This window comes from Streptomyces johnsoniae, from assembly GCF_031845565.1.
GTDB classification, from domain to species: domain Bacteria; phylum Actinomycetota; class Actinomycetes; order Streptomycetales; family Streptomycetaceae; genus Streptomyces; species Streptomyces johnsoniae.
Map to the genome: position 1 here is coordinate 1 of NZ_JAVREV010000024.1, position 55977 is coordinate 55977.

General features: G+C 72.1%; 54 protein-coding genes and 5 pseudogenes (1 of these 59 only partly in view). 19 read left to right on the top strand and 40 right to left on the bottom strand.

Going from position 1 to position 55977, the window contains the following annotated elements; all coding sequences use genetic code 11:
* The first annotated feature begins 141 nt into the window (after nt 1–141).
* Entirely contained in the window at nt 142–744 is a 603-nt protein-coding gene (locus RM779_RS30745) for a TetR/AcrR family transcriptional regulator (RefSeq protein WP_394813432.1), read from the top strand.
* On the opposite strand, the gene RM779_RS30750 is transcribed toward RM779_RS30745, so the two are convergent.
* The 6 genes and pseudogenes from RM779_RS30750 to RM779_RS30775 all read right to left on the bottom strand — a co-directional run bounded on the left by RM779_RS30750 (nt 707) and on the right by RM779_RS30775 (nt 8932).
* Nucleotides 707–2695 carry a thioredoxin domain-containing protein gene (locus RM779_RS30750; RefSeq protein ID WP_311621076.1) on the bottom strand — a complete coding sequence of 663 codons (1989 nt, stop codon included), beginning with the start codon at nt 2693–2695 and terminating at the stop codon, nt 707–709. The two genes, RM779_RS30745 and RM779_RS30750, sit on opposite strands and share 38 nt — an antisense overlap.
* A gap of 324 nt (nt 2696–3019) precedes the next feature.
* Nucleotides 3020–6109 carry a pectate lyase family protein gene (locus RM779_RS30755; RefSeq protein ID WP_311621077.1) on the bottom strand — a complete coding sequence of 1030 codons (3090 nt, stop codon included), beginning with the start codon at nt 6107–6109 and terminating at the stop codon, nt 3020–3022.
* Between the two features lie 1046 nt (nt 6110–7155).
* Nucleotides 7156–7311 (bottom strand): annotated as a pseudogene (locus RM779_RS33910) (IS481 family transposase); the annotation flags it as partial.
* A gap of 348 nt (nt 7312–7659) precedes the next feature.
* A pseudogene (locus RM779_RS30765) lies at nt 7660–7820 on the bottom strand (DUF255 domain-containing protein); the annotation flags it as partial.
* Nucleotides 7821–7845: 25 nt separating this feature from the next.
* On the bottom strand, nt 7846–8346 hold the full coding sequence (greA, locus tag RM779_RS30770; protein ID WP_077059345.1) for a transcription elongation factor GreA: 501 nt from the start codon (nt 8344–8346) through the stop codon (nt 7846–7848).
* 163 nt (nt 8347–8509) lie between these two features.
* Nucleotides 8510–8932, bottom strand: a complete 423-nt coding sequence (locus tag RM779_RS30775; protein ID WP_311621078.1) for a DUF4307 domain-containing protein — start codon at nt 8930–8932, stop codon at nt 8510–8512.
* 148 nt (nt 8933–9080) lie between these two features.
* Between RM779_RS30775 and mca the strand changes: the two genes are divergently transcribed.
* Nucleotides 9081–9953 (top strand): mycothiol conjugate amidase Mca, encoded by an 873-nt coding sequence (mca, locus tag RM779_RS30780; RefSeq protein WP_311621079.1) that lies wholly within the window; start codon nt 9081–9083, stop codon nt 9951–9953.
* Between the two features lie 4 nt (nt 9954–9957).
* Nucleotides 9958–10155, top strand: a complete 198-nt coding sequence (locus RM779_RS30785) for a hypothetical protein (protein WP_311621080.1) — start codon at nt 9958–9960, stop codon at nt 10153–10155.
* Nucleotides 10156–10216: 61 nt separating this feature from the next.
* Here RM779_RS30785 and RM779_RS30790 read toward each other — a convergent pair whose 3' ends face one another.
* The 4 genes from RM779_RS30790 to ilvA all read right to left on the bottom strand — a co-directional run bounded on the left by RM779_RS30790 (nt 10217) and on the right by ilvA (nt 16934).
* Nucleotides 10217–13489, bottom strand: a complete 3273-nt coding sequence (locus RM779_RS30790; protein WP_311621081.1) for a tetratricopeptide repeat protein — start codon at nt 13487–13489, stop codon at nt 10217–10219.
* A 189-nt stretch (nt 13490–13678) separates the two neighbouring features.
* The gene (locus tag RM779_RS30795; RefSeq protein ID WP_079252393.1) at nt 13679–14473 is read right to left on the bottom strand and encodes an ABC transporter permease; all 795 of its coding nucleotides are present in this window, start codon (nt 14471–14473) and stop codon (nt 13679–13681) included.
* Between the two features lie 74 nt (nt 14474–14547).
* Entirely contained in the window at nt 14548–15579 is a 1032-nt protein-coding gene (locus RM779_RS30800) for an ATP-binding cassette domain-containing protein (RefSeq protein WP_311621082.1), read from the bottom strand.
* 140 nt (nt 15580–15719) lie between these two features.
* The gene (gene ilvA / locus RM779_RS30805; RefSeq protein ID WP_311621083.1) at nt 15720–16934 is read right to left on the bottom strand and encodes a threonine ammonia-lyase; all 1215 of its coding nucleotides are present in this window, start codon (nt 16932–16934) and stop codon (nt 15720–15722) included.
* 167 nt (nt 16935–17101) lie between these two features.
* Here ilvA and RM779_RS30810 point away from each other — a divergent pair, with 167 nt between their 5' ends.
* Nucleotides 17102–17644, top strand: a complete 543-nt coding sequence (locus RM779_RS30810; RefSeq protein WP_311621084.1) for a MarR family winged helix-turn-helix transcriptional regulator — start codon at nt 17102–17104, stop codon at nt 17642–17644.
* 31 nt (nt 17645–17675) lie between these two features.
* On the opposite strand, the gene RM779_RS30815 is transcribed toward RM779_RS30810, so the two are convergent.
* The gene (locus RM779_RS30815; protein ID WP_311621085.1) at nt 17676–18830 is read right to left on the bottom strand and encodes a cystathionine gamma-synthase; all 1155 of its coding nucleotides are present in this window, start codon (nt 18828–18830) and stop codon (nt 17676–17678) included.
* Nucleotides 18831–18961: 131 nt separating this feature from the next.
* Here RM779_RS30815 and RM779_RS30820 point away from each other — a divergent pair, with 131 nt between their 5' ends.
* From RM779_RS30820 to RM779_RS30870, 11 genes and pseudogenes are all read left to right on the top strand, one after another.
* Nucleotides 18962–20101 carry a hypothetical protein gene (locus RM779_RS30820; protein WP_311621086.1) on the top strand — a complete coding sequence of 380 codons (1140 nt, stop codon included), beginning with the start codon at nt 18962–18964 and terminating at the stop codon, nt 20099–20101.
* 20 nt (nt 20102–20121) lie between these two features.
* Entirely contained in the window at nt 20122–20784 is a 663-nt protein-coding gene (gene msrA, locus RM779_RS30825) for a peptide-methionine (S)-S-oxide reductase MsrA (protein WP_311621087.1), read from the top strand.
* A 98-nt stretch (nt 20785–20882) separates the two neighbouring features.
* A complete protein-coding gene (locus RM779_RS30830) occupies nt 20883–21236 on the top strand; it encodes a DUF6247 family protein (RefSeq protein ID WP_311621160.1) in 354 nt (117 codons plus the stop codon).
* Entirely contained in the window at nt 21233–21505 is a 273-nt protein-coding gene (locus tag RM779_RS30835) for a hypothetical protein (RefSeq protein ID WP_311621088.1), read from the top strand. The genes RM779_RS30830 and RM779_RS30835 overlap by 4 nt, the downstream gene beginning before the upstream one ends.
* A gap of 16 nt (nt 21506–21521) precedes the next feature.
* A pseudogene (locus tag RM779_RS30840) lies at nt 21522–21620 on the top strand (peptide-methionine (S)-S-oxide reductase MsrA); the annotation flags it as partial.
* A 455-nt stretch (nt 21621–22075) separates the two neighbouring features.
* Entirely contained in the window at nt 22076–23095 is a 1020-nt protein-coding gene (locus RM779_RS30845) for a DMT family transporter (RefSeq protein ID WP_311621089.1), read from the top strand.
* A gap of 54 nt (nt 23096–23149) precedes the next feature.
* A pseudogene (locus RM779_RS30850) lies at nt 23150–23421 on the top strand (aspartate-semialdehyde dehydrogenase); the annotation flags it as partial.
* A 6-nt stretch (nt 23422–23427) separates the two neighbouring features.
* Nucleotides 23428–23751: an Asd/ArgC dimerization domain-containing protein gene (locus RM779_RS30855; protein ID WP_311621161.1), complete on the top strand. Its 324-nt coding sequence runs from the start codon at nt 23428–23430 to the stop codon at nt 23749–23751.
* 91 nt (nt 23752–23842) lie between these two features.
* A complete protein-coding gene (locus RM779_RS30860) occupies nt 23843–24643 on the top strand; it encodes an amino acid kinase family protein (protein WP_394813428.1) in 801 nt (266 codons plus the stop codon).
* Between the two features lie 98 nt (nt 24644–24741).
* Nucleotides 24742–25209 carry a hypothetical protein gene (locus RM779_RS30865; RefSeq protein ID WP_311621090.1) on the top strand — a complete coding sequence of 156 codons (468 nt, stop codon included), beginning with the start codon at nt 24742–24744 and terminating at the stop codon, nt 25207–25209.
* Nucleotides 25185–25751, top strand: a complete 567-nt coding sequence (locus RM779_RS30870; protein WP_311621091.1) for a nitroreductase family protein — start codon at nt 25185–25187, stop codon at nt 25749–25751. The genes RM779_RS30865 and RM779_RS30870 overlap by 25 nt, the downstream gene beginning before the upstream one ends.
* A 19-nt stretch (nt 25752–25770) precedes the next feature.
* On the opposite strand, the gene RM779_RS30875 is transcribed toward RM779_RS30870, so the two are convergent.
* Nucleotides 25771–26673, bottom strand: coding sequence for a LysR family transcriptional regulator (locus RM779_RS30875; protein WP_311621092.1), 903 nt, complete (start codon nt 26671–26673; stop codon nt 25771–25773).
* A gap of 504 nt (nt 26674–27177) precedes the next feature.
* Here RM779_RS30875 and RM779_RS30880 point away from each other — a divergent pair.
* Nucleotides 27178–27831, top strand: coding sequence for a ClpP family protease (locus RM779_RS30880; protein WP_311621093.1), 654 nt, complete (start codon nt 27178–27180; stop codon nt 27829–27831).
* Nucleotide 27832: 1 nt separating this feature from the next.
* Nucleotides 27833–28441 (top strand): ClpP family protease, encoded by a 609-nt coding sequence (locus RM779_RS30885; protein ID WP_311621094.1) that lies wholly within the window; start codon nt 27833–27835, stop codon nt 28439–28441.
* Between the two features lie 24 nt (nt 28442–28465).
* Here RM779_RS30885 and RM779_RS30890 read toward each other — a convergent pair whose 3' ends face one another.
* The 6 genes and pseudogenes from RM779_RS30890 to RM779_RS30915 form a co-directional block, all read right to left on the bottom strand.
* Nucleotides 28466–28951 (bottom strand): helix-turn-helix domain-containing protein, encoded by a 486-nt coding sequence (locus RM779_RS30890; RefSeq protein ID WP_311621095.1) that lies wholly within the window; start codon nt 28949–28951, stop codon nt 28466–28468.
* A gap of 109 nt (nt 28952–29060) precedes the next feature.
* A complete protein-coding gene (locus RM779_RS30895) occupies nt 29061–29420 on the bottom strand; it encodes a lytic polysaccharide monooxygenase (RefSeq protein ID WP_311621096.1) in 360 nt (119 codons plus the stop codon).
* 35 nt (nt 29421–29455) lie between these two features.
* Nucleotides 29456–30454 (bottom strand): aldo/keto reductase, encoded by a 999-nt coding sequence (locus tag RM779_RS30900; RefSeq protein ID WP_311621097.1) that lies wholly within the window; start codon nt 30452–30454, stop codon nt 29456–29458.
* Nucleotides 30455–30522: 68 nt separating this feature from the next.
* Nucleotides 30523–31416 (bottom strand): LLM class flavin-dependent oxidoreductase, encoded by an 894-nt coding sequence (locus tag RM779_RS30905; RefSeq protein WP_311621163.1) that lies wholly within the window; start codon nt 31414–31416, stop codon nt 30523–30525.
* Nucleotides 31417–31556: 140 nt separating this feature from the next.
* Nucleotides 31557–33167 (bottom strand): alkaline phosphatase D family protein, encoded by a 1611-nt coding sequence (locus RM779_RS30910; RefSeq protein ID WP_311621098.1) that lies wholly within the window; start codon nt 33165–33167, stop codon nt 31557–31559.
* Between the two features lie 173 nt (nt 33168–33340).
* Nucleotides 33341–33983: pseudogene (locus tag RM779_RS30915) on the bottom strand (response regulator).
* A 22-nt stretch (nt 33984–34005) separates the two neighbouring features.
* On the opposite strand from RM779_RS30915, the gene RM779_RS33815 reads away from it, so the two are divergent.
* Nucleotides 34006–34242, top strand: a complete 237-nt coding sequence (locus tag RM779_RS33815) for a hypothetical protein (RefSeq protein WP_394813429.1) — start codon at nt 34006–34008, stop codon at nt 34240–34242.
* On the opposite strand, the gene RM779_RS30920 is transcribed toward RM779_RS33815, so the two are convergent.
* From RM779_RS30920 to RM779_RS31015, 20 genes are all read right to left on the bottom strand, one after another.
* On the bottom strand, nt 34212–34886 hold the full coding sequence (locus tag RM779_RS30920; RefSeq protein ID WP_311621099.1) for an HAD family hydrolase: 675 nt from the start codon (nt 34884–34886) through the stop codon (nt 34212–34214). The two genes, RM779_RS33815 and RM779_RS30920, sit on opposite strands and share 31 nt — an antisense overlap.
* A gap of 64 nt (nt 34887–34950) precedes the next feature.
* Entirely contained in the window at nt 34951–35940 is a 990-nt protein-coding gene (locus RM779_RS30925) for an aldo/keto reductase (protein WP_311621100.1), read from the bottom strand.
* Between the two features lie 215 nt (nt 35941–36155).
* A complete protein-coding gene (locus RM779_RS30930) occupies nt 36156–36728 on the bottom strand; it encodes a GrpB family protein (RefSeq protein WP_311621101.1) in 573 nt (190 codons plus the stop codon).
* Nucleotides 36729–36927: 199 nt separating this feature from the next.
* Nucleotides 36928–37338, bottom strand: coding sequence for a monovalent cation/H(+) antiporter subunit G (mnhG, locus tag RM779_RS30935; protein ID WP_311621102.1), 411 nt, complete (start codon nt 37336–37338; stop codon nt 36928–36930).
* A complete protein-coding gene (locus tag RM779_RS30940; protein WP_107485038.1) occupies nt 37335–37601 on the bottom strand; it encodes a monovalent cation/H+ antiporter complex subunit F in 267 nt (88 codons plus the stop codon). The genes mnhG and RM779_RS30940 overlap by 4 nt, the downstream gene beginning before the upstream one ends.
* Nucleotides 37598–38119 carry a Na+/H+ antiporter subunit E gene (locus tag RM779_RS30945; protein ID WP_311621103.1) on the bottom strand — a complete coding sequence of 174 codons (522 nt, stop codon included), beginning with the start codon at nt 38117–38119 and terminating at the stop codon, nt 37598–37600. Before RM779_RS30945 ends, RM779_RS30940 begins: the two co-directional genes overlap by 4 nt.
* Before the next feature lie 9 nt (nt 38120–38128).
* The gene (locus RM779_RS30950) at nt 38129–39607 is read right to left on the bottom strand and encodes a proton-conducting transporter transmembrane domain-containing protein (RefSeq protein ID WP_311621104.1); all 1479 of its coding nucleotides are present in this window, start codon (nt 39605–39607) and stop codon (nt 38129–38131) included.
* Nucleotides 39604–40059, bottom strand: coding sequence for an NADH-quinone oxidoreductase subunit K (locus RM779_RS30955; protein ID WP_311621105.1), 456 nt, complete (start codon nt 40057–40059; stop codon nt 39604–39606). The genes RM779_RS30950 and RM779_RS30955 overlap by 4 nt, the downstream gene beginning before the upstream one ends.
* Complete coding sequence (locus RM779_RS30960) at nt 40059–42878, bottom strand: Na+/H+ antiporter subunit A (protein WP_311621106.1); 2820 nt, start codon at nt 42876–42878, stop codon at nt 40059–40061. The genes RM779_RS30955 and RM779_RS30960 overlap by 1 nt, the downstream gene beginning before the upstream one ends.
* Before the next feature lie 149 nt (nt 42879–43027).
* Complete coding sequence (locus RM779_RS30965) at nt 43028–43978, bottom strand: C-terminal binding protein (RefSeq protein WP_311621107.1); 951 nt, start codon at nt 43976–43978, stop codon at nt 43028–43030.
* Complete coding sequence (locus RM779_RS30970) at nt 43975–45144, bottom strand: fumarylacetoacetate hydrolase family protein (protein ID WP_394813433.1); 1170 nt, start codon at nt 45142–45144, stop codon at nt 43975–43977. The genes RM779_RS30965 and RM779_RS30970 overlap by 4 nt, the downstream gene beginning before the upstream one ends.
* Nucleotides 45145–45146: 2 nt before the next feature.
* Entirely contained in the window at nt 45147–45662 is a 516-nt protein-coding gene (locus RM779_RS30975) for a gamma carbonic anhydrase family protein (RefSeq protein ID WP_311621109.1), read from the bottom strand.
* A complete protein-coding gene (locus RM779_RS30980) occupies nt 45662–46540 on the bottom strand; it encodes an amidohydrolase family protein (RefSeq protein WP_311621110.1) in 879 nt (292 codons plus the stop codon). Before RM779_RS30980 ends, RM779_RS30975 begins: the two co-directional genes overlap by 1 nt.
* The gene (locus RM779_RS30985; RefSeq protein WP_311621111.1) at nt 46540–47325 is read right to left on the bottom strand and encodes an enoyl-CoA hydratase; all 786 of its coding nucleotides are present in this window, start codon (nt 47323–47325) and stop codon (nt 46540–46542) included. The genes RM779_RS30980 and RM779_RS30985 overlap by 1 nt, the downstream gene beginning before the upstream one ends.
* Nucleotides 47325–48584: a CaiB/BaiF CoA transferase family protein gene (locus tag RM779_RS30990; RefSeq protein WP_311621112.1), complete on the bottom strand. Its 1260-nt coding sequence runs from the start codon at nt 48582–48584 to the stop codon at nt 47325–47327. The genes RM779_RS30985 and RM779_RS30990 overlap by 1 nt, the downstream gene beginning before the upstream one ends.
* 58 nt (nt 48585–48642) lie before the next feature.
* Nucleotides 48643–49965, bottom strand: coding sequence for an ABC transporter substrate-binding protein (locus RM779_RS30995; protein ID WP_311621113.1), 1323 nt, complete (start codon nt 49963–49965; stop codon nt 48643–48645).
* 10 nt (nt 49966–49975) lie between these two features.
* Nucleotides 49976–50887 carry a carbohydrate ABC transporter permease gene (locus RM779_RS31000; protein ID WP_311621114.1) on the bottom strand — a complete coding sequence of 304 codons (912 nt, stop codon included), beginning with the start codon at nt 50885–50887 and terminating at the stop codon, nt 49976–49978.
* The gene (locus RM779_RS31005) at nt 50884–51864 is read right to left on the bottom strand and encodes a carbohydrate ABC transporter permease (RefSeq protein ID WP_311621115.1); all 981 of its coding nucleotides are present in this window, start codon (nt 51862–51864) and stop codon (nt 50884–50886) included. Before RM779_RS31005 ends, RM779_RS31000 begins: the two co-directional genes overlap by 4 nt.
* 41 nt (nt 51865–51905) lie before the next feature.
* On the bottom strand, nt 51906–52760 hold the full coding sequence (locus RM779_RS31010) for an NAD(P)-dependent oxidoreductase (RefSeq protein WP_311621116.1): 855 nt from the start codon (nt 52758–52760) through the stop codon (nt 51906–51908).
* The gene (locus RM779_RS31015; protein WP_311621117.1) at nt 52757–53443 is read right to left on the bottom strand and encodes an RraA family protein; all 687 of its coding nucleotides are present in this window, start codon (nt 53441–53443) and stop codon (nt 52757–52759) included. The genes RM779_RS31010 and RM779_RS31015 overlap by 4 nt, the downstream gene beginning before the upstream one ends.
* A gap of 145 nt (nt 53444–53588) precedes the next feature.
* On the opposite strand from RM779_RS31015, the gene RM779_RS31020 reads away from it, so the two are divergent.
* A complete protein-coding gene (locus RM779_RS31020) occupies nt 53589–54257 on the top strand; it encodes a GntR family transcriptional regulator (RefSeq protein WP_077059384.1) in 669 nt (222 codons plus the stop codon).
* A 175-nt stretch (nt 54258–54432) separates the two neighbouring features.
* Here the strand turns inward: RM779_RS31020 and RM779_RS31025 are convergent, their stop codons facing one another.
* On the bottom strand, nt 54433–55692 hold the full coding sequence (locus tag RM779_RS31025; RefSeq protein WP_311621118.1) for a L,D-transpeptidase: 1260 nt from the start codon (nt 55690–55692) through the stop codon (nt 54433–54435).
* A 124-nt stretch (nt 55693–55816) separates the two neighbouring features.
* Nucleotides 55817–55977 carry the 3' portion of a hypothetical protein gene (locus RM779_RS31030; RefSeq protein ID WP_311621119.1) on the bottom strand. It continues 172 nt past the right edge of the window, so 161 of the gene's 333 nt are visible here — the last part of the coding sequence; the start codon falls outside the window, past its right edge; the stop codon is at nt 55817–55819.

Below are 55977 nucleotides of genomic sequence, written 5' to 3' on the forward strand. Positions count from 1 at the left end.
CCCGGCCGTCGACGCTCCCGCCGCGGGAGAAACCCGCACAGGCCCCGCCCGCCCGCGCCCCCGCCCGCGCCCCCGCCCCCGCCCCCGCCGGCCACACGGCCCGGCCTGCGCGAACGCAAGAAGCAGCGCCCCCGGCACGCGATCCGCCGGGCCGCGTACCGCCTCTTCGCGGAACAGGGCTACGACGCCACCCGGGTCGACCAGATCGCCGAGGCCGCCGAGGTCTCCCCGAGCACGGTGTTCAGGTACTTCCCGACCAAGGAGGACATCGTCCTCACCGACGACAACGACAACGACATCGTCCTTGAGGCCGCCCTGCGCGCGCGCCCCGCGCACGAGCCACCCCTGACGGCGCTCGGCGAGGCGCTGCGCGTCTCGATCCACGAGGTCTGGTCCGCGCCCGGCGCCCGCGCCGTCACCGAACAGCGGCTGCGCCTGGTCCGCACCGTGCCCGCGGTGCGCGCCCGCCTGGACGAGAGCTTCGCCGCCACCGGCGAACGCGTGGCCGCCATCCCGGCCGAGCGCACCGGCCGCTCCCCCGACGAGCTGGAGCTGCGCGTCTTCATCGGCGCCGCCCTCGGCGGCCTGCGCGAAGTGCTGCTGCACTGGGCCGCGGGCGACCTCGCCGAAGACCTGATGGGCCTGCTCGACCGCGGCATAGACGTACTCGAACACGACCTCGCGGACGACGCGGCCCCGCCGCCGCTCAGGCCAGCTGCGCCGCCAGCGACTCCGGGTCCGTGACGGGCGCGGCGCAGACGAAGCCGCGGCACACGTACGCCGCGGCGCGGCCCTCGCGCAGCGGGCGCCCGGCCAGCAGCGGCGGCGGGTCCGCGTCGTCCGGCTCGCCGCGCGCGACGACCGCGCCGGGCGCCGCCGCGCGCAGCGCGGTGCGGTGCAGCGCGTCCGCCGCCGCGTCGCCCCGCGCGCCGACCACCGCGACCTCGCGCGGCCCGTCCACCGCGGCCTCGGCCACCGCGAGACCCCAGCCGGTGAAACGCGGCGCCTGCGGACCGAGCGCCGTCACCACGCCGAGCGCCCGCTCGGCGGCGGCACGGTGCCGGCCGCTGCCGGTGTAGGCGGCGTAGGACAGCAGCGCGCCCGTGGCGGCCGACCAGCCCGATGGCGTCGCGCCGTCCGTCGGGTCCTGCGGGCGGCGGATGAGCCGCTCGGCGTCGTCCGCCGTGTCGAACAGCGTGCCGTCCGCACCGGCGAAACGCGTGAGCACCGTCTCCAGCAGCGCGCCCGCCCGGTCGAGCCACGCCCGCGCGCCCGTCACCGCGTACAGCGCGAGGAAGCCCTCCGCCACATCGCCGTAGTCCTCCAGCACGCCCGCGCCCGGCCCGGCGTGCCCGTCCCTCGACGTGCGAACGAGGCGGCCGTCCGCGTCCAGGTGCACCGCCGCCAGCAGCTCGGCCGCACCCGTCGCCGCCGCCACCAGGTCGTCCCGGCCGAAGCAGGCGCCGGCCTCGGCGAGCGCCGCGATGGCCAGGCCGTTCCACGCGGCGACGATCTTGTCGTCCCGCTCGGGGCGCGGGCGCGCACCGCGGGCGTCGAGCAGCCGCGCCCGCAAACCCTCCGGCGCCTGCGCGCCCGGCAGCCGCAGCGTGCCCTCCTCGCCCGGACCGAAGACGGCCGCGGCCAGCTCCGCGTCGGCGGGCCCGAGCGCGGCCCGCAGCTGCTCGGGCGTCCAGGTGTAGAACGCGCCCTCCGCCGGCCCGCCGCCGTCCGGGGCTTCGCTGTCCGCGTCCAGCGCGGACGCGAACCCGCCCTCATCGGTACGCAGTTCACGCACCAGGAAATCCGCGGTCTCCAGGGCGATCCGGCGGGCGAGCGGCTCGTCGGTGACCCGCCACAGGTGGGTGTACACGCGGGCGAGCAGCGCGTTGTCGTACAGCATCTTCTCGTAGTGCGGCACCGTCCACGTGGCGTCCACCGCGTACCGCGCGAACCCGCCGCCCAGCTGGTCGTAGATACCGCCGCGCGCCATCGCCTCGCACGTCGCCGCCGCGATCCGCAGCGCCTCCCGCGAGCCGGTGCGCACGTGGTGGCGCAGCAGGAACTCCAGCGCCATCGACGGGGGGAACTTCGGCGCCCCGCCGAACCCCCCGTGCGCCTCGTCGAACTCCCCGGCGAGCCCGGCCGCGGCCATCGCCAGCTCCGCCTCGCCCGGCGGCCCAGGTGCGTCGTAGGACAGCCGCCGTTCCGCGAGGTCGGCGGTGATCCGCGCCGCGACCTGGGCGACCTCCCCGCGCCGCTCCGTCCAGGCCGTGTGGACGCCTTGCAGGAGCTGGGTGAACGAGGGGAGCCCGGCGTGCGGCTCCCTCGGGAAGTAGGTGCCGAAGTAGAACGGCTCCCCGTCCGCCGTCATGAACACGGTCATCGGCCAGCCGCCCTGTCCGGTCGCGGCCTGCACGGCGTCCATGTACACGGAGTCCACATCGGGGCGCTCCTCCCGGTCCACCTTCACGGGGAGAAAACGCGCGTTCAGATAGGCGGCGACGGCCTCGTCCTCGAAGCTCTCGTGCGCCATGACGTGGCACCAGTGGCAACTGGCGTACCCCACGCTCAACAGCACCGGCACGTCCCGCCGCCGCGCCTCCGCCATCGCCTCCGCTCCCCATGGCCACCAGTCCACCGGGTTGGCGGCGTGCTGGAGCAGATAAGGCGACTGGGAGTCAGCCAGTCGATTCATACCGGCATCGTCGCACGACCGGGACCGTCCAGCCCACCGCGCGGTGCCGGGCCGACGGGGCCGACCGCATGCCTGGTCAGTCCCGCCGGGGTGATTCGGTGCCGTCCGTGTTCCGCAGTTGACGTCGATGGCCTCGAAGATGCGGTGCTCGCCTGGATCGGATTGTGCAAGCGCTTGCACGCATCTCCTTGTGCGCGGCAGGCGCGCCCGAGATCGGTCCCGTGGCCGCCGGAAGTGGTGACGTGGTGGAGCCGGTCCGTCCCGTCCGTTCGTTCGTTCGGACGGACGGACGGACGAACGGACCGGCACCGTCCGATGGATCGGCTACAGGTTCACCGTGTCCCCTCCTATGGTCACCACCAAGCGGCCGTCGGAGGCGAAGTTCCAGTCCAGGGCCCCGGAGTACGGGGCACACCCGGGCCCGTTCGAGCCGGACCACCACTGGTTTCCGCCGGCGTCGTCGCCGATGATCCGGTCGTTCGACCCGCTGTCGCAGGAGGTGTTGTTCCGGAACGTCGAGTCGCCCGCGTCGAAGTTGTAGTTGCGCTCCTCGTTGCCGATGCTCAGGTTGTTCTCGATCGTCATCGACCCGGGGTTCCGGTTGTAGGTGAAGCCGTGCTTGCCGTTGTCGAAGGCGATGGTCCGCACCACGGTGTGGTCGACCGCGATGTCCTCACCGCCGAGCTTGAACCCGTTGCGGTCGCCGCTGGAGTTCTGCGTGCCGTCCGACAGCGTCCCGTTCTCGTACGAGAGCGAGTCCTCGATGGTGACCGCTCCGATCGGGCCGGTGTCGTCCTTGGTGAACATGTCCCAGCCGTCGTCGATATTGTTGTGGGCCACGCAATACCGGAAGACGTTCCCGGGACCCACGGTGAGTTTCGGCGCGAAGCCGTCGGCGTCCTCGCCGTCGGAGTCGGAGTTGTCGTGCGACTCCGAGCTGATGATGAGGTTGTTCGACGGCCATTCCGAGGACGGCGCACCGGCGGTGTAGCGCGACAGTTGCAGCCCGGTGTCGCGGTTGTGCCGCGTCACCACGCGCTCGATGATGTTGTCGTTACCGCCCAGAAGTATCCCGTTGTCACCGGCGCGTTCGACGACCAGGCCCTGCAGATGCCACCAGTCGCCGCCGATCGCCAGCCCGCGGTTGGCCGAGTCCTCGCTCTGGGCCGAGAAGTTCAGCACCGGGGTCTCGCCCGGGGAGGCGAACAGTTCGGTGCGGTTGCCCGAGGTGCCGTCGTTGCCCGGCTCGATGTGGACCGTCTGCGAGAAGTTGTAGGTCCCTCCGCGCATGTAGATCGTCCCGCCGGGCTCGATCCGGCCGATCGCCGAGGTGAGCGTCGTCGGGTCCGACTCGCTCCCGGAGGCGCCGTCGCTGCCGCCCGGCGCCACGTACAGCGCGTCCCCGGTCGGCGGCGGGTCGTCGCCATCATCCGGCGGGGTGCCGGTCGAGGATTCCAGGTAGTCGATGTTCGGCAGGCCGCCCGAGCCGGTGGCGACCAGCCGGACGGTGTTGGTGCCCGAGCCCAGTTGCGCCGTCAGGGACTTGGTGGACCAGGTGCTCCACGAGCCGGTGGCCTCGAACGAGACCGACTGGACCGTCGAGCCGTTGACGACCAGGTCCGCGGTGCGGGCCGAGGTGCTGCCGTTGGCGAACCCGACCCCCAAGGTCGCCGGGCCGGCACTTGCCGCCTCGATGGTGAACCCCGCGGCCGCGCCGGTGGAGTTGGTGGTGTTGCAGAACCCGGTGCCGGAGTAGCCGGCGTAGTCGGAGTCGATCGTGCCGTCGCACGTCGCCGAGGAGGACTCGGCCTCGAACCGCATCGCCTCACCGTCGTCCGGCGGCTCGGTGGGCCCGCCGTCGTCCGGCGGCGTTCCGGCGTAGGTCTCGAACTCGGCGATCCTCGGCGTGCCGCTCGAGCTGGCGATCTCGAAGTTGATCTTGCTCAGCGATGTCGCGGGGAAGGTGATGACTCCCGCCCCGCTGCCGGAGGCCAGGGCGTCGCCGGTGTCGTGGTTGACGACCCGCCATGAGCCGATGTTGCCTTCGGCGCCTGCCGCCTCGCGGATGTTGATCGTGGACACCGTGGTGTCCGAGCCCCACTTGACCGAGATCCGGCCGGTCGAGCCGGCCGGCGACCAGTAGGTGTTCATGTCGCCGTCGATGACGTTGCCGTAGCTGGTGCCGCCGGCCTTGCTCGAGCCGTCGGCGCCGGCCCCGATGCTGAGGTTGGTGCCGACCGGGGGATCGGTCGGGTCCGGCGGGTCCGGCGGGTCCGGCGGGTCGGTCGGGTCCGGAGGCTCCGCTTCGCAGTTGCCGTCCGAGACCTGCAGGCCGTTGTCGGCTCCCGCCGTCTCGCTCACCACGTCCGGCACGCAGCCGGCGTCGTCGAGGCTGTAGCCGTACGGGATGCTGACGGTGGTGTTGGACCGCGGATCGGGGCCGGCCGGGTAGTTCTCGCTGCCCTCGCTCGACCAGGTCACGTTGTCGTAGATGTTGTCGTTCACCTCCCAGGAGCCGCGCTCGTCGGTGTAGAAGGTGCCCAGGACGTCCTTGGAGTCCTCGAAGTAGTTGTTGTCCACCTTGGCCCGGGCCCCGGCCCGGGAGTTGATCCCGGACTCGACGAGGCCCGCGTAGTGGTTGTTGTACATGTGGGCGATGCCGCCGCGCAGCAGGGGCGTGCGGGAGTTGAGGTTCTGGTACAGGTTGTGGTGGAACGTGACGAAGCCGTTCGACCGGTCGCTTTCACTGGACCCGATGAGGCCGCCACGTTCGGAGTTGCGCAGGATGCTGTAGGACAGGGTCACGTACTGGGTGTTGTTCTTCATGTCGAAGAGGCCGTCGAAGCCCTCGTCCTCGCCGCCCGAGGCCTCCAGGGTGAGGTGGTCGGCCCAGACGTTGCGGACGTTGCTCTCCATGCTGATGGCGTCGCCGCCGTTGGAGGTGGGCGAGCCCGACTTCTTGACGTTCCGGACGGTCACGTTCTGAATGATGATGTTGCTGGAGTCGCGGATGTGGATGCCCAGTTGGTCGAAGACGGCTCCGCTGCCGACCCCGACGATCGTGACATTGCTGACCTCTTTGAGGTCGATCACATCGTCGGCGACGTCGCAGCTGTCGCCCGAGACGTCGCTGGTATTGCCGTGGTTGACAGTCCCTTCGACCTCGATGATGACCGGGGTGCTGGTGCTGGCCCGGTTGCACAGGGCCTCGTTGATCTCGGTTCCCGTGGTGGCCCGCACCGTCTGCCCGCCCGCACCACCGGTCGTCCCGCCGTTCTGCGTCGCGTAGCCGGTGGCGGCGGCGGTGGCGGCGGGTGCCGCCGACGCTCCGGTCGCGGACACCGCCAGACCGGTGACGGCCAGGGCCGTTGTGGTCAGCACGGCACAGAGCCGCGCGGTTAATGGTCTGCTCATGCTTTGTTCTTCCCGTTCGTTGTCGGATACCGGGTACTGCCGTTGCGCGGCCCGCCCGGAGCGGGCGCGCGTCGCGTCGCATGCTGCCTACGGAGAGAGGGCGTCGCCGTTGCCACCCGACACGGCTTGATCACGGCACGCGCTTTGCGGCGGCGACACCCTGTGGACTGCTCCGAACCGGCGGCGGCTCGTACACGTCCCGCGGCGGGCACCGCGGCAGACGCTCCGACCGGTGCGAAACACCTGATACAGAAAGCGCTTTCTAAGTGAGGGAAGCGTAGGACACCCGTGACGAAGTTGACAAGGTTCATGACACTAATGGTGTCCAGGGCTCTCCCCACGTGCGGCGGGCCGAAGGCGCGGACCCGAAGCCGACGCGGTAGCGAGTACGCGGTAGCGAGTACCGTGGCGCCCCTTCGGCCGGGGGTGCGTGTCACCGACACCGTCGAGGGCCCCCTCGCCAGCGACGTGAGCGCCGGTCCTGACGGGGCGACGTACGCGCTCAGCGGCGGCCCGGCACGACGACGGGTTCGCCCTGCCCCCGTCGATATCGGCCGGGCCGGGGCCGTCCCCCGGACGCCCCCCGGAGCCGGCGTCGTGCGGTCGCCCTCTCCACTGCGGGCGGGCGGCCATTCGTCGAGCAGGGTGCGGTGGCAGCGTTCGGCCTTGCCGTTGGTCCGGGGCCGCGCCGGGTGTTCTTGATACAGGCCCGGGCGTTGCCGGTCAGGACGCGTCCGATGGTGAGGAACCCGGCGCAGGTGGCGGCCCTCTCGTCGGGGAGGTCTTGGGTGTAGGCGAGGCGGGTGTGGTCGTCCGGGGCGGTGTGCGGGTAGGCGTATCCGGGGCCGTCGCGGCGGTCCTTGTGCGGGCTGCCGGCCGCCCGGCCCAGGACTTTGTTTCTTGACGTCGATGTGGGCCAGTTCGCCGGGTCGGGCGCGTTCGTAGTGGCGCGCGGGCTCGCCGGTGGCCCGGCCCAGTGCGTCCAGGGCGGGCAACCTCGGCCTTGAGGACGGCCGGGGTGCGGCGGGATCGGTGGTGCCCTCGGCACCCAGGTGCCGGTAGCCGCCCGCCCGGCGGGCAGCGGTGGTGTGGCTGACCTGGACGCGTTCCGTGGCCCGTCGCAACGGTCAGTGGTCGGCCACGACGCACCTGGCCAGACGCAGTCGCCCGGTAGGAGTCAGCGAAGCGTTGCGGTGGACCATGAGGGCCGCCCGTGTGCCGGTGCGGATTTCCCCATCCACACCGAACCCAGAAGGCCCTCACCCCTTCACGCGCCCCGCTCTCCTTGCCCGCCACCGGGCAGGCCGCGGGCGGATCGGGCAAGACCGACAGGAAAGAACGCACGAGCTGAAGCGTCGTGGCGCTCGACCCACCGTTTCCAGCGGACCGCGAGGCACGCTCAACGGCTACGCGGTCCGCAGGCGGCCGGATGCGCCGGTCACGCGAGCACGGCGTCCATTGTTCCCGGCCGGCTTCTCACCGTACGCGCCCACGCCGGTTCCCCATGGCGAAGCGGCAGGTCGGAGCCAGCTGGTCGAGGGCGCCCACCGGCACGAGTGGCAGCTGGCGTATCCCACGCTCAGCGGTACCGGTACGTCCCGCCGCCGCGCCTCCTCGAAGGCCTTTCCGCGCACCACGGCCACCACGCGACCGGGTTGTCCGCGTGTTGGAGCAGGTAGGGCGAGGTCTCGGCGGCGAGTCGATCCGCCATGGGTCGGGTCTGCCTCGCGGCGGGCTCAGCCCGCCTGGTAGGGCTTGGCCTCCAGGACCTTCACGTGCGCGGTGCTCCCGTTGGGCAGCTGGTACTCCGCGTCGTCGCCGACCTTCTTGCCGTTCACGCCGCTGCCCAGCGGCGACTGCGGGGAGTAGGTCTCGATGTCGGAGGTCGCGAACTCCCTGGAGGCCAGGAGGAAGGTCATCGTGTCGTCCGGGTCGCCGTCGAACGCGATCGTCACCACCATGCCGGGCGCCACCACCCCGGTGTCCGCGGGGGCCTCACCGACCTGCGCACTCTCCAGCAGCTGGGTCAGCTGGCGCACGCGCGCCTCCATCTTCCCCTGCTCCTCCTTGGCCGCGTGGTACCCGGCGTTCTCCTTCAGGTCCCCCTCCTCGCGCGCCTGCTCGATCTTCTTGGCGATCTCGATGCGAGCGGGACCCGACAGGTGATCCAGCTCCGCCTTGAGCTGGTCATACGCCTCCTGGGTCAGCCAGGTGACAGTGTCGCTGGTCTGCGTCACAGGTGCTCCTTCGGGGTGAATAGGGAGGGGATAAAAAGGAAGGCCCGTCCCGGACATCTGCGCTCCTGGGCGGGCGATACATCGATCGAAATATCGACTCTAACAACGCCGGTCGATGTCCGGAAGGATTACCCTCCGCTGCCGGGGGCAAACACTGCGGCCCCTAGCCGGCGTCGGCCGGGGCCTGTGAACAGCCCATCAGCTCCGCGGAGGTGGCCCGGCCCGTGGTGCGGAGCGTGACCGTGCGGTGCGCACTGTCGCCGCTCTCGTCGAACCTGAAGTCCGCGCGCCCCACCTCAAGGCCGTCCTCCGCCTGCGCGCGCACCGTACAGACGCCGTCGGTGTCCGCGGGCTTGCGCACCGCGAGGTTCACATCGATCTGCTCGTCGGAGACGACCTGGAATCCGGTCAGCTCCCCCGACACCTTCTGCTCGCCGATGTAGGACACCCCCGCCCAGGCCACGAAGCCGAGCAGCAGGACGCCGAGCACCAGACCGATGATCTTCAGCCGCCGGTCGGTGCGGGCGTCGGCGGCGCCGGAGCGGCCGTACCGGCCCTCGGGAGCCATTGCGCGCACATCAGCCATGACGGTCGGTCCTCGTGGTGAGACGGTCCTTGCGGTGGACGGCGGTCGGCGGGCGGTGGGAAATCCGGAATAGCCCGGCCGGTCCATCAGTCACTATAGAAGGCGTGAGCCGGACCCCGACCACCGACCAGACGACGAGGAATCTGCGTTGACCGAGCAGCTGCGACTCATGGCCGTGCATGCCCACCCGGACGACGAGTCCAGCAAGGGAGCCGCGACCATGGCGAGATATGTGTCCGAGGGCGTGGACGTGCTGGTCGCCACGTGCACCGGCGGGGAGCGCGGCTCCATCCTGAACCCGAAGCTTCAGGGCGACCCCTACATCGAGGAGCACATCCACGAGGTGCGCGCCCGGGAGATGGCCGAGGCCAGGGAGATCCTGGGCGTGAAGCAGGAGTGGCTCGGCTTCGTCGACTCCGGGCTGCCCGAGGGCGACCCGCTGCCGCCGCTTCCCGAGGGGTGCTTCGCCCTCCAGGAGCTGGACGCGGCCACCGAGCCGCTGGTGCGCCTGGTCCGCTCCTTCCGGCCGCACGTGATGACCACGTACGACGAGAACGGCGGGTATCCGCACCCGGACCACATCATGACCCACAAGGTGTCGGTCGCCGCGTTCGAGGCCGCGGGGGACCCGGACCGCTTCCCCGGGGCCGGCGAGCCGTGGCAGCCGCTGAAGCTGTACTACAACCAGGGGTTCAACCGGCCGCGCACCCTCGCCCTGCACGAGGCGATGCTCGCCCGCGGCATGGAGTCGCCGTACGCGGAGTGGCTGGAGCGCTGGGACGACGCGGAGCGGCCCGAGCGGCAGCTGACCACGCGGGTCCCGTGCGCGGAGTTCTTCGCGATCCGCGACAAGGCGCTGATCGCGCACGCCACGCAGATCGACCCGGACGGTGGCTGGTTCCGAGTGCCGCTCGACCTCCAGCAGGAAATCTGGCCGACCGAGGACTACGAGCTGGCCCGCTCGCGGGTGGACACTTCTCTACCCGAGTCCGACCTCTTCGCGGGCATCCGGGAGAATTGAACGCATGAGTGAGTTGCTGCCTCTCGCCGAGGAGCTGAACGAGTACACGGTGACGCCCGGTGTACTGGGCTTCATCGTCTTCGCGATCCTGGGCGTGGGCGTCTGGATACTGTTGAAGTCCATGAGCAAACACCTGGGAAAGGTCGATTTCACGGAGCAGAAGGGCGGCGCCGACGCAGAGCGGCAGCCCTCCCGTTCCTAGGTCCTGTCCTGGCGACGATCACCTCCGGACCCGCCCGTGTGGGAGGGTCCGGGGCCCCGGGTCAGGTGATCGGCGCGCCGATCACGTCCCGGGCGGCGCGTCCTGGCACCATGCCGAGACGCCAGGCGGGCCAGCCCGATTCGGGGCCCTGGCCGCGCTCCAGCATCAGGGCGTAGGCGTGCGCGGCGTCCGTCAGCCGGGGGTCGCGCCTGGGGTGCGGCTCGCGCAGCAATTGCGCCAGCTCCTCCTGGGCGACCGCCTGGCCGACGTCCGAGCCGCCGGGTGAGGCCAGCGGCAGCAGCGTGCAGCGCAGCAGCTGCGCCCAGTCCGCGCCGCGGGCGTCCGGCCCCTCGCCCCAGCCCGCCGTGAACAGGCTCAGGGCCTCGTCGGCTAGTTGGAGGGCCGGCCCGAGGCGTTCGTTCCCCGCCTCGATGACCGCGAGTTCCACGCAGGACCACGCCTCGCCGTGGCCGACGCCGGCCCGCCGGAAGTCGCGGCGCGCGTCGGTCAGCAGCTGCCGGGCGAAGCCGCTGTTGCGCAGCGATCCGGTGGCCTCCGCCCGCATGTCGCGGGTGATGCGCGCCGAGTGGTGGCGCGCGGAGGCCAGGCCGTAGAGGTCCCGCATCCGGCTGAACATGGTCCGCGCCCGCTCCATCGTGCGCACCGCGCCGGCGGTGTCGCCCGCCTCCTCCAGCGCCTGGCCGAGGTCGTACAGCGTCCACGCCTCGCCGCGCGCGTCCTCCGTCTCCCGGTGCCTGGCCAGCGCGGTCTCCAACTGTTCCTGCGCGGCGGTCGCGTCCCCCGCGTGCACCCGCGCCTGGCCCAGCTCCGTCATCGCCCAGGCAACGCCGCGGACGTCCCTCGACCGCTCGTACAGGTCGAGGGCGAGCCGCAGTTCGCGCTCCGCGGCCGGGATGTCGCCCGCGCACAGCAGGGTCTGGCCCAGCTGGAACCGTGTCCACGCCTCGCCGTGCACGCTGCCGCTGCCCTGGTGCAGCCGCAGCGCCTCGCCCAGCATGCCGCGGGCGGCGACGATCCGGCCCCGTTCGCGCTCGACCGCGGCCAGCGCGTGCAGCGTCCAGGCGCGGTCGCCGTCCAGGACCTGGCCGTCCTGGAGCGCGAGCGCCTCGCGCAGCCGGTCGCCCGCCTCGGTGAGCTGCCCCTGGTGCTGGAGCGTGATGCCCAGGTCACGCAGGGCGCGGGCGGTGCCCGCCTCGTTCTGCGCGCGCTGGTAGAGGGTGACGACCGAGCTGAGCGTGGAACGCGCCTTGTCGAGATCGCCGAGCTGCCGGGCGGCGACGCCGGTGCGCCACTGCACGGAGCGCGTCAGCAGGCCCTGGTTGACGGCCTGCGTCAGCTCGTTCAGCTCGCCGAGGCGGTAGAGGTCGCCGCGCAGTAGGCAGTAGTCGCACAGCGCGCCGAGCAGGTGCGAAACGGCCTGGCGGTCGACGCGTTCGTCGGCGTGCCTGAGGGTGGCGGTGATGAAGCTGGTCTCGTCGTCCAGCCAGCGCAGCGCCGCGTCCAGGGAGGCGAAGCCGTGCCCGCCCGCCGCGGCGGGCAGCAGGTCGGCGCGCGTGGAGGTCTTGCCGTCCACCAGCCGGATCACCGTGTCGGCCAGCTCCGCGTAGCTGCGGATCAGCCGTTCCTGCGCGGCGGAACGCTCGCCGTCGCTCTCCTCGTCGAACAGCCGGGCGCGGGCGAAGCGGCGCACCAGGTCGTGCAGGCGGTAGCGGTTGCCGCGGACGTTGCGCAGCAGTCCGGTGCGGGTCAGCTCCTCCAGCTGGCGCGCCGCTTCCTGCTGGCCGACGCCGAGCAGCGCGGCGGCGGCGCGCGCGCCGAGGCTGGCGCGGCCGGCCAGTGCCAGGCGGCGCAGCAGTCTGCGGGCGATCTCCGGCTGGTCGGCGTACCGCATGCGCATGACACGCTCGGGTGCGTCGAGTCCGGCGCCGACGTCCCCGTAGGCGGCCAGGTCCTCGGCGAGCCTGGCCGGGTCGCGCTCGTCCAGGGCCGAACCCGCCATCCGCAGCAGCAGCGGGCGGCCGTCGCACAGTTCGGTGACGCGCCGCCACGCCACCTCGTCGTAGGGGCCCTGGTCGATCGTGGCCCCGTCGGTCACCGAGGCCCGCAGCAGCTCCTCCGACGCCGCCGTTTCCATCGGGCCGAGCGTCATGTGGTGGACGGACGCGGGCAGTTCGGGGTCGAGGGCGAGCGGCTCGGCCGCGGTGACCAGGATCAGCGAGGCGGAACGCACGGGCACGAGGGTGCGGACCTGGTCCGCGTCGGTGGCGTCGTCGAGGATGATGACGACGGGCAGTTCGGCGAGATGCCGGTGGTAGCGCTCGGCGAGCCGGCGCAGCTGCGCGCCGTCGTCGTCCTGCCCGCTGCTCTCGCGGAACAGCAGCTGTTCGCGGGGCGCGCCGAGGCGGTTCATCAGGTGCAGCAGCGCGTCCCGGGTGCGCAGCGGGTCCTCGCTCTGGCCGCGCAGGTCCACCAGGCAGGCGCCGCGGAAGAGTTCGCGCAGCTCGTGGGCCGCCCACCGGGCCAGCATGGTGCGGCCGGAGCCGGACGGGCCGTGCACGACCACGACCGTGGGCCGCGTCTCGGTCCTGGCGCGGTCGCGGTTGACCCACTGGGTGATCTGCGTGAGCTGGCTGCGGCGCCCGATGAACGGGTGGCCCGGATCGGGCAGGCGGTCGAAGGAACGTGCCAGCACGGCGCGGGCGCGGGCCGCACCGCTCTTGTTCCCGACCCGCTGCTGCGGGCGGCTCTCGCGCTTGTCCCGCAGCGGGTCGCGGCGGGGCGCGACGACCCGCTGCTGCTCCAGGTACGGGCGGATGCCGCGCACCTCGACCGCGGAGCGCCAGGCCAGCCGCAACTGCTCGACGCCGCCGGGCTGGTGGCGGCTCCCCGCGGTGCGTTCCGCGGACCACAGGTGGGCCACGACGGCCTGCGCGGCGAAGCCGAGGAGCGCGGCGGCGGCGACGATGGCGGCGTCGGTGAACGCCGTCGCGGCGGACACGTCGATGCTGCCCACGAGCAGGACGGTCGCGAGCGCGGCGGCGCCCGCCGCCCCGGCGAGCCCGCCGACGGCGCGCGGCGTGAACCGGTCGGCGAGCCGGCCGGGCGCGCTGTCCGCCTCGGCCTGGGCGTACGCCGCGTACTCCTCGTGCGCGGGGCGCACGATCTCCGCCAGCTCCCCCCGAGCGCGTTGCAGCAACTGGGCGCCGTCGATGCGCCCCTCGGAACGGCGCACCTCCTCCTCCACCGCGCGCACCAGCAGCCGGTCGGCTTCTGCCCGGTGTCGTTCGCTCAGCACGGTCTGTGTCTGCCGCATCGGCCTGCCTCCCCGTCAGTCGTCCGAACGCATGCCCAACCCGTCCTGTATCACGCTGGATTCGGTCAGATCGTTGCATGCTGGACGCATACTCGGAACGGAAGAGGGAACAACAGGGCCCCCGTTCGATCGCACAGCAATCGAACGGGGGCCTCGCACGGCTCGGCCGTCCCGCGGGCGCGCCCGTGCTCAGCCGGTGGCGCGCTTGTACTTCCGGACGGCGAGCGTGCGGAAGAGCGCGATGATGGCCACCGAGCAGAGCGCGGAGGCCAGCGCCGGGTGCTGCATGGGCCAGGCGTCGGGCGCCTGGTAGCCCGGCGGCAGATTGCCGAACAGCTCGCGCACGGCGAGGACGATGGCACTGAACGGATTCCACTCGGCGACGGGCTGGAGCCATCCCGGCATGTTCTCCGAGGGGACGAACGCCACGGAGATGAAGGTCAGCGGGAACAGCCACACCAGACCGCCGGAGGTGGCCGCCTCCGGCGAACGCACCGAAAGGCCGATGAGCGCGCCGATCCACGTGAACGCGTACCCGAAGAGGAGCAGCAGGCCGAAGGCGGCCAGCGCGTTCAGCACGCCGTCGTTGATCCGCCACCCGACGAGGAAGGCGACGATGGCCAGGACCAGCAGGATCACCGCGGTCTGCGCCAGGTCCGCGAACGTGCGCCCCGTGAGGACCGCACCGCGCGCCATGGGCAGCGAACGGAACCGGTCGATGATGCCCTTCTGCATGTCCTCCGCGATACCGGCGCTCGCGCCCGCGGTCGCGAACGTGACCGTCTGCGCGAAGATGCCGCCCATCAGGAACTCCCGGTAGGCGCCCGCGTCGAGCCCCGCACCCGGAATGTTGATCGAGCCGCCGAAGATGTACGAGAACAGCACCACGAACATGATCGGCTGGATGAGGCCGAAGATCACGACCTCGGGGATGCGCAGCATCCGCAGCAGGTTCCGCTTCGCCACGACCAGGGAGTCCCGCATGCTCTGGGCGAAGGTGATCCGCTCGCCGCTCGGCTGCGGCGCCCGCCTCGGCGCGGTGCCTTGCGCGGTGATACTCACTGGCTCTCCTCATTCTTCGCCGGGGCGGCGGACGCCGCGGCCCCGCCCGTCGTGTCGGTGCCGCCCGCCGTGCCGGCCGGTGCCGCCTCCTCGGTGGCGTGGCCGGTCAGCGAGATGAAGACGTCGTCGAGCGTCGGGCGGCGCAGGCCGATGTCGTCGATCTCGATGCCGCGGCTGTCCAGCTCGCGGATGACCTCGGCCAGCAGCTTGGCGCCGCCCGCCGCGGGAACGCTCAGCTTCCTGGTGTGCTCGACGAGCGTCGTCTCGCCGTCCCCGAGGCGCCGCAGCACCTCCTCCGCGGTGCCGATGTGCTCGCGGTCGTGCACGACGACCTCGACCACGTCGCCGCCCGTCTGGTCCTTCAGCTGGTCGGAGGTGCCGCGGGCGATGACCTTGCCGTGGTCCACGACGGCGATCGTGTCGGCGAGGTGGTCGGCCTCCTCCAGGTACTGCGTGGTCAGCAGCAGCGTCGTGCCGCCCGCCACCAACTCCTGGATGACCTCCCACAGCTGCTGCCTGTTCCGCGGGTCGAGACCGGTGGTCGGCTCGTCCATGAACATCACCGGCGGGCTGACGACCAGCGCGGCGGCCAGGTCGAGCCGGCGGCGCATGCCGCCGGAGTAGGTCTTCGCGGTGCGGTCGGCGGCCTCCGCCAGGTTGAACCGCTCCAGCAGCTCCGCGGCCCGCCGCTTCGCGTCCCGGCTCGACAGCTGGTAGAGCTGGCCCACCATCTGAAGGTTCTCCCGGCCGGTCAGATACTCGTCGACGGCGGCGAACTGGCCGGACAGACCTATGGAACGGCGCACCTCGTTCGGATACTTGAGGACGTCGAGTCCCGCGACCTCCGCACGGCCGCTGTCGGGCTGCATGAGTGTGGTCAGGACGCGCACGGTGGTGGTCTTCCCCGCGCCGTTCGGCCCGAGCAGGCCGAGCACGGTGCCCTCAGGAACGTCGATGTCGACGCCGTCCAGTGCCCTGACATCGCCAAAGGTCTTCACCAGACCTTCGGCGTAGATGGCGCCTGGCATGTGGTCTCCCAGTGTGGAATGGCAGGGTTTCAGCGTGACCCGCGAGAGGCGGGGCCGCCAGTGTAGGCTAACGCGATGTATCGCGTTAGCGATTTATTTCGCGGGAGGCCGGCGCCCGTCACCGGACCGCTCGCCCGCCGTCAGCCGAGGATGCGGTGCCCCGCACGCCGCAGGCTCTCCGTCACCTCCGCGCAGTGCCGCGGACCCTGGGTCTCCAACTGAAGCTCGACCTCCGCCTCGCTCACGCCGAGACCCGGATCGGTCCTGACGTGATTGACGGCTAGCACGTTAGCGTCGGCCACTGACAATTCCCCGAGCAGCGCCGCCAGCACCCCCGGCCGGTCCGGCACGCGCAGCCGCAGCGACAGGTAGCGCCCCGCCGCCGCCATCCCGTGCCGCAGGCTGCGGTCGAGGACCACGGGGTCGACGTTCCCGCCCGAAAGGACGGCGACCACCGGACCGGTGAACGCCCCGGGGTCGCTCAGCAGCGCCGCCACCGGGCTGGCCCCCGCGGGCTCCACGACCAGCTTGGCCCGTTCGAGGCACAGCAGCAGCGCGCGGGAGAGCGCGTCCTCCGAGACGGTGCGCACCTCGTCCACCAGGTCGGCGATGATCCGGAACGGCACGTCGCCCGGCCTGCCGACCTTCATCCCGTCCGCCATCGTCGACACCTCGGGCAGCGCCACCGGCCGCCCCGCCGCCAGCGAGGGCGGATAGGCCGCCGAGCCCTCCGCCTGCACCCCGACGATCCGCACGTCGGGCCGCAGCGACTTCACCGCGAGCGCCACCCCGGCCGCGAGGCCGCCGCCGCCGACGCCCACCACGATGGTGCGCACCTCGGGGCACTGCTCCAGGATCTCCAGGCCGAGCGTGCCCTGACCGGCCACCACGTCCGGGTGGTCGAAGGGGTGGATGAGCACCGCCCCCGTCGTCTCGGCGTACTCCTGCGCCGCGGCCAGCGTCTCGTCCACCACCTGCCCGTGCGGCCGCACCTCGGCGCCGTACTCCCGGGTCGCCGCCACCTTCGGCAGCGGCGCGCCCACGGGCATGAACACCGTCGAGCGCACGCCCAGCAGCTCCGCGGCGAGCGCCACGCCCTGCGCGTGGTTCCCCGCGCTCGCCGCGACCACGCCGCGGGCGCGCTCGGCCGCGTCGAGGCCCGCGATCCTGGTGTAGGCGCCGCGGAGCTTGAAGGAGCCGGTCCGCTGGAGGTTCTCGCATTTGAGCCGGACGGGGGCGCCGATCAGCCGGCCGAGATGACGGCTGCCCTCCAGCGCCGTCACGCGCGTGATGCCGGTGAGCGTCTTCTGGGCGGCGAGCACGTCGGCCAGGCCGGGCCGGTGGGGAGCGGACATGCCGCAAGTCTCGCAGGCGCCCGCGGCACGGGCCCGGCCGGTGCGCCCCGATCGCCGCCGCCCGATCGCCGCCGCCGGATCGGCCATTGGGCATTCGCGGGCCCGCCGGGCGGCGTACGCTGTGCCAACCCCGGACCCACTCCGCTTCCGCCGACCCACCCCAGGACATGACGCCCGAATCGACGACAGACCACCTGCCCGACGTCACGGTGCTCGACGCACTCCAGCACGAGGTGGCCCTCTTCGCGCGGCGCGCCGAGCAGACCCGCCTCGGCGGGCTCGGCGCGGCGCGCGACTCGATGGACCGCGCGGCCTACCTGCTGCTCAGCAGGCTCGACCAGGACGGACCCGCCGGGGTCAAGGCCCTGGCCGCCCGGCTCGGCATCGACTCCTCGACGGTCACGCGGCAGGTCGCCCCGCTGGTCGACGCGGGCCTCGTCCACCGCACCGCGGACCCGGCGGACGGCCGTGCCGTGGTCCTGGCCCTCTCGCCGCCCGGCGCCGACCGCCTCGCCGAGGTGCGGTCCTCGCGCCGCCGGCTGATCGCCGTGCTCACCGCGGACTGGACCGGGGAGGAGCGCGCGGCCTTCCGCACGCTCCTCACTCGCTTCAACGCATCCGTCACGCGGCTCCAGGCCGCCGGAGCGGAGTCAGGTCCCGAAACCGGACCCGAGACCGGTCCCGAGACCGGTCCCGGGGCAGGCACGTAGGCCGGTCCCGAGGCCGGCCGCCCCGCGCCTCTCAGCCGAGAGCCCGGGTGAGGTCGTCCAGGAGGTCGTCCACGGCCTCGATACCGACCGAGAGCCGCACCAGATCGCCGGGCACCTCGAGCGCGGAGCCCGCCACCGAGGCGTGCGTCATGCGGCCGGGGTGCTCGATCAGCGACTCGACGCCGCCCAGGGACTCGGCCAGCGTGAACAGCCGCGTCCGGTTGCACACCTCGACCGCCGCCGCCTCGCCGCCCGCCACCCGGAACGACACCATCCCGCCGAAGCCCCGCATCTGCTTCGCGGCCGTCTCGTGCCCCGGGTGCGCGGGCAGGCCCGGGTAGTACACCTGGAGCACCTTCGGGTGCGCCGTCAGGGCCTCCGCGATCCGCCCCGCGTTCTGCCCGTGCCGGTCCATCCGCACGGCCAGCGTCTTGATGCCGCGCATCACCAGCCACGAGTCGAACGGCCCCGCGATGGCGCCCATCGCGTTCTGGTGGAACGCCAGCTCCTCGCCCAGGCCCGTGTCCGACGTGACCAGCGCGCCGCCCACCACGTCGGAGTGCCCGCCCAGGTACTTGGTCGTGGAATACACCACCACGTCGGCGCCCAGCGCCAGCGGCTGCTGGAGGTACGGGCTGGCGAACGTGTTGTCGACGACCAGCCGCGCCCCCGCCGTCCTGGTGAGGTCCGCCACCACGGCGATGTCCGTGATGCCGAGCAGCGGGTTGGACGGGGTCTCCACCCAGACCAGCTTCGTCTCCGGCCGCAGCGCGGCCCGCACCGACGCCGGGTCCGTGGTGTCCGCCACGGACCACTCCACACCCCAGCGCTCGACGACCTTGGCCACGAGCCGGAACGTGCCGCCGTAGGCGTCGTTCGGGATCAGCAGATGGTCCCCCGGCTTCAGCACCGTGCGCAGCAGGCAGTCCTCCGCGGCAAGACCCGAGGCGAACGCCAGCGCCCGCCCCCCGCCCTCGATCGCCGCCAGATTCTCCTCAAGGGCGGTGCGGGTCGGGTTCGCGGACCGGCTGTACTCGTAACCGCCGCGCAGGCCCCCGACGCCGTCCTGCTTGAACGTCGAGGACTGATGGATGGGCGGGACCACCGCCCCGGTGACCGCGTCGGGCTCCTGCCCGGCGTGGATGGCGGCGGTCTCGAAGTGCCGCCGCAAACGCTGCTCGTTCATGACTCCACGGTAGTGCGCCGTACGGTGGAGTCACTGCCGTATCCGGCTCGCCACCGCACCCGGCATAAGGTGTTCACACACGCCGAGCCGCTATGCACCACACACGCCGAACGAGGGGGAGCCGCGCCGCCATGGAAGCCTTGTTGCTGCTGATCGTCCTGGTCACCGTCTTCGGTGTCGTCATCATGCCCATGCTGCGCCGGCGCAGGGAGCGCCAGGAGTTCGAACGCACCGCGGCGGCGGCCGAGGCGCAGACCGGCCCGCTGGGCCGGACCCGCGACCCCCTCTCGCTGGCCAAGGACGGCGAGCCGGCCGCCACCACCGGGCTCGTTCCGGTCGAGCAGCTCGACGTGCGCCTGCCAGGGCCCGACGAGGAGCTGGTCACGGCCCTCGACGAGGCACAGCGCACCCAGGGCTGGCGCCCCGTGGGCCAGCTCCTCGCCCTCACCGACGACAGCGAGCAGCGCTGGCAGCGCGTGCAGTCGCTGGCCGGCGCCGCGGCCATGGAGCTGGCCACCTGGCGCGCCGCGGGCGAGCCGCCCGGCGGGAAGGACGCGGGCTGGCTGCGCACGTGGCGCGCCGAGGAGCCGAACGACGCGGGTGGCGCGCAGGTGTACGCGCAGTTCCTGGTGTGGCAGGCCATGGCCGACCCGGGCGCGGCCGAGCACCGCATCATCCTGGAGGAGGCCCGAACGGTCTGCGCCGAGGCGGCCCGGCTGGCGCCGGACGACCCGGCCCCGTACATCACGGAGCTGTTCATCGCCCGCGGGCTCAGCTACCGCAAGCCGGACTTCGAGGCGCTGTGGGGCAAGGTCACGCAGCGTGACCCCGCGCATATGGGCGCCCACCTCGCCGCGCTGCCCTACCTGTCCGAGAAGTGGCACGGCTCCCGCACGGAGGCCGACGCGTTCGCCACGTCCGCGGCGGCCGGCGCGCCCAAGGGCAGTCTGCTGGCGGCCCTGCCGCTGTTCGCGGTCTACGACCACCTGCCCGACGTGCAGCTTTCGCAGGGGATGTACCAGGGCGCGGTCGTCTCGGACGCGATCGAGGCGGCCCAGTTCGCCGTGAACAGCGTCCGCCCCGGTCACCCGGTGGAGCCGCACGTGCGCCACCTGCTGCTGTGTTTCCTGGTGCGCGCGGAGCGGTACCCGGAGGCGGCGGAACAGGTACGGGCGATCGACGGTTATGTAGGAGCGATCCCCTGGGTGGACGGCGAGAACCCGGCCGGGCAGTACGCCGCCTACCGCGCCATGGCCATCGCCCGGCAGTGAGCAGAGGAAGACCGATAACCATGCTGCATGCCTTCAAGACACGCATCCCGACCAGCGAGGAAGCACTCCCCGGCCGGGACCGGCTCCCGTTCTCCGTCCCGGAGCGGCACACCGTCCTGGGCACCGCCCTCCAGGGGCCCTACCCGGAGGGCTTCGAGGTGGCCGATTTCGCACTCGGCTGCTTCTGGGGCGCCGAGCGCCGCTTCTGGCAGACCGAGGGCGTCTGGACCACCCTGGTCGGCTACCAGGGCGGCACCACGGCCAACCCGACGTACGAAGAGGTGTGCTCCGGCATGACCGGCCACACCGAGGCGGTGCGGGTCGTCCACGACCCGGCGAAGGTCAGCTACTCCGACCTGCTGAAGGTCTTCTGGGAGTCGCACGACCCGACCCAGGGCTTCCGCCAGGGCAACGACATCGGCACCCAGTACCGCTCGGCGATCCACACCCACTCCGACGCACAGCAGACAGCGGCCGAGGAGTCCAGGGCCGCCTACCAGAAGGTCCTCGCGGACTCCGGCTACGGCGAGATCACCACAGAGATCCTCCCCGCGGCCCCCCGCCCCTTCTACCCGGCCGAGGGCTACCACCAGCAGTATCTGGACAAAAACCCGGCCGGCTACTGCGGCCTCGGCGGCACGGGCCTCGCCTGCCCGATCGGCGTGGCGCGGGCCGAGGGCTGAGCGGGCGGGGCCCCGCCCGTCACCCGTTCGGAGGGCTGTGGCGGCATCCGCCGGATACGCTGCCCACAGGGAGCAGAATCCCACCCATGGGAGACGCCATGACCACCTCCGCCGCGGGACAACCACTCATCCCGCAACCGCCCGCGACCGTGACTGCGCTACGGCAGGCCGTTGCGCAGATCGCGCCCGCCGCCCTGCCGGCCTTCGCACGGGAGTTGGACCAGGCGGCCGACCAAGCGCGCCAGGGCTCCGACCTGGCACCGCTGCGGCGCTTCGTCGCCCAGTGGGCGGTCTACGTACATATCCAGCGGCAGCCGCACCTCGCCCAACGACTGCGGCACCTGGAAGACACCGCCACCGCGGGGGACGCCGAGCAGGCCCGCAAGGCGGCGTCCGAGATCGGCCGCATCCTGGACGACGCGCACGCCGCGTTCTCCTCGTCCCAGCGGTGACCGACGCCTGGCGCTGGGAGTACGACCCGGACAGCGCGCATGTCGTCGACGGGATTCCCGCGCGGATCGTCACGGAGGTGGAACGCCTCGTCGCCCAGCTCGTCGAACTGGCCGACACAGGCGTCGACATCACCGACCCGGGTAACGGACCACGCACCGGCGGCCTGCGCCGCATGGACGCGGCGGGCGGCTGGTTCTACTTCCTGGCCTCCCCCAGGGAGCACCTGATCGTCGTCGTGCGGATCGTCCCGCCCTTCGAGCACCTGTGAGGCAGTGCTGAGCGGCGATTCCAGCCACCAGCAGTATCTGGACAAGAACCCGGCCGGCTGCTGCGGCCTCGGCGGCACGGGCCTCGCCTGCCCGATCGGCGTGGCGCGGGCCTGAGCGGCCGGCGGCCGCGGGGAGAAAGATGCTGGTGGAAGGCGAGTTCACGTCCGCCTATCGACAGCCTTGATGGAAGCATCGATTTCGTTCGCCAGTGGACCGTGGACTGGCAATTGCCTGCACTCGTAGATTTCAGTTCGTCAGCTTCTCCGACCTTCGGACGGAAGTAATGAACGAGCTATCCCAGAGATCCGCAAGGCCCCTGCACTGACGTTTCACCTGCTCGCGCCGGCCGATCGGCAGCCTCGATGAGGGCATCGATTTCGTTCCCCAGGGGAGCGTGGACCGGGCCCCGCCGGAGCTCGTAGCTTTTTATACGCCAGCTTCTCGGAGCGGACGATGGGGGACCATCGCGACGCTGCCGACCGGCACCGCCCCACCTCATCTTCCGCCCCGCACCGACTTCCGCGCCGAACGCCGGAAGAACGGGATTGCCCCCAGATCAGGAGTATGACATGAGCACGACAGAAACGCCCATGCGTCCGGAGACGCGCGGAGCGATCGAACTGACGGCGGCCATGCTGCTGTCGGGCACCCTCGGCGTCTTCGTCGTCGAGTCCGGCGCCTCCCCGTTCAACGTGGTCTTCTACCGCTGCGTGTTCGGCACCTTCTTCCTCGGCCTGTACTGCCTGATCCGCGGCTTCTTCAAGAACCACGGCTTCACCGCGAAGAAGCTCGGCCTGGCCGCACTCGGCGGCGTGTTCATCGTCTTCAACTGGGCGTTCCTCTTCGAGTCCTACGAGTCGACGTCCATCTCGGTGGCCACCGTCGTCTACCACACCCAACCATTCTTCGTGGTCCTGCTCGGGGCTGTGCTGTTCAAGGACCGCATCACCGCGCACAAGGCGGGATGGCTGGTCGTCGCCTTCCTGGGCCTCATCCTCGTCGCCGGCGTCTCGTCCTCCGACCTCTCCGGTGACAGCGCCTACCTGACCGGACTCGGATACGCCCTGCTGGCCGCCCTCTTCTACGGTCTGTCGACGATCATCACCAAGCGCGTGACCGGAGTGCGGCCCCACCTCGTCGCCCTCGTCCAGGTGCTGCTGGGCATCCCGCTGCTGCTGCCCTTCACCACGCTCAGCGAGAGCGCCCAGTTCGGCTCCGGCTGGGCCTGGCTCGTCGGCCTCGGCGTCATCCACACCGGCGTGATGTACGTCCTGATGTACTCCTCGTACCAGAAGCTGCCGACCTCGAAGATCGCCGTGCTGGCCTTCGTGTACCCCGCCGCCGCCATGATCTGCGACTGGGCGGTCTACGGGCACCACGTCTCCTGGACCCAGGCGCTGGGCATCCCGCTCATCGTCGGTGCCTCCCTCGGTATCAGCCTCGGCTGGCGCCCCCGCCTGCGCCCGGCCTCCGTCCCCGTGGCCCCGGCGCAGCCGGGACCGGACACCACGGTCGCGGAGGAAGCGAAGGAACTCGCCGCCACCGCCCCGGCGCAGGACTCCGCCGCCCGCAAGCGCACCACCGTCTGAAAGGAAACCCCTGCCATGCCTCGCGTCACCGATCCCACCGCACCGCGTGTCGCCATGGTCGGCGCCACCGGAGTGGTCGGCACCACCCTCCTCCAGCTCATCGAGGAACGCGACTTCCGTTACCGCGAACTGCACCTGGTCGCCTCCGCCCGCTCGGCCGGGCGGGAGGTGACCGCGGAGGGGCACACCTACCGGGTGCAGGACCTGGACGGCTTCGACTTCTCCGGCGTCGACGTCGCGTTCTTCTCCGCCGGGGCCGGCGTGAGCAGGACCTTCGCGGTGAAGGCCGCCGCCCAGGGGCCCTGGTCATCGACAACACCAGCGCCTTCCGGATGGACCCCGACAGCCCGCTGGTCGTCCCGCAGGTCAACGCGCACGAGCTGGACGCCCGCCCGGCCAGTGGCATCATCGCCAACCCGAACTGCTCCACCATCCCGCTGGTCCGGCTGCTCGCGCCGGTCCAGGAACGCTGGGGCATACGCCAGGCCGTCGTCAGCACCTACCAGGCGGCCTCGGGCGCGGGCTACTCCGGCATCGAGGAGTTGCGCGCCGGCGCCCGCACCGTTCTCGACGATCCCGACAGCGCCGGCGTGACCGGAACCTTCTCCCCGTCCCTCGCCTTCGACGTCACCCGGGCATCGACCGCCTCCGGATGACGCCACCGGAGCCGGACTGCTGCCCCTGCCCGACACCATCAGCGCCCACCTGCTGTCCACCGCCCTGCACCGGGCCGGGATCACGGCGACCGTGCTCGCCGGACACCAGCAGGGCCTGGTCACCGACGCCACGTTCATGTGGGCCAGGGTGGAACGGCTGGATGCCGCCCCGCTCCGGCAGGCCCTCGACCAGCACCAGGTCGTCATCATCCCCGGCGGCCAGGCCGCCGACCAGCACGGCCGTCCCACCTGGCTCGGCAAGAACAGCTCCGACCTGTCGGCCGTCCTCGTCGCCGCGGCGCTGGGCGCCGAACGCTGCGAGGTGCACTCGGACGTCGACGGCATCTACAGCGCGGACCCGAACGCGGTCAACGGCGCCCGCCTGCTGTCCGAGGTGGCATACGACGTCGCCGCCCTGATGTCGCTGTACGGCGCCAAGGTCCTGCACCGCAGGTCGGTAAGGACCGCCAAGCAGCACGGCATCACACTGGTCTGCCGCCACAACCGGGCGCCCTTCCCCTCCGGCACGGTCATCGGCAGCACGGGCGCTCCGACCGCGAGCGTCGTGCTGAACACGAAATCCACGGTCCTCGCCTACGACACCACGGCGCAGGCGAACCGGGCGCACAGCGTCTTCCACACCGAAGGAATCGACACCGTACGCCTGGAGGACGGGCCGCACCTCATCATCGTCGGCGGCTACCTGGACATCGAACGCTGCCAGCGCACCCACGATCTGCCCCGGGCCCGCGCACTGGGCATCCCCGTCACCGAGATCACCGGAAGCCGCGCCATCACCCACATCGCCGACGAGCCCGAGCAGGCCCGCCGGCTCGCGCAGAAACTCCACGACGCACTGCCGGAACCCACCGTCGGAATCCGGGCCCTGTGAACCACCGAACGCACCGCCCCCTGCACCACCCCCCGAACCACCACCTGCACCGCCACCCGAATCACCGCACTCACCATCATGCCGAAGGAGCCACCATCATGAGCACGCCCACTCTTCAGACCAGCACCCACGCGCCGCAGACCCTGGGCCGGATCGAACTGGCCGACGCCGTCCGGGACTCGATCGGGCAGGCGCTCGCCGTCGCGCCGGACCCCGACGTGGACATCGACCGCTCCATGGCGCGCTACCACCAGATCCTCGACTTCGGCCGCCACAGCGACACCCCCGGCGTCGGCTACGTGCGCAACCTGCCCGTCGACGCCGAGCTGCCCGCCACACCGGCGAACGGCGGCCCGGCCACCGGCAAGAAGACGTTCGTCGCCGAAGGCGTCCTGCTCGGCCTGTCCGGCCTGCTCGGCGAGCCGGAGCCCCCACCCCCACCCCCCACTCCGCGGGCACGACGAGCGCGCACGACGAGCGGGAACGACCAGCAAGGACAACGAGCAAGAACGACGGGCAGGAACACGAGGAGGACACACCCATGGACGTCACGACCGCCGTACTGAGCCGCCGCAGTGCCCACACACTCGTGGAACCGGCCCCGAACGACGAGGAGTTCACCTACCTGCTCCGGGCCGCGGCCACCGCCCCCGACCACGGCCAGCTCCGCCCCTGGCGGTGGATACCGGTGCGCGGCGAAGGACGCACCGCGCTCGGCCGCTGCCTCGCCGACGACAGCCCCGCGCCCGGCCTCCGGCGAGATCAGGCGGCGGCCAAGACCCGCCGGGCGCCGCTCCTGGCCACCCTGGTGTTCAGGCCGGTGACCGACCACCGCGTGCCCGAGTGGGAACAGCTGGCCGCCACCAGCGCCATGACCGGCTTCCTGAGCCTCCTGCTGCACGCCCGCGGGTTCGGAAGCATCCGGCGCACGGGCAAGTTCACCGAGTCCGAGCAGGCCCGCGGCCTGCTCGGCCTGCAGCCGACGGAACGCCTGCTGGGCTGGCTCTACATCGGCACCCCGGGCGAGCGACAGGCGCCCAAGCGGCGGAAAGCCGACGACGTCACCGACCGGATCTCCGTCTTCGCCCCCGAACTGGTGACCGCGTGAGGCACGTTGACGGGCCGGCTCAGCCGGACTCGGCCAGCGACATGTCCTCCCGCATCAGCCGCACCGCCTGGTCGATGAACAGCTTCAGCTCCCGTGACAGCCGCCGGCCGCTGCGCCAGGCCAGCTGCGTGTGGACGGAGAACGGGGCTTCCCACTCCAACTGCGTCATCTCGCCCTTCTCCAGCTCCCCGGCCACGGTCACCGAAGGCAGCAGGGCGATCCCCAGCCCGGACGTCACGCCCCTCTTGATCGCCTCTATGGTTCCGAACTCGAGGAAGGGAATCGTCCCTTCGACCCGCAGCTCCTCCTCGAACAGATCGCGGTACGCGCATCCGGCCTCGGTCGCCAGGATGGACGCCGCTCTCAGATCGGCGAGGGACAGGCCGTTCTGTCCTGCCAGGGGATGCCCCGGGGCCGCCACGAGCACCAGCGGCTCCTCCGCCAGCACCACGGTCTCCAGGCCCTGATGCCGGGTCTCCTGTTCCATGAGGAAGCCGATGTCGAAGATGCCCTGGCGCAGCGCGTAGCAGGTCTCGGCGCACAGGCTCGGCCGCAGCGAGAGCTGCACCTTCGGGTAGCGATGATGGAAGAACTCGAGTAACGGTGGCATCCGGTACGAGGTGACACTCTCCATCGTGCCGATCATCAAGGTGCCCGACGGCCCGCCTCCACCGGCGAGATCCGCGCGTGCCGCGTCGGTCAGCGCCAGGATCTGCTCGGCGTACTCCAGCAGCTTCTCACCGGCAGCCGTCAGCCTGATCCGCCCGCCGAGCCGGTCGAAAAGCTCGACGCCCAGTGATGTCTCCAGCGCGCGAATCTGCGTCGTCACACTTGACTGAGCGTAGCTCAGCTCCTCCGCGGCGCGGGTGAAGCTCATCAGCGTCGCGACCTTCTGGAACGTCACCAGATGGCGAATCTCCACGGTACCCCCTGTGTTGAACATTCTGCCGAGAAAAGCATGCCTTCAACACGGGCTCTCCGCAGCCCCCTCAGAGGCGACAAGCACCCAGGCCCTGTCCTGCCGATCTTGTCGGAGCAGCCCGCTTGGCCGTACTCGCGCGATGCGACAACGCAGCGAGGTGCCGTAGCTGGGGGCACCTCCCTGGGGGCACCTCCCAGACGAAGTCTGGGGGAGGACTCTGGGGGAGTCGTGGGCCCGACAAGATCGACAGGACAGGACCTAGGTATGGACCTCCCATCGGAATGCGGGATGTGACGTTCGCCACTTGACGTATTCGCGTCGCAGCGGCATGCCGCCCCCCTCGCCCACGGCGGCACAACACGCGCGACTCGGGCCCAGCGCCCTCTGCCGGCAGCGAATCTGCTACCGGCCGATAACTCCCCTTTTCCCACGCAATCGGCTCCACAGTGGAGACATCGCGGCGACAGAGCCGCGTCCACATCAGGACCAGGATCAGGAGGACCGATGCCATCACTCCTCACCGGGCCGGGTCCCGCCCCGGCACCGAGGGCGGAAGAGGGGGACACCCCGGCGACGCGTTTCGACGACCACCTGTCCACCCAGCTGCTGACGCAGCGGATCGTGTTCCTCGGCACGCAGGTCGACGAGGTCTCCGCGAACCGGATCTGCGCCCAGTTGCTGCTGCTCTCCGCGGAGAACCCGCGGTCCGACATCAGCCTCTACATCAACAGTCCCGGCGGCTCCGTCTCGGCGGGACTCGCGATCTACGACACGATGCAGCTGATCCCCAACGACGTGTCGACCCTCGCCCTGGGCTTCGCCGCCAGCATGGGGCAGTTCCTGCTCGCGGTCGGCACACCCGGCAAGCGCCACGCACTGCCGCACGCGCGGATCATGATGCACCAGCCCTCCGGGGGCATCGGCGGAACCACCGCCGACATCGCCATCCAGGCGGAGAACCTGGAGTTCACCAAGAAGACCATCGAACGGATCACCGCCCGGCACACCGGCCAGACCGAGGACACCATCTCCCGCGACGGCGACCGCGACCGGTGGTTCACCGCCCAACAGGCCAAGGAGTACGGCATGGTCGACCACGTCGTCTCCTCCCTCACCGACGTCCGGCCGACCGGCACCCAGCGCAGGGCGGGGTTCTGACATGAGCCAGTACACGATCCCGACCGTCGTCGAACGCACCCCGCACGGCGAACGGGCCTACGACATCTACAGCCGCCTGCTGTCCGAGCGGGTCATCTTCCTCGGCACGGAAATCGACGACGGCGTCGCGAACGTCGTCATCGCCCAGCTCCTCCACCTGGAATCCTCAAGCCCGGACCGCGAAATCGCCCTCTACATCAACTCACCCGGCGGCTCGTTCACCTCGCTCATGGCCATCTACGACACCATGACGTTCATCAACGCCCCGATCTCGACATTCTGCGTCGGACAGGCCGCCTCCACCGCCGCGGTGCTCCTCGCCGGCGGCGACCCGGGACGACGCGTCGTACTCGAACACGCACGCGTGCTCCTCGGCCAGCCGGCGAGCCGCGGGCAGCAGGGAACCGTCTCCGACCTCAGCGTCCAGGCCAAGGAGATGATGCGGATTCGTACACAGGTCGAGGAAGTCCTCTCCCGCCACACACGGCACGACGTGGCCACCCTCCGGGCCGACATGGACCGGGACAAGGTGTTCACCGCACAGGAAGCCGTGGCCTACGGACTCGCCGACCAGGTACTCAGCCACCGCACGGCGGACAAGGGACACTGAGCCCCTTTCCGGCGCCACGGCCGCTCAGGCGGCCAGCAGCACAGGCCCGGAGGAGACAGCCGCCCGCGTCCCGGCCGGGCGGCCCCTGCCGGTCAGCTCGGTGAGGGACGTCGCCCGGCCGTCCTCGGCGGTCGGCGCGGGGGCGGGGCCCGCCCGCCTGACGGGGGCCGGGCGGGCCACCTCGTCGTGCGCGAGGGCGAGGAGGTCGGCCAGGCCCAGGCCGAGGGCCTGGGCGGCGGCCGCGAGGACTTCGGACGACGCCTCCTTGCGGCCCCGCTCCAGCTCCGAGAGATACGGCATGGAGATGCGGGCCGCCTCGGCGACATCCTTGAGCGTGCGCTCCTGGGCCTGGCGTTCGCGGCGCAGGACGTCGCCGACGACGTGCCGCCACAGGGGCTCCTTGGCCGGGCCGCCGGGCCCCGGCGCGGCGGGGGCCTTGGCCGTGGGCGTGGCCGTGGCCGGGCGCAGGGGGATGACGCGGGCTTCGTTCGGCACGTTGCTGCTGCTCACCCGTTCAGATTAGAAGCCACGGGCCGGGACGGCACCGCGCGGCATTCCGCCCCCCGCGAAACCGGGGCGCCGGCCCGTCCCGGGCCCGGACACCGGGGCCTCGCGCGGATCAACCGAAGTCGACGTCGCTGCACATGCAGTAGGACTGATCCAGGTGCGCGGCCTGCCAGACCTCGATGTTGTTGATCTCGCCGGGCGGCATGCTCCCGGTTTCGGCCACGAGTTCGAGGTCGTCCCAGCCGAGCGGCTGCGTCTTCGGGTCGTAGCCCTGCTTGCTGACGTAGACCTGGAAGTAGTCGGTGCCGTGGTGGGCCTGGTCCTGGAACACGACGGTGAAGTCGTCGGTGACGTCCGTCGTCTGCCACGCGCCCGGGGTGTCCATCGACGCGTAGCGGCCGTCCGCGGTCAGCCCGGCGCCGCACAGCTGGCCGTCGGGGATCGCGCCCCTGAGAGCACTCCCATTGATCAACCGGGGCCCTACCAGGCGCCCGTCGACTGAAACGTTCAATCCCTCCGGGGGACCGGCGCCTCGCGCGGCAGCAGGCGCGCGGCGCGCAAGTCCTGCCACAGCCCCTCGGGAACGGGGTGGGCGAGGAACGCCGCGTTCTGCTCGACCTCCTCCGGCGTCCGGGCGCCGACGACGACCGTCGCGACCGCCGGGTGGGCCAGTGGGAAGCGCAGTGCGGCGGCCAGCGGCGGCACCCCGTACCGCGCGCAGATACCGCGGATCGCCGCGACGCGGGCGCGCAGCAGCGGCGGAACGTTCCGGTAACCGTGCGGGGCACCGGGCGTGGGGTCGGCCAGCAGCCCGGACTGGAAGACGCCCGCCGCCATGACCGCGACCCCGCGCCGCGCGCACAGCGGCAGCAGCTCGTCGAGTCCTGACTGGTCGAGCAGGGTGTAACGGCCCGCGAGCAGGACGCAGTCCGGGCCGGGCTCGGGCGCCTCGCGCAGGAAACGGGCCGCGACGTCCGCGTGATTCACGCCCAGCGAGACGGCCCCCACGGTGCCGGCCCGGCGCAGCTCGGCCAGGGCGCGGTAGGCGTCGGCGAGCGCGGCCGGGTAGTTCTCGTCGGGGTCGTGGATGTGCAGCACGTCGACCCGGTCGAGGCCGAGCCGGTCCAGGCTTTCGGCCAGCGAACGCAGCACCGCGGCGTACGAATAGTCCAGGCGCGGCCCGAGCCCGGGAGGCGGGTCCGCCCAGATCTCCTGCGTATCGGGACCGTTCGGCTCGATCAGGCGCCCCACCTTCGTGCACAGCACGAACCGGTCGCGCGGGCGCGGCGCGAGGGCCGCGCCGGTGTACGCCTCGGAGCGCCCGTAGCCGTACACGGGGGCGGTGTCGTACAGCCGCACGCCGAGCCGCCAGGCGCGGTCGACGGTCGCGGCGGCCTGCTCGGCGGGAACGGGCGCGAACAGCCCGCCGATGGACGCCAGTCCGAGCCCGAGACGGCTGACTGTCAGCCCGGTGCGGCCGAGCGGAACGAGATCACCGGCGCTCACGGCCCGCCGCCCTCGCCGCCGCCGTCGGAACGGCCGCCGCCGTCGGAACCGCGGGCGCCGGCTCCGGGCTAACCGGCGGCGCCGTCATGGCCCCCGCCCCAGGTGCCGTTGGGAAGGCGGGAAACGGCGGCCAGCGTGGCACCGGTCTGGGCCAGCGGGTCCGGGCCGATGGGCCGCAGCACCACCGTGGAGGCACCGGCCTGCCACAGCTCCTGAACGCGGGCGGCGGCCGTACCGGGATCACCCGCGGCCAGGAACGACTCCGCCGGCGGGATGCCGAGCCAGCCCGCCTGCGCCGCGAGGACGGGACCGGTGCGGTCGGGGTCGTCCGGCACGCAGAGATGGGTGAAGACGATCAGCTCGTGCGGGCGGCTTGCCGCGGCGGCCTCCCGTCCGCGGGTGATGTGGGGCAGCGCGGCGGCGATCTGCCGCGGGCCCTGGCCCTCCGCGAGGATGGTGCCGTCCGCGGCCCGGCCGGACAGTTCGAGGGAACGCGGGCGGACCACGCCCGTCACGACCGGCGGCGGCTCGGCGGGCGGATGCACCAGGCGAACGCCGTCGACGTGCACGGCCCGCCCGTCGACGTTGGCCTCCTCACCGGCGAGGAGCGTGCGCACGGTGGTGACGGTCTCCTCAAGCAGCGCGAGCGGGCTGGCGGGCGCCGCACCGACCTGCGCCATCCATTCGGGCACGCCGTGCCCGATCCCGGCGATGAGGCGGCCGGGGAACGCTCGGGCCAGGGTGGCTAGCTCCATGCCCAGCAGGGCCGGGTTGCGCAGCGGCGCGGGGGCGATGCCGATGCCGACGCGGAGGCGGGAGGTCGCGGCGAGGGCCAGCGCCGCCGAGGCGACGGCTCCGGCCCACGTCAGGTCCTCGACCACCCACAGGTCGTCCGCCCCCTGTTCCTCCACCGCGGCGGCGAAATGGGCGAGATCTTCTGGGCGTTGGTCCCGGTCGAACATCACGCCGAGGCGGAGCCTGCCGGTCGTCACAGTGGTCACGGGTCCCACCGTACGGGCAGGACATGGCGCCGTTCCATCCGGATACCCGCGGGGCGGGCGGGGCGCGTTGTCCGCGCGCCCCGCGGGTGGTTGTGCGGAGATCAGACGGCCTGTGCGCCGGGGCGGCCGGGCTCGACGATGAACCGGGCGGCCGTCTCGACGGGCGCGCCGGGGGTGGTGACGTAGGGAACGACGCGGTAGTCGGCCCGGAGTTCGCGCCCGGTGGCGCGCATGACCGTGTAGCCGCGCTGCGAGTTGTGCCACTTCAGGTGCGGGTTGACACCCGCGGTGAGCCAGTCGTGGCCGACCTGGTCCATGGGGGCGCCGTCCTTGCCGGAGCTGATGGACGTACCGGCGAACTCGGTGGCGACGACCGGCGACGCCTCGTCACCGAAGTCGAGCTTCAGATCGGCGACGACGCTCCGGTGGATGTCGCCGGTCAGCACCACGGGGTTGGCGACGCCACGCCCGTGCAGGCCGGTCAGCAGCCGGTCGCGTGCGGCGGTGTAGCCGTCCCACATGTCGAGGCCGGAGGAGAGGACGGCGGGGTCGGGGTCCTGGTCGACCTGGGCGATGAGGGTCTGGTTGGCGAGCACGTTCCACGTGGCCCCGGAACGCGCCGCGCCGTCGAGCAGCCACCGTTCCTGCGCGGCGCCCAGCATGGTGCGCGCGGGGTCGCTGCGCTCGGCGTCGCAGCCGGGCTTGGTGCCGTCACCGCAGACCTGGTCGTCGCGGTAGGAACGGGAGTCGAGCACGTGCAGGTCGAGCACGCCGCCGAACGGCAGCCGCCGGTACATGCGCACCGCCGATCCGTTCGGCTTCTGCGGCAGGCGGAGCGGCAGGTGCTCGTAGTACGCCTGGAAGGCGGCGGCCTTGCGGGCGCGGAAGCTGGCGATGTCCGCGTCGGGGAAGCCGTCGGTGTCGATGGCGGCGATGTCGGCCGCCCAGTTGTTCTCCACCTCGTGGTCGTCCCAGGTGAGAATCCAGGGGAACGCCCCGTGGGCGGACTGGAGATCGGCGTCGAGCTTGGTGAGCGCGTGCCGGTTGCGGTACTCGGCGAGGGTGTAGGTCTCGCGCTGGAAGGAGGCGTCCAGCTCCATGCCGCGGACCCCGGCGGTCGCGCCGACGCCGTACTCGTACTGGTAGTCGCCGAGGTGGACGACGAAGTCGAGGCTCTCCTCGGCCATGTGGCGGTAGGCGGTGTAGAAACCCTCGTACCAGCACTGGCAGGAGGCGAAGGCGAACGAGACCTCCGTGCCGCGCCCCTGGTCGTGCGGGGAGGGCGCGGTGCGGGTGCGGCCCGTCCGGCTGACCTCGCCGCCCGCGCGGAAGCGGTAGAAGTAGTCGCGGCCCGGGGCCAGTCCCGCGACCTCGACGTGGATGGAGTGGCCGAGCTCGGGCACGGCCTGGGCGATGCCCTGACGTGCCACGTCACGGAAGCGTTCGTCGTGGGCGACCTGCCACTGCACGGCAACACGGCGCTCGGGCATGCCGCCCCGGCCGTCGACGGCGAGCGGGTCGGGGGCGAGGCGCGTCCACAGGACGACCCCGTCGGGCTCCGGGTCGCCGGAGGCCACGCCGAGGCGGAAGGGGTCCCCGGCGAAGCGAGGGCTGGCCCAGGCGGTGCCGTTGCTGAACCCGGCGGCGAAGAGGCCGAGCGCGGCCGTTCCGGCTCCGGCGCTGCCGAGGAGGCGGCGTCTGGTGAGATCCATCGAAGAACCTGCCCGTCTGTGCACGGTGGTACTGACGGGCCGCCACGATCGTGGCGCGCGATGACGTTCGGGTGGAGGCTCGCCCTACGTTTCACCACCTTTCGGGGAACATCGGCACGTAGCGGGCCAATTGTCATACGGGGGATGTGGTGCGGGGGAACACCGGATGGGGGTCAGGTGAGGGGCGGCGCGGCGTCCCGGACGAGGAGTGCCGCCTGCACTCGGTTCCCACAGCCGAGCTTGGCCAGCACCCGGCTCACGTAACCCTTGATCGTCATTTCGCTCATGTGGAGGCGGTGTCCTATCTCGGCGTTGGTCAGTCCCTCGGCGATGAGTCGCGCAACGTCGGCCTCGCGCGGGCTGAGGGCGGTGATCAGCTCCGCCGCCTCCCTGCGGCGGCGCAGGTCGCCGGGGGTGACGACGCCGAGGACCAGCCTCGTCACGGCCGGGGAGAGGAACGCGTCGCCGCCGTGCGCGGCCCGCACCGCGCCGATCAGCTCCTGCGGCGTGCAGTTCTTCAGGAGGAAGCCGGCGGCTCCCGCCTGAAGGGCGCGCAACACATTGGGCCTCCTGGCCGAAGGCGGTGAGCACGACGGTCCTGATCCTCGGCGCCAGTCGGTGCAACTCCTCGGCGGCGCTCAACCCGTCGAGGACGGGCATGGCGATGTCGAGCAGGGCGACGTGCACCCCCAGCCTGACCGCCTCCTCGACGGCCGCCCGGCCGTCGGTGGTCTCGGCCATCACCTCCATGTCGGACGCGGACTCCAGCACGGTGCGGATGCCCGCGGAGATCAGCGGCTCGTCGTCCGCGACCAGCCCCACCCGGGCACTCGGGCTGATGCTTCCCCTGTTCTTCCTGGGCTCCCAGGGCCTGGGGAACGTGCCGGTGGTGGGCGCCGTCGCCCAGTACCTGCCGGACCAGGCGGGGGCGGTGATCCTCCACATGGCGGGGCCGCCGGAAGACATGAGGTTCGGCCGGGACTTCGGCCCCTGGGCGGGCGTGGGCATCCTCGGCCTGTGGGCAGCCGTCGCGCTCGCGGCCGGTTACCTGGTACTCGGGAGGCGCGATGCCTGATCACCCGTGGGCGCCACCCGGTCCGGCGCGGGCCGGGCCAGGAGGGTCCGCGCCAACGCGTATGCCTCACTCAGGCTGGTGCCGCGGTAGGTCAGGGCGGCGAGTCCGGCGAGGTGGTGGTCGGCGTTGACCGCGACGGTGCGGCGCAGCCGGCGGAACAGCGGGGCGTCGGACATCGAGTCGCCGTAGGCGACACAGTCCTCCACGGCGAGACCGTGGTCGGCGCACAGCTCCTCGACGATGCGGACTTTGTCCTGCGGGGTCAGCACGTTCGCCGGGTCGAGTGGGCGAGTGAAGGGGAGTTCGGGAAACCGGGAGGCCACCACCTGATCGAAACCAAGTGGAAGCAGCTGTCGCGCGAAGAAGTCCGGCGACATCGTGATCACCACGGACCGTTCACCGCGGCGGCGGATGTCGGCGCACACCTCCTCTATACCGGCCAGCCACGGACCGGCGGCGAATGCCGCGGTGACCGCGGCGGGGGTGAGGTGCGCCCACAGTGCGCGGATGGCGGCGGAGAAGCCCTTCGTGTCCAGTTCCCCCGCCGCGAACCGCACTTCGAGATCCGTCAGCTCGGCCAGCGTGCCGATCTGACGGGCCACCTCAAGATTGGCCGTCGTACCGCGCAGGAGTGTTCCGTCCATGTCGAAGACGTGCAGCATGACATGCCCTTTCACCGGTGTCCGCCAGGGGCGCCGCCCTTCATCCTCACCTACCGGTGTCGATCCCGGCCAGGTAGCTTTCGTCCGCCTGCGCCCCGGCCACCGAGCCGGGCGGCACCAGCTTCTCCAACTGCTGGAAGACGGCCTCGTCCAGCGACAGGTCCGCCGCCGCCGCGTTCGCCCGCACGTTGGCCACGCGGCGCGTGCCCGGAATCGGGATGGTGCCGCGGTGCAGCAGCCAGGCCAGCGCGAGCTGTGCGGTCGTGATGCCCCGCTCCGCCGCCAGGGCGGCCAGCGCGTCGACGAGCGTCAGATTCCGGTCGAGGTTGCCGGACTGGAAGCGGGGATTGCCGCGGCGCCAGTCCTGCGGGCCGAGGTCCGCGGTCCCGCGCACCGAGCCGCCGAGCAGCCCACGCCCCAGCGGGCTGTACGCGACGAACGCGGTGCCCAGCTCGGCGCAGGTCGCCAGCAGTTCGTCCTCCGGTGCCCGGTTGAAGAGCGAGTACTCAGTCTGCAGGGCCGCGACGGGATGCACCGCGTGGGCGCGGCGCAGCGTGGCCGGGGACACCTCGGACAGCCCGATGTGTCCGATCTTCCCCGCCGTGACCAACTCGCCGAGGGCTCCGACAGTTTCCTCGATCGGCGTGGTCGGGTCGAGCCGGTGGAGGTAGTACACCTCCACGTGGTCGGTGCCCAGCCGCTCCAGGCTGGCGTCGAGGGCTCGGCGCACGTAGGCGGGGCGGCCGAGCCCGCTCAGCAGTTGCCCGTCGGCGCCCTGGTTCCCGCCGAACTTCGTGGCCAGGACGACTTCTTCGCGGCGCGCCCCCAGGACCCTGCCGATCATCCGCTCGCTGTAGCCGTCGCCGTAGATGTCGGCTGTGTCGACAAGTGTCATGCCGGCGTCCACGGCCGCCAGCAGGGCCGCCTCGGCGTCCTCGGCCGCCACCTCGTCGTACACATGCGTCACCAGCGTCATGGCGCCGAACCCGACCGCCGACACGAGCGGCCCATGCTGGCCCAGGCTGCGATAGCGCACGATGCATCTCCCCTTTGCTCTTCGGGCTCACGCCGATTCGCCACCGATCCTGGCGTGCCGCGCGGACGCTCAGCCAGTGCCCAGCGGAAACTAGCCCTGGCAGGGCTAGGAACGGCTTCTGCCCGGCACGCTGGACCAGCGGGTCGTCACACCAGTCCGTCGCAGGCCGCGCCGGGAGACGCGAGGAGCGGGACGGGGCGCCCCTGCTGCCGTAGTCAGGCGGGCGGCCGCCAGCCGGTCGCCGCGGCCCAGCGCTCCGCCGCACCCATCAGCACCTCGGTGGCCGGCGCCTTGATATGGCCGTATTCCAGCAGGTCGGGCACGGTGGCGGACAGGCGCCGCTTGAAAACGCCCCAGGCGCGGCGAGCATCCGCGTCGGCCCGCAGGTAGTCGCGGAACAGCAGCGCGAAACGGGCATTCGGGCCGTCGGTCTCGCGCACGTGGACGTTGCAGGTGCGCGCGCCGACCGGCGGGGCGAACACCAGCTTGCCGCACCGCACTCCGCCGCTGACCTCGGTGCGGTTCCACGGCTCCGGCCGGCAGCGGAAGCCGATCGACGTCATCAGGGGCACGTCCACGGCCTCGGCCACACCGCGGACCCGCACCTGTACGTCGATGCAGTCCTTCGCGGGCAGCCCCGGCACGGCGGTGGAGCCCACGTGTTCCACCGCGACCGCACGCGCGCCCAGTGCCACGCGCAGGGCCGCGGCCAGCCGGTCGAACTCGGCCGCCCATCCGGCCCGGTGGTCGACCACCTCGACCCGGCGCCACTCGTCCGGAAACGGCATCTCGGCACGCTCCTCCCCCAGGCATCCCGCACGCACCATCGAAGGAGATCGTATGAGGCACCGCACCACCTCGGGGCCCGGTCCGGCACGCGGGCCCGTGGTCGAAAGGGCTGCCCGGCCCGCGACTCGGCCACGACGTCGTCCGGGAGCCGCTCCCACGGCCCCGCTCGTCGGCCGACCGCTTCCGGGAAGACGGGCTTCAGTCGTTGCCGCGCTCCTGGGCATCCTCGCGGGGCTCGGCGGACTCGGCGGGCTCGCCGCTCTCGCGGCGCGCGTCGGCCGCGAGCCGGTCGGCGAGTTCGTCCATGACCAGGCCCGGCCGGTAGATCTCGCCCGTACGGTACGCGGTTCTGCCGACGACCTGCCCGGTCACCGGCACGGTGATCAGCTGGAAGACGGCGACGAGCAGCAGCGCCCACGCGAACTTGACCGAGACCTGCAACTCGGTGCCCAGCAGGATGAGGACAACGCCGAGCGTCTGCGCCTTCGCGGCGGCGTGCAGGCGGCAGATGGCGTCGGGGAACCGCAGGACCCCGACCCCGGCCAGCAGACAGAAGAGGGCGCCCACCAGCATCAGCACGGAAGAGACGACGTCCGTCAGGGCGGTCACCGGATGTCCTCCCGCTCCCCCACCAGGTGGGCCGCGGTGACCGAGCCGATGAAGCCGAGCAGCGCCAGGACCAGCAGCAGCGGAACGGAGCGCCCCGCGTCGTTGGCCGCGACGTGCACCGCAAGGGCCGAGACGATCAGGGTCACCAGCACGTCGAGCGAGACGATCCGGTCCAGCACGCTGGGTCCGCGCACCAGGCGCACCAGCGTCAGCAGCGCGGACACGGACAGCATGATGAGGGTGAGGGCAAAGACCACGTTCACTTGGGGGCCTCCTTGGGTGCCTGCTTGGGTGCCTCCTTGAGTGCGGACACCGTGGCCCGCTCGGCCCGCCACACGGAGCGGCGGCGGCGTTCGGCCTCCGCCCGGGTACCCGCGGGCAGCCCGTGCACGTACAGCACCCGGCGTTCGCGGTCGATTTCGAGCACGAGGCTGCCCGGGCTCATAGCCGTGAAGAACACGGTGGCGGCGATGATCACGTCGCTGTCCTCCTCCAGAGGCACCTCCATGACCGCGGCGGGTACGTGCCGGCCGTGCCGGATCGCGGCCCACGCCACGGAGGTGGCGGAGCTGACGAGCTGGATCAGGAGGTGCCAGAAGAGGCCGATCAGCCGCAGCGGGCGCAGGGTGACCCGCAGGTCGACCGCCGGCATGCGGAACGCGGCGCGGACCGCGATGACGACGACCAGGCCGCCGATCAGCACCACCGCACTGACCGACCCCCAGAGCATGAGCCACAACAGCAACAGCCACAGGGGCTGGACCAGGTAACGCAACGTCATGCTTCCTCCTCAGCGGGCGAGCAGGTCGTGGGCGGCGCGTTCGCTCAGCTCGGCCAGCGGTCCGGCTCCGGCCGCGATGGCCAGGCCGACGAGCACGATGCCCGCGGTGGCGCCGACGGTCAGCCGCTGGTGGCCGGAGGGCCCGGCGACCGGCGAGGAGACGGCGCGCCACACCCGGACCATGGCGTACAGCGTGAGCAGGCTGGTGACGAGCGCGGCGGCGGACATCAGGTAGGCGGCGGTTCCGCCGTCGGCGACCGCGGCCTTCAGCAGGGCGAATTTGGCGATGAATCCGGAGAAGGGCGGGATACCGGCCATGCTCAGCGCGGGCAGCAGGAAGAGGGCGGTGACGACGGGAGGAGTTCCGTGCCGCTCGGCCGCGCCGGCGCCCTCGGAGGAGTCGCGGGATTCGAGACGGTGCAGCGCCGCGGTGCCGGTTCTGGCCACCACCAGTCCCGCAACGAGGAACAGCCCGGCCTGCACGACGATGTGATGAATGATGTAGAGGATGGCGCCGGTGAAGCCCGCGACATCGAAGAGCGCGATGCCGAACAGCATGAACCCGATATGGCTGACGAGGGTGAAGGACAGCAGCCGGTTGATGTCGTCCTGGGCGATGGCGCCGAGGATGCCGACGAGCATCGTCAGCACCGCCGCGCCGGCCACCAGCCACCACGTGTCCTCCCGCGGGAAGAGCTGCGACTGGGTGCGGATCATCGCGTAGACGCCGACCTTGGTGAGCAGCGCCGCGAAGACCGCGGTGATCGGCGCCGGGGCGGTGGGATAGCCGTCGGGGAGCCAGAAGTGCAGCGGCACGACGGCGGCCTTGATGGCGAAGACCACGAGCAGGAAGGCGCCGAGCGCCGAGCGCACGCCGTCGTCGAGCCCCGCGGTCCGCTCGGCCAGTTCGGTGAGGTTGACGGTGCCGGTGGCCGCGTAGATCAGGGCGACGGCCGTCAGGAACAGGAGCGAGGACATGAGGCTGGTCATCGTGTACGTCATGCCGGCGCGCACGCGCGCGGCTCCGGCGTTCAGCGTGATCAGCACGTAGGAGGAGGCGAGCATCACTTCGAACGCGACGAACAGGTTGAACAGGTCGCCCGAGAGGAAGGCCAGGCTCACGCCGCTCACGAGGAGCAGATACGCGGGGTGGAACGGGACGATCGAGGAGCCGGCACGGTCCGGCGTGCCCTGCCCGATGGCGAACAGCAGCACGGCGAGCGCGACCAGCACCGCCACCGCCAGCAGCAGCGCGGACAGCAGGTCGGCGGCGAGCGTGATGCCGAGGGTCGGTGCCCACCCGCCGAACGCGACCTCAGCGCGGCCGTCGCGGTCCACGGCGACGAGCAGGAGCACGGCGTCGACGAAGACCGCCGACAGCACCAGCACGGTCAGCAGCCGCTGCGCGAAGCCGTGACGCGACAGGCCGAGCGCGATGCCGGCCGCGAGGATCGGCAGCATCACCGGCAGCGAGACCAGCCACGTCATCCGGCCTCCTCCCCTCGCCTGTCGCCGGAGCCGACGGAGCCGACGGGACCGCGGGCGCGGGGGCCGCGGCCGAAGCCGTCGTCGCCCTCGTCCTCGTCCTCGTCGTCCTCGACGTCCGCGGTCGGCTCGGTGTCGGCGCGTTCCCTGACGTCGCCGATGCGGCGGTCCTCGATGTCGTCGGGCACCTCGTCGTGCCCCGACAGCCGCCAGGACCGGTAGGCGAGCGCGAGCAGGAAGGTGGTGACGCCGAAGGTGATGACGATGGCCGTCAGCGCCATGGCCTGGGGCAGCGGGTCGGCGCCGCCGGTGGTCAGCAGCAGCAGGTTGGTGCCGTGCCCCAGCACGATGAAGCCGAGCAGAATGCGCGTCAGGGACCGCTGGAGCATCAGGTGGACGCCGGCGGCGAACAGGCCGCCCACCACCACCGCCATGGTCAGGTCGAGGCTCTTCATCAGGCTCGCGCTCCCTCCGCGGCGGACAGCAGCTTGAGGATCACGCCGACGACCAGCACGTACACCCCGATGTCGAAGCTGATGGACGTGCTGACGTGCAGCCAGGTCGTGGCGGACAGGGGTTCACCGCCGAAGGCGAGCGGCACGAGCCCGGTTCCGGCGGCCAGGACGAGGCCGCCGCCCGCCACGATGCCGGGGTCGATGGGCGCGACGAGACCCAGGTCGGTGCGCCCGCCGACGAGGTAGCGCAGCACGAACGCCTGCCCGGCGACCAGCCCGCCGGCGAAGCCGCCGCCCGGCCCGTAGTGGCCGTAGAACAGCAGGAAGACGGAGAAGACCAGGATGGAGGGGAACAGCACGCGGGTGAGGACTTCCATCGCCACGGAGCGTTCGGCGCCGGGGCGTTCCGCCGCGCCGGGCAGCCAGTGCTGGCGCGGCTGGTCCCAGCGGGCGGCGGGCGCCCGTTCCGGCGGCTGGTCACGTGCGTAGGCGGGCGGCTCCTGGGGCCCGGTCACGGGCGCGGTCTGGCCCGGCTCCGCGTCCTCGCCGCCCCAGACCCGCACGAGACTGACCACGCCGATCGCGGTGACGAGGAGGACGGAGATCTCGCCGAGGGTGTCCAGGGCACGGAAGTCGACGATGATCGCGTTCACGGCGTTCTCGCTGCCGGTCTCGGCGAGGTGCCGCGCATAGTCGGGGGCGTCGGAGCCGTCGCGCCGCGCCTGCGTCGCGACGAGCGCGAACACCGCCACCAGCGTGCCGGTGGCCAGCGCGACCGCGGCGCGCACCCAGCGGCCCCTGGCCGACGGGCTCTCCGGGGTGAACCGCGGCGGCAGCCGTCGCAGCACCAGGACGATGACGACGAGGGTGAGGGACTCCACGAGGAACTGGGTGAGCGCCAGGTCCAGCGCGTCGCGCGCCACGAAGAGGCAGGCCACGCCGTAGCCGACGGCGCCGGTGAGCAGCACGGCCGCCAGCCGGTGGCGGATCATCGTGGCCGCGACGGCGGCGCCGAGGACGATGGCGGCGGGGGCGAGTTCGGTCCACGACCGCCACAGGTCGACGTGGCCGGTCGGGGAGGCGCCGGACAGCAGAGAGACGAACGAGAGCAGCACGACCGTGGCGAGGACGACGGTGAGATAGAACGGCAGCGAGCCGACCTGCGTGACGCGGGTGAAGCGGATGGCGAACGCGCCGAGCCCGCGGATCGCCGCGCGGTACCCGCGCTGCGCGTCGGGCAGCCGCGGCAGCGAGGACCTGAACGCGGCCATCCCGCGGCGGCCGAGGTGCATCGCGAGGCCGAGCAGCAGGGTCAGGACGGACAGTCCCAGAACCCAGGTGAAGCCGTGCCACAGCGCCAGGTGGTACGGCTTGTCACCGGCGGGCGGCTGGTAGGCGTCGGCGTACGGGCCGGTCAGGCCGTCGGTGACGCCGGGCAGCAGGCCGAGCGCCGCGCCGAGCGCGGCCGGCACCGCCGCGGGCGCGAGGAACGCGGCGGCCGGTCGGCGCGCGGGCGTGTCGGGCAGGCCGGGTTTCGCCGCGAACGCGCCCCACAGGTACCGCGCGGACAGGGCGACGGTCAGCACCGAGCCGGCGAACAGGGCGAGCGGGGTCCACGGCACGCCCGCGACGCCGCCATGCAGGAAGGCGTCGTAGCGGGCCTCCTCGCCGATGAAGCCGAGCAGTGGCGGCAGCCCCGCCATGGAGGCGGCGGAGAGCACGGCGACGGCGCAGGTGGCGGGCAGTCGGGCGCCGAGCCTGGACAGCCGCCGCAGGTCGCGGGTTCCGGCCTGGTGGTCGATGACGCCGGTGACCATGAAGAGGCTGGACTTGAACAGCGCGTGCGCGAGCAGCATGACGGCACCGGCCACTGCCGCGGTTCTGGTGCCGGCGCCGAGCAGCGCGATCAGCATGCCGAGTTCGCTGATGGTGCCCCAGGCCAGCAGCCGTTTGAGGTCCTTCTCGCGCAGCGCCCGCCAGGCGCCGAGCACCATCGTCGTGAGGCCCGCGGTGAGGACCAGCAGGCGCCAGGGCGCGACGTCGGCGAAGCCGGGCGCCAGCCGCGCCACCAGGTACACGCCGGCCTTGACCATGGCGGCGGCGTGCAGGTAGGCGCTGACCGGGGTGGGCGCGACCATGGCGACGGGCAGCCAGGAGTGGAACGGCATCTGCGCCGACTTGGTGAACGCGCCGACGAGGATCAGTACCAGGGCCACCGGGACGTACCCGCCGCGCGGCGGGTCCGCGATCAGTTCGGAGAGCCGGTAGCTGTCCCCGGCCCGGCCGAGCATGATCAGGCCGAGCAGCATCGTCAGGCCGCCGAGGACGGTTGTCAGCAGGGCCTGTTCGGCGGCGCGGCGCCGTTCCGTGCCGGGTCTGCGGCCGGCGATGAGGAGGAAGGAGACGACGGTGGTGAGTTCCCAGAAGGTGTAGAGCAGCAGCAGGTGGTCGGCGACGACCAGGCCGAGCATGACCCCGGCGAACGCCAGCAGCCAGCCGGCCTCCCGGCCCGCGTCGCGGTCGCGGTAGTAGTAGGCGCCGTAGGCGAGGACCAGGGCCCCGATGCCGCTGACGATCAGCACCATCAGCAGCGACAGCGGGTCGAGCCGCACGTCGAGGCGCAGGCCGAGGGCGGGTACCCAGGCGAGGCTTTCGTGCTGGGGCTCGCCGTCGAGCACGCGGCCCGCGCGGGTGAATGCCCATACGAGGGTGGCCAGCGGCGGGAGCGCCGCGACGGCCCACGCCGCGCGGCCCAGGCGCGGCGCCAGCAGCGGCACCAGCGCGGCGACGCCGAGGTGGGCGACCACCAGCACCAACATGCAGCCGCTCCCTCACCTCGTCGTCGACGGCTCCCGCATGGGTTCCCTGTGATCAGCAGAAATAACGGGGTTTGAGCCGAATGGCCGCCGGAGAGCACGGGCGGGGCTTGACGGGGCAGGCGGGCGGGGCGGGCGGGCCGGACGGGGCGTCAGGCCACTTGGCAGCGCAGGGGTTCGCCCGCGAGGGCGCGGGCGGCCTCGTCCGCGGCGAGGCGCTGGAGGGCGTCGAGTGATTCGGTCGAGTAGAACGCGGCATGCGGGGTGAGGAGCACGTTGGGCAGGCCGCGCAGCGGCGAGTCCGCCGGCAGCGGCTCGGGGTCGAACACGTCGAGGGCCGCCGCCGCGACGTGGCCGGTGCGCAGGGCGGCGGCCAGGGCGGCGGTGTCGACGAGGGCGCCGCGCGAGGTGTTGACGAGAACGGCCCCCGGCCGCATGCGGGCGATGTTCCGCGGGCCGATCAGGTGGTGGGTGTCCGGGGTAGCGGGGGCGTGGAGCGACACGGCGTGGGACCGGGCCAGCAGCTCGGGCAGGGCGACGAACTCGGGGTCCTCCGGCCCGCCGGCGGGGTCGGCGAAGGGGTCGGTGGCCAGGACGTGGAAGCCGAACGTGCGGAGCCTGGCGTGGACGGCGCGGCCGATCTGGCCGGTGCCGACGAGCCCGACGGTGGTGGCGGCGAAGCTGGGCAGCGGCCCGGCGTCGCCGGGGGCGCACCAGCCGTGGTCGCGGATGGCCCGGTCGTAGACGGACAGCCGCCGCAGCAGCGCGAGCAGGGCGGCGGTGGCGTGGTCGGCGACGGTGTCGGTGCCGTAGTCGGGCACGTTGGCGACGCGCACGCCGAGGGAGCGGGCGGCACTCACGTCGACGTTGTCGTAGCCGATGCCGTAACGGATGACGGTGGCGCCGGGCTTCAGGGCGGCCAGGGCGGGCCGCGTCATCGGGGCGAAGTTGACGAAGGCGACGTCGGCGCCGCGGACGGCGCCGACGGTCTCGTCCTCGGTGGTGCAGTGGTGCTCGGCGAAGTCCGCCGCGAAGCGGGCGGCGACCGCCCGTTCGTGGCGGACATCGCCGAACGCCTGGTCGGTGACGACGACTCGGCTCACAGCAGGCCCCGGCCGGCGAGGTTGGCCATGAGCGCGCGGATGCCGAACGTCCAGGGCGGTGCCTGCTCGCTGTGCGCGACGGTGTTCACCAGCGTGCCGAGGTGCGGCGCGGAGATCCGTACCACGTCGCCGAGGTGGTGGGTGAAGCCCTCGCCGGGGGCGTCGCGGTCGTGCGTGGGCGCGAACATCGTTCCGGTGAACAGCATGATCCCGTCCGGGTACTGGTGGAGCGCGCCGGTGGTCTGGGCGACCAGGTCCAGGGGGTCGCGGCTGATCTCGCCGAGCGAGCTGACGCTCTCCAGGGCGAAGCCGTCGGTGCCGGTGATGGTCAGGGAGATATCCAGGGCCCGCGCGTCGTCGATGGTGAAGCCGTCGTCGAAGAGGCGGATGAACGGCCCGAGGGAGCACGAGGCGTTGTTGTCCTTGGCCTTGCCGAGCAGCAGGGCGCTGCGCCCCTCGACGTCCCGCAGGTTGACGTCGTTGCCGAGGGTGGCGCCGACGGCCCGGCCGCGGGAGTCGACGGCGAGGACGAGTTCGGGTTCCGGGTTGTTCCACGTGGAGCGGCTCCAGATGCCGACGTCCGAGCCGACGCCGACCGCGGAGAGCACCGGGGCCTTGGTGAAGACCTCCGCGTCGGGGCCGATGCCGACCTCCAGGTACTGCGACCACAGGCCCTCCGCGATCAGCACGTCCTTGGCGCGCGCGGCGGCCTCAGAGCCGGGCACGAGGTCGCCGATGTGGCCGCCGATGACCTCGCGCACCCGCGAGCGCACCGCGGCGGCACGCGCCCGGTCGCCCGCGGCGCGCTCCTCGATGACCCGTTCGATCATGCTGCGGACGAACGTGACGCCGCACGCCTTCAGCACCTGGAGGTCGCAGGGCGCGAGGTAGTGCGGCACGTCGCGGCGGCCGGTGAGGGTGGCGTGCAGGACGTCGGCGGCGGGCCAGGTCCGCGCGGCGGGCGCGGTGGCGGCGAACGCGGCCGGGTCGGGGTGGTCGAGCAGGTCGGCGACGGTGGGGGCGAGCGGGGTGAGATCGGCGAGGTCCCCGCCGCGCAGGACGGCGACCGAGGGGCCGCCGTCCTGCGGGTCGTGGAGGCGGGCTATGAGGACAGCGCGGTCGGCGTCCTCGGGGAGTATCGCGGCGGAGTGGTCGAGCAGGTCCATGGTCATGACTCCGTTACGGCGTGACGGCGGGCCAGTTCACGGTAGTGGGTGGCGTTGCGGCGGATGTCGGCGATTTCTTCGGCGGTCAGCTCGCGGCGCACCTTCCCCGGTACGCCCGCGACGAGCGAGCCGGGCGGCACCCGGGTGCCCGCGAGGACGACGGTGCCCGCGGCGATCAGCGAACCGCGGCCGACGTGCGCCCCGTTGAGCAGCACGGCGCCCATGCCGATCAGTACGTCGTCCTCGATGGTGCAGCCGTGCACGACGGCGCGGTGCCCGATGGAGACGCCGGCGCCGACGAGGGCGGGGAATCCGGGGTCGGCGTGCAGGACGCAGCCGTCCTGGACGTTGCTGCCGGGGCCGATGTCGATGCGTTCCGCGTCGGCGCGGACGACGGACCCGTACCAGAGGCCCGCGTCCTGCCCGACGCGCACGGCGCCGATGACGGTGGCGCCGGGTGCCAGCCAGGCGCCGGGGGCGAGTTCGGGGTGGTGGCCTTCGAAGGAACGCACGGTCATCAGGTCTGCACTCCGTACCATCGGGCGGCGGTGGCGCCGCGGATCTGGGCGAGGCCGTCCTTTCCGACCCCTGCCCGGGACAGTACGGCGGTGAGGTCCGCCAGCGCGCCCCCGTAGTCGCGGCGCAGCAGCACCACCGGCCAGTTGCTCGCCAGCATCAGCCGCTCGGGCCCGAACACCTCGACGGCGTGCGCCACGTACGGCAGCAGCGCGTCGGCGTCCCAGCGCGGCCAGGCGGTCAGCACGTCGATGCCGACGGACACCTTCAGCGCGACCCCTGGCTGCGCGGCAAGTGCGGCCAGGCGGGCGGCCCACGGCGCGCGCTCGCCGGTCTCGACCGGGGGGCGGGCGAGGTGGTCGACGACGATGCGCAGCCCGGGAACGGCCTCGGCGAGCGCGGTGATGTTGCGGACCTGTTCCGGGGTGAGGGGGACGACGTCCCAGGTCAGGCCGCGGTCGGCGAGGTCGCGGAAGAGGGCGAGGGACCCGGGCGCGGTGAGCCAGTCCAGCGGGTCGCGGGCGACGAGGGTGCGCACGCCGCGCAGCAGCGGGTGGGTGAACCGCGCCAGTTCCGCGCGCGCCGCGTCGGGCGCGGCGAGCGGCAGCCAGCCGACGACGGCGGCCACGTAGTCGGCGGCCCGCGTGGCGTAGGCGGCGAGGCGGTCGTTCTCCTCCTCGGTGTCCACGGACTGGACGAGCACGGTGGCGTCGACGCCCGCGGCGGCCAGTTCGGCCCGCAGGTCCGCCGGGTCGTAGTCGCGCTCGATGGCGTGGTGTTCTGCCGTGCGCCACGCCTGGTGCTGGCGCGCGACGCGCCAGAAGTGGTGGTGGGAGTCGATGACGGGCGCCGCGGCGGCGACGGGCGGGTCTGCGGTCATCAGCGGCCTTCCCAGCGGGGCGTGCGGTGGTCGAGGAAGGCGCGGACGCCTTCGGCGAAGTCGGCGCTGCCGTAGGTGCGGCGCAGCAGGTCGTCGGTGTCGGCGGGCGCGGTCGCGGCGAGCAGCCGCCGGTCGGTCTCCTTGACGGCAGCCAGCGTCAACGGGGCGGAGGTGACCAGCCGTTCGACGAGGGCCGCGGCGTGCTCGTCCAGTTCCCCGCGGGGGACGACACGGTGCACGAAGCCCGCGGCGCGGGCCTCCTCGGCGGCCAGCGTTTCGGCGGTGAGCAGCATCGCCATGGTGCGCCCGGCGCCGAGGCGGTCCTTCAGCCGGGCGATGACGGGCGCGGGCAGGCAGTTGCCGAGGGTGCGCGCGATGGGCGCGCCGAACACGGCGTCCGGGGTGGCGAGCAGCACGTCGCAGGCGGCGGCCAGGGCGAGGCCGCCGCCCACCGCGGGGCCTTCGACGACGCCGAGCAGGGGCGCGCGCAGGCGCAGCAGCCGGTCGAGGACGCGGCCGACGCGCCGCTCGTAGTCGAGGCCGTCACGGCCGGCGTCGCCGTGGGCGCCGAACTCCGTGAAGTGCCTGATGTCGGTGCCCGCGGCGAACGCCCGGCCGCCCGCGCCGCGCAGCACCACGGCGCGCACGCCCGGCTCGTCGGCGACGTCGCACGCCTGGGCGAGCTGGTCGTACATGGGGAAGGTGAGGGCGTTGCGCCGCTCGGGGTTGGACAGCGTGATGCGGACGCATGTGCCGTCGCGCACGGCCAGGACCTCGCCGTTCACTACGCCTCCTCGCCGTCGGGCCGACGCGCCGGTTCCCCGGGCCGTTCCCCGGACCGTTCCCCGCGCCGTTCCGCGCGCGGCGCCGTGCGCCTGATCTCCGCGAGCACTTCCTCGGTGTGCTCGCCGATGAGCGGCGGGTGCCTGCGGAGGGTCGCGGGGCTCGCGCCGAGCGTCAGTGGCGGGCCGAGCACCTTCACGCGCCCCGCCACCGGGTGGTCCATCTCCCGGACCAGGCCACGGGCCTTGACGTGCGGGTCCTCGTCGAGGACCTGCGCGTAGTCGAGAATCGGCCCCGCCGGAACGCCCGCGGCGAGCAGGGCGTCCACCCAGGCCGCGGTGTCGTCGTCGGCCAGCCGTTCCTCCAGCAGCGCGGCCAGCTCGTCGCGGTGGTCCATGCGGTCCATGTTGGTGGCGAACCGCGGGTCGCCGGCCAGGTGTTCCAGGCCGAGCGCGCCGCAGAGCCCGTGCCACAGGCGCTGGTTGTTCGCGCCGACGGTGAGGTGGCCGTCGCGGGTGCGCAGGGCCTGGTACGGGCCGGACATGCGGTTGGCGGAGCCGAGGGGGGCCGGGGGCTCGCCGGTCGCCCAGTACTCGGTGGACTCCCACACCGACATGGCGATGATCGCCTCGTAGAGGGAGGTCTCCACGCACTGGCCGCGGCCGGTGCGCTGCCGGTAGAGGCAGGCGGCGAGGATGCCGCCGACCATCAGCAGCCCGGCGCCGAGGTCGCCGACGGGCAGCCCGTTCTTGACGGGCCGGCCGCCGGGCTCGCCGGTAACGCTCATCGCGCCGGTCATGCCCTGCGCGATCAGGTCGTAACCGGGGCGCTGCGCGTAGGGGCCGCTGCTGCCGAAGCCGGAGACGCTGGCGTAGATGAGCCCGGGGTTGAGGGCGGACAGGGTCTCGTAGTCGGCGCCGAGGCGTTCGGCGACGCCGGGCCGCCAGTTGTGCACGACGATGTCGGCCGTGCGCACCAGGTCGTGCAGGTCGGCCAGGCCCTGCTCGGTCTTGAGGTCGAGGCAGACGCTCCGCTTGTTGCGGTTGAGGGCGAAGAACGCGGTGGAGTCGCGCCCTTCGCCGGTCTCGCCCCAGGAGTGGCGGGTCTGGTCGCCGCCGCCCGGGTTCTCGACCTTGATGACGTCCGCGCCGAGGTCGGCGAGGATCATGGTGCAGTACGGCCCGGCCATGACCTGGGTGAGGTCGACGACGCGCAGGCCGGCGAGCGCGGCGTCGCCGTCGGGGTCCGTCCGGTCGTTCATGGTGCTCTCCGTGTGATCGGCGTGCTGGGGGGGGTGCGGGGTGGCTGCCCGGGCGGTCTCAGGAGGCGAGGCCGGCGTTGGCCTCGGCGAAGAACGTGTCGACGGCCTCCGGGACGGTCGCGCTGCCGAAGGCGACGTCGTCGTAGGCGCGGGTGAACGCGGATTCGAAGACGGCCATGTAGCCGGGCGGGTAGAGGACGATCGGCGGATCGTTCGCGACGATGTCCTGGTAGAGGGTCAGCTCCCGCTTCTTCAGGTCGGGCAGCTCCGGATCGTCCAGCTGGCGCTGGAGCAGGCGCGTGTTGGTGACGGCGCCGTTGTCCGAGGCGTAGATGTCGCCGCTGCGCTCGTCGTTGGCCCAGAAGTCGATGAACGCGGCGGCGGTGGGCACGTTGCCGCAGTTGCGCGGGATCGCCATGCCGGAGGTGATCAGCACGTTGCCGGGTCCTGCGGGGCCGCCGGGCAGCGGCAGCGTCGTCAGCCGCTGGCCCTCGCCCGCGCCGTCGAGGGTGCCCTGGGCGGGGGTGAGGGCATTGCCCGGCCGGTTGTCGCTGAGGACATCGCCCTGCGCGAGGTAGCCGGCCTCGGGCGAGGTCGGCTCCTCGGAGTTGGCGGCGGGCGAGTTGGTCAGGCCCTCCTCGGTGATGTCCTGCCACATCTGCCAGTACTCCGTCAGCAGCTCCTTGGAGAACCCGAGCTGGTTACCGTCGAACATGTTCTCGCCGCGCCCCTGCACGTAGGCGATGAAGAAGTTGGGCAGGCCGCCGCGCAGCGAGGTGGCGGCGATGTCTTCGGGCAGGCCCGCGTCGGCGCGGCGCAGGAAGTCGATGTAGTCCTCCCAGTCGTAGCCGGGCTCCGGCAGCGGGGCGCCGGCCTCCTCGGCCAGCGTCTCGTTGACCATCAGCGCGTCGTAGGCCGCGCCGGTCGGCAGCATGTAGAGCTTGCCGTCGGGCCCGCGGCCGGTGTCGAGGACGGCCTCGGGGATGTCGCTGACGTCGATCGCGCCGGACTCGATCATCGGATCGAGGGGCAGCAGCGCGTCGCGGTCGGTGAAGTCGCCGAGCGTGCGCGCCTGGAGCTGGGTGACGCAGGGCATGTTCCGGCCCGCGCCCTGAACGTTCAGGCGCTTGAAGTAGTTGCCGAAGTCGGCGGCCTCGCGCTTCACTCCGGCGCCGGGGAACTCCTCCTCGAAGGCGTCGGCGACCGCGTTGGTGCGTTCGTTGCGCGAGGCGGAGCCCCACCAGGAGAACCGGATGTCGCCGGAGACCTCGCCCTGGCCGCGCAGTTCGTCCTCGGTGTGGTCGGGCAGGCTCTGGCCGCAGGCCGTCAGCAGAGTCAGCAGGCCGGCGGTGGCGAGGGCCGCCACGGAGCGGAATCTCATGATCGTGTCCTCACTTCAGCCCGCTGGTGGCGATGCCCTCGACCAGCAGCTTCTGGGCGGCGATGAAGAAGCCGAGCACCGGCACGAGGGAGAGCGTCGACATGGCGAACAGGGAGCCGTAGGCCGACTGGCCGGTGGCGTCGAGGAACGACGCGAGGCCCTGCGACACGGTCCAGGTGCCGGGCTCGGTCAGGTAGAGCATGGGGCCGAGGAAGTCGTTCCAGGTGTTGATGAACGTGAACAGGGCGGTGGTGCCGAACGCCGGGATGGACAGCGGCACGATCACCCGGCGGAAGATGCCCCAGTGGCCGCAGCCGTCGATGCGCGCGGCGTCGTCGAGGCTGCGCGGCAGGGCACGGATGAACTGCACCATCAGGAAGATGAAGAACGCGTCCGTGGCCATGACCTTGGGCACGACGAGCGGCAGGAAGGAGTTCACCCAGCCGAGTTGGTTGAACAGGATGTACTGCGGGACGAGCGTGACGTGGTACGGCAGCAGCAGGGTGCCGATGACCAGCGCGAACAGCGTCTTCTTGAAACGGAAGTCGAGCCGGGCGAACGCGTAGGCCGTCAGCGAGCAGCTGATCAGGTTGCCGGCGATGCACAGCACGGTCAGCGTCAGCGAGTTGAAGAAGAAGCGGGAGAAGTTCAGCTGGTCGCCGCCGGTCCAGCCGTTGCGGTAGTTGTCGGTGGTGAAGTCCCCGGTGAACAGGCCGAGGGTGCTGAAGACCTGGTTGTCCGGGCGGAAGGAGGCGCCGACCATCCACAGCAGCGGGTAGAGCATCAGCACCAGCGTGATGATCATGACGCTGTGTTTGACCAGCGCGCGCAGCAGCGGGCTGCGCGTGGGCCGGTTGCCGAAGAGGAGCCGGCGCGGGCGGCGCGGGGGCGCGGCCCGGGGCGTGGTCGTGGTCGTGGTCATCGTTCGTCTCCGTAGTGGACCCAGTACCGGGAGCTGAGGAAGAGGAGCCCGGTGAACACCGCGAGCCCGAGGACCAGCACCCAGGCCATCGCCGCCGCGTAGCCCATGTTGAGCTGGGCGAAGCCCTGTTCGTAGAGGTAGAGCGTGTAGAAGAGGGTCGAGTCCGAGGGGCCGCCGGTGCCGTTGCTGACGACGTAGGCGCCGGTGAACGCCTGGAAGGCGTTGACGACGCTCAGCAGCAGGTTGAAGAACACCAGCGGCGACAGCATCGGCAGCGTGACGCTGCGGAAGCGGCGCACGGGGCCTGCGCCGTCCACGGCCGCCGCGTCGTACAGCTCCTGCGGGATCTGGCGCAGCCCGGCGAGGAAGATGACCATGGCGGAGCCGAACGTCCAGACCTGGAGCACCACGATCGTGTACAGCGCGGAGCCCGGGTCGCCGACCCAGCTGCCGTGATCGATGCCGACGGCGGCCAGCGCCTTGTTGACGATGCCCTCCTCGCCGAAGATCTGGCGCCACAGCGCCGCGACGGCGACACTGCCGCCGATGAGCGACGGCATGTAGAACAGCGCCCGGTAGCCCGTCAGGAACCGCATGCCGCGGTTGAGCAGCATCGCGAGGCCGAGCGAGACGGCCAGCAGCAGCGGTACCGACCACAGGACGTAGGTCAGTGTCACGTCCACCGAGTCGAAGAACCGCGGGTCCGTGGTGAACATGCGCCGGAAGTTGTCCAGGCCGATCCACTCGGGGGCGCTGGACAGGTCGTACCTGGTGAACGCCAGATAGAGCGAGAACAGCATCGGGCCGATCGTGAAAACCGCCATCCCGATGAGCCAGGGGGTGAGGAACGCGTAGGCGGCCCGGTTGTCCCCCGCGGCGCGCCGGCCGCGTCCGCGGACTGCTATGGGCTGCTGTGTCGCGGGCCGGGGGAGCCGCTCGGCGGTTCTCCCGGCCCCGCCCGCAACGTTTTCCTTCATCGCAAAACCTCCGCAGGGGCGTTGGTGCGGCTCGCGGCGCGTCAGCGCCGCCGCGCGGACCGCGCGTGTTGCTCCACGCGGTCGGCCATGATCTGGGCCAGGAGCCCGGCGACCGGAACGGCCACGCCCGCGGCGCGGGCCGCGGAGGTCACCTCCCACAGGTCCTTGCTCCAGGGGCGTTCGGCCACGGGCGTGCCGCCCGCGTCGTACGCTTCGGCGACCTCGTCGAAGAAGCCCCAGTTGCGGGCCACCCACGAGTCGCCGAGCCCGCCCGAGACCGCGGCGAGCACGTCCTGCTCGGCGACCCCGTAGGCGGCGGCCAGGTCCAGCGCCTCGTGGGCACCGGCCAGCGCGGCGAACATCATCAGCTGGTTGGCGAGCTTGGCGGCCGAACCGGCCCCGGACGGGCCGACGTGGCGCACCTGGCTGCCGACCGCGGTGAGGACGGGGCGGGCCCGTTCGAACACCTCGGCCGCGCCCCCGGCCATCACGGCCAGGTCCCCGCGGGCGGCGCGCTCGGCGCCGCCGCTGACCGGCGCGTCGAGGAGGCCGACGCCGCGGTCGGCGGCGCGCGCCGCCAGGTCGCGCGCCGTCGCGGGCAGGACCGTGCTGTGCACCAGCACCAGGGCACCCTCCGCGAGCCGCGGCAGCAGCGTGCCGAGCACGCTGCCGACCGCGGCGTCGTCGGGAACGGCGAGCGCGATCACGCCGCAGTCGGCGAGGTCGTCCGCCTCGGCGACCGGGCGGGCGCCCGGCCCGGCGAGGGCATCGGCGCGGCCGGGCGCCCGGTCGTATAGCGACACGTGCCAGCCCGCGGCCAGCAGCGCCTCGGCCATCGGCCGGCCGAGGTTGCCGAGCCCGGCGAAGCCGATACGGGTGGTTGCTTGGCTGATCACTGGACCGAGGCGTCCAGCGGGCGGCCGAGCTTCTCGTACAGCGCGCGACGGCCGCGCATGTCGTTCTCCAGCTCCTGGCGCGCGTACTTCGCGACGGTCCCGGCGTGCTCCACGGGCACCGCGAGCACGCCGTCGCCGTCCGCGACGACGATGTCGCCCGGCCGGATCAGCACGCCGCCGATGTCGACCGGCACCTGGAGGGAGTCGAACTCCACCCGGCCCTGCACCATGCTCTGCGCGCGGTACCGGCAGAAGATCGGCACCTCCTGCATGATGCACTCGTCGGTGTCCCGGACCCCGCCGCTGGTCAGCACGCCGGTGGCGCCGGCCGCGTGCCACTCGAGCGAGTTGTTGGACCCGACCTCGCCGACGGGGAGGCCGGCGGACTGGATGACGACGATCTCGCCCTGCTGGATGGTGGACGTGATCTTGTTCGGGTAGATCTCCCGGTACCAGCGCCCCGCCCATCCGGTGTACTCCTCGGGCGTCAGCGGCGGCACGGCCTTCTCCGAGGGGCGCAGCCGCATGGTGCGGGCGATGCCCGTCATGGTGGCGCCCTGCCAGAGCGGCTTCACCTCCGGCGACACGGTGCCCTTCGCGTGCAGTCCGGCCCAGTCGAGGCCGTCCCGTACGTCGGCGACGCGCAGGCCGTCGAAGAGGCGCAGCAGTTCAGCAGTCTCCATGGAATCTCATCCCCATCGATTCGGTCCCAGCGATTGGGCTGGGTGAACTATTGTCTACAATAGTCATCCGGCGGTGGCAAGACCCTGGAACGATGGAGGTTGTCATCAGTCACCGCGAGCCGAAGACCTCCCGAAAGGCTGCTCCATGGCATCCCAGCCCGCCAGCGACGGCGATCAGCTGAACCCCCCGAGCCTCGTCCACCTCGCGGCGGGGGCCATCCGGAAAATGATCCTCTCGGGCGAACTCGGCCCCGGGGAAAGGCTGATCGAGCTGTCGCTGACCGAGCGGCTCGGCATCAGCCGGCCGCCGCTGCGGGAGGCGATGCGCCTGCTGGAACAGGAGGGCCTGATCGTCGTCCAGCCGCGGCGCGGGGCGACCGTGGCCACGCTGACCGATCAGGACGTCTACGAGATCCTGACGCTGCGCTCGGCCCTGGAGCGCACGGCGATCGAGCTGGGCGTGCCGGTGCGCGTCCCGGCGCGGCTGACCGCCTGCCGCGCGGCACTGGAGCGGATGGAGGAGAGCGCCCGCGCCGAGGACCGCGCCAGGCTGGTGGAGAGCGGCTACGCGTTCCACGCCTCGATCGTGGCCCTCGCGGGGCACCGGCGGATCAACGAGATATATGCCTCGCTGCACCGGCAGTTGCTGCTGTGCATGGCCCGCAACCTGTTCGTGCGGGAGCGGTACTACGAAGACCTCGACGTGCACGTCGCACGTCACCGCCACCTGTTCGACCTGATCGAGGCGGGCGACCCCGAGCGGGTCCTCGCCGAGCTGGCGGTCCACGGCGAGCGGTCGTTCTCCCAGCGCTGAGGCGGGCCCTGCCGCACCGCCACGGCGGGCGGCGCGGCGGTGTCGCGCGGGGACGCCGGCCTCGGCGGACGGCAGTTGGAGATCGGCGGCCAGGGCGAACGGTGCACATGAGGAAACCCGGCCCCTGGGCGGGACCGGGTTTCCTGGTGCGGGTGGTGGAGCTGGACGGAGAACGTCAGAGGGCGCTGCCCGCCTGCCAGTCGGCCCAGTTCATGTTCCAGCCGTTGAGCCCGTTGTCCGGCTGGATTTCGCGGTCCGGCGAGTTCACCACGGTGACGATGTCGCCGCGGAGCGACTCCTCGAAGAACCAGGCGCCGTCCTTGTCCGGATCGTCGGCACCCTGCGCGTCCGCGAGCCCTATGCAGCCGTGACTCGTGTTGCTGGAGCCGAAAACGCTGTTGGCGGCCCAGTAGTTGCCGTGGATGAACGTGCCGGAGGTCGACAGCCGCATCGCGTGCGGCACGTCGGGTATGTCGTACTCGCCCTCGCCGTCGTCGTCCGTGAAGCCGACGGTGGCGCCGTCCATCCGGGTCTCCTTGAGCTTTTCGGAGATCACCATGATGCCGTTGTACGTCGGGTTCTCCGCGCTGCCGGCGGATATCGGGATGGTGCGCAGCGGCTCCCCGTCGCGCACGACCTCCATCTGGTGGCTCTCCGCGTCGACCGTGCTGACCTGGGCGCGCCCCACGGTGAAGGAGAAGCTGCGGTCCTGCCAGCCGATGACGTCCGCGCCCGCGTCGACCCCGTCGAAGCCGAGCGCGACGGTCACCTCGCTGTTGGCCCGCCAGTAGTCCTCGGGCCGGAAGTCGAGCCGGGTGTCGCTGAACCAGTGCCCCACCACTTCCTGGCCGGAGCTGGTGTTGATCTCGACCGCGGCCTCGATCTCCGCGCGGTTCTCGATGGGCTTGTCGAAGTTGAGCGAGACCGGCATGCCCACGCCGACGGTCTCGCCGTCCTCGGGAGTGAAGTACCCGGTGAAGCTGTTCTCCGGGGAGACGGTGGTGAACGTGGTGCTCTGGTGCGCCTCGCGTCCCTCGCCGTCGCTGGCCCTGACGGCCAGCTGATACCTGGTACCGCGGTCCAGCTGGGCGTCGGGCGCCCAGCTGGTCTGGTCCCCGGATATCGTCCCGGCCACCTCGGAGCCGCTCTCCGTGGCCGTCATGACCACTTCGTCGAGCGTGCCTTCCTCGACCGAGACCTGTACGTCGTCATTGATCCCGACGCCGTCCGCCGCGTCCTCGGGAGTAATGGAAATCACCGCGGTCGACGTGTCCGCGTCCTCCGCGGCACGGTCCGCGTCCGACTGCTCACTGCTCTCACCCCCCTGGTCGGAAGGCTCGTCGTCCCCGCCGCCGCCGCATGCCGACAGTGTCAGCACCCCGCTGAGCAGCGCCGCCGCCGTTATCAGGCCCTTGCGCCGCATCCCGTCCCTCATCCGATCGCCACTCCGTCCGCTGCCGCCTCTCCCTGAGGACACATGGGGGAGAACGTGATAAGGCGGCAGCCGGTTCCACTCTAAGTGAACCCATGCGATAGCTCGCCAGTTCGATGCCGCTCGGTCAGTCCTCCTCGTCCTCGTCCTCCCAGCCGCCGTCCTCGTCAAGCTCCGCGGGCTCGCTGCTCCAGGACGCCTGGGCGAGCACCACCCCGGGCACGTCCCCGACCAGGTCGACCGGGTCGATGAGGTAGGCCACGGCCTCCGCCTCGTCCCTGGAGACGG

Coding starts and splice junctions, on each gene's coding strand:
- RM779_RS30750 (WP_311621076.1), bottom strand. CDS start 2,695: ATGAATCGACTGGCTGACTCCCAGTCGCCTTATCTGCTCCAGCACGCC.
- RM779_RS30755 (WP_311621077.1), bottom strand. CDS start 6,109: ATGAGCAGACCATTAACCGCGCGGCTCTGTGCCGTGCTGACCACAACG.
- RM779_RS30775 (WP_311621078.1), bottom strand. CDS start 8,932: ATGGCTGATGTGCGCGCAATGGCTCCCGAGGGCCGGTACGGCCGCTCC.
- RM779_RS30785 (WP_311621080.1), top strand. CDS start 9,958: ATGAGTGAGTTGCTGCCTCTCGCCGAGGAGCTGAACGAGTACACGGTG.
- RM779_RS30790 (WP_311621081.1), bottom strand. CDS start 13,489: ATGCGGCAGACACAGACCGTGCTGAGCGAACGACACCGGGCAGAAGCC.
- RM779_RS30795 (WP_079252393.1), bottom strand. CDS start 14,473: ATGCGGGACTCCCTGGTCGTGGCGAAGCGGAACCTGCTGCGGATGCTG.
- RM779_RS30800 (WP_311621082.1), bottom strand. CDS start 15,579: ATGCCAGGCGCCATCTACGCCGAAGGTCTGGTGAAGACCTTTGGCGAT.
- ilvA (WP_311621083.1), bottom strand. CDS start 16,934: ATGTCCGCTCCCCACCGGCCCGGCCTGGCCGACGTGCTCGCCGCCCAG.
- RM779_RS30810 (WP_311621084.1), top strand. CDS start 17,102: ATGACGCCCGAATCGACGACAGACCACCTGCCCGACGTCACGGTGCTC.
- RM779_RS30815 (WP_311621085.1), bottom strand. CDS start 18,830: ATGAACGAGCAGCGTTTGCGGCGGCACTTCGAGACCGCCGCCATCCAC.
- RM779_RS30820 (WP_311621086.1), top strand. CDS start 18,962: ATGGAAGCCTTGTTGCTGCTGATCGTCCTGGTCACCGTCTTCGGTGTC.
- msrA (WP_311621087.1), top strand. CDS start 20,122: ATGCTGCATGCCTTCAAGACACGCATCCCGACCAGCGAGGAAGCACTC.
- RM779_RS30830 (WP_311621160.1), top strand. CDS start 20,883: ATGACCACCTCCGCCGCGGGACAACCACTCATCCCGCAACCGCCCGCG.
- RM779_RS30845 (WP_311621089.1), top strand. CDS start 22,076: ATGAGCACGACAGAAACGCCCATGCGTCCGGAGACGCGCGGAGCGATC.
- RM779_RS30855 (WP_311621161.1), top strand. CDS start 23,428: ATGGACCCCGACAGCCCGCTGGTCGTCCCGCAGGTCAACGCGCACGAG.
- RM779_RS30865 (WP_311621090.1), top strand. CDS start 24,742: ATGAGCACGCCCACTCTTCAGACCAGCACCCACGCGCCGCAGACCCTG.
- RM779_RS30870 (WP_311621091.1), top strand. CDS start 25,185: ATGGACGTCACGACCGCCGTACTGAGCCGCCGCAGTGCCCACACACTC.
- RM779_RS30880 (WP_311621093.1), top strand. CDS start 27,178: ATGCCATCACTCCTCACCGGGCCGGGTCCCGCCCCGGCACCGAGGGCG.
- RM779_RS30885 (WP_311621094.1), top strand. CDS start 27,833: ATGAGCCAGTACACGATCCCGACCGTCGTCGAACGCACCCCGCACGGC.
- RM779_RS30905 (WP_311621163.1), bottom strand. CDS start 31,416: ATGTTCGACCGGGACCAACGCCCAGAAGATCTCGCCCATTTCGCCGCC.
- RM779_RS30910 (WP_311621098.1), bottom strand. CDS start 33,167: ATGGATCTCACCAGACGCCGCCTCCTCGGCAGCGCCGGAGCCGGAACG.
- RM779_RS33815 (WP_394813429.1), top strand. CDS start 34,006: ATGCTTCCCCTGTTCTTCCTGGGCTCCCAGGGCCTGGGGAACGTGCCG.
- RM779_RS30920 (WP_311621099.1), bottom strand. CDS start 34,886: ATGGACGGAACACTCCTGCGCGGTACGACGGCCAATCTTGAGGTGGCC.
- RM779_RS30930 (WP_311621101.1), bottom strand. CDS start 36,728: ATGCCGTTTCCGGACGAGTGGCGCCGGGTCGAGGTGGTCGACCACCGG.
- RM779_RS30945 (WP_311621103.1), bottom strand. CDS start 38,119: ATGACGTTGCGTTACCTGGTCCAGCCCCTGTGGCTGTTGCTGTTGTGG.
- RM779_RS30950 (WP_311621104.1), bottom strand. CDS start 39,607: ATGACGTGGCTGGTCTCGCTGCCGGTGATGCTGCCGATCCTCGCGGCC.
- RM779_RS30955 (WP_311621105.1), bottom strand. CDS start 40,059: ATGAAGAGCCTCGACCTGACCATGGCGGTGGTGGTGGGCGGCCTGTTC.
- RM779_RS30960 (WP_311621106.1), bottom strand. CDS start 42,878: ATGTTGGTGCTGGTGGTCGCCCACCTCGGCGTCGCCGCGCTGGTGCCG.
- RM779_RS30970 (WP_394813433.1), bottom strand. CDS start 45,144: ATGGACCTGCTCGACCACTCCGCCGCGATACTCCCCGAGGACGCCGAC.
- RM779_RS30975 (WP_311621109.1), bottom strand. CDS start 45,662: ATGACCGTGCGTTCCTTCGAAGGCCACCACCCCGAACTCGCCCCCGGC.
- RM779_RS30980 (WP_311621110.1), bottom strand. CDS start 46,540: ATGACCGCAGACCCGCCCGTCGCCGCCGCGGCGCCCGTCATCGACTCC.
- RM779_RS30990 (WP_311621112.1), bottom strand. CDS start 48,584: ATGAACGACCGGACGGACCCCGACGGCGACGCCGCGCTCGCCGGCCTG.
- RM779_RS30995 (WP_311621113.1), bottom strand. CDS start 49,965: ATGAGATTCCGCTCCGTGGCGGCCCTCGCCACCGCCGGCCTGCTGACT.
- RM779_RS31000 (WP_311621114.1), bottom strand. CDS start 50,887: ATGACCACGACCACGACCACGCCCCGGGCCGCGCCCCCGCGCCGCCCG.
- RM779_RS31005 (WP_311621115.1), bottom strand. CDS start 51,864: ATGAAGGAAAACGTTGCGGGCGGGGCCGGGAGAACCGCCGAGCGGCTC.
- RM779_RS31015 (WP_311621117.1), bottom strand. CDS start 53,443: ATGGAGACTGCTGAACTGCTGCGCCTCTTCGACGGCCTGCGCGTCGCC.
- RM779_RS31020 (WP_077059384.1), top strand. CDS start 53,589: ATGGCATCCCAGCCCGCCAGCGACGGCGATCAGCTGAACCCCCCGAGC.
- RM779_RS31025 (WP_311621118.1), bottom strand. CDS start 55,692: ATGAGGGACGGGATGCGGCGCAAGGGCCTGATAACGGCGGCGGCGCTG.